This is a genomic window from Bacillus cereus group sp. BceL220, assembly GCF_051776965.1.
In the GTDB taxonomy this organism is placed as follows: Bacteria; Bacillota; Bacilli; order Bacillales; family Bacillaceae_G; genus Bacillus_A; species Bacillus_A cereus.
The window spans coordinates 1-57,295 of the sequence record NZ_JBPWBC010000017.1 but is presented as its reverse complement, the minus strand read 5'-3'; the positions used below and the strand labels follow the sequence as shown (position 1 = coordinate 57,295).

Below are 57,295 nucleotides of genomic sequence, written 5' to 3'. Positions count from 1 at the left end.
ATAACTGACACTTGTTTTAAAATGATAGGTTCTAATGAAGAGTTTTCTGGTTGTAGACGGAAATGGTCTTTTTCTTTATAGAAACGTTTAACAGTTGCTTCGTTATCTTCTGTTAAAGCGACTACAATTTCACCATTATATGCAGACTGTTGTTGGCGAACAACAACTAAATCTCCATCGAAAATACCAGCTTCAATCATACTATCTCCAGAAATACGTAACATGAACACTTGGTCTGCTCCAGCAACAATACTAGCTGGAAGTGGGAAATGTTCCTCTACGCTTTCAACCGCTGTAATTGGTAAACCGGCAGTAACTTTTCCGACAATTGGAACTTGAATAACAGATTGTGTTTCCGTATCCATTCGGTCTTCACCTAAAATTTCAATGGCACGTGGTTTTGTTGGATCGCGTCGAATGTATCCTTTTTCTTCTAATCGTGATAAATGTCCGTGCACTGTAGAACTAGAAGCGAGGCCGACTGCTTGCCCAATTTCACGTACGGAAGGTGGATATCCTTTTTCTTGTACTTTTAGCTTAATAAAGTCGAGAATGTCTTGCTGGCGTTTCGTTAACTTTTCCATGTTTTCTAACACCTCGTTTTCTTTCATTTTTCTTATTAATAAGTATAACATGTGAAAAAACATTCTACAAACATAAGTTCGAACAAATGGCGGATTTATGTTACACTATAGGGAAATAATAGGGAGAAAGAGGGGTTCAAAATGAATGCAATTATTTATGCACGTGTGAGTACAACGAAAGAAGCGCAAGAAACATCATTATTACGGCAAAAAGATGAATTATTGCATTTAGCTGAGCGCTATCAAATGAATGTTACTAAGGTGATTGAAGAGCAGGCTAGTGGATATACAATTGAACGTGACGGTATATTAGAGGTGTTGGATACAATTCGAGACGAACAAATTGATGTGTTACTTATACAAGATGAAACGCGCCTTGGTAGAGGAAATGCGAAGATCGCATTAATGCATTGTTTACATAAAGAAGGCATAAAAGTATATACGCATACACATAATGGTGAATTACAATTGTCGGATTCTGATTCGATGGTATTAGATATTATTGGTATTGTTGAAGAATATCAAAGAAAGATTCATAATTTGAAAATTAAACGAGGTATGCAACGTGCAGTAGAAAAAGGTTATCGTCCAGAAAATAATTTAAAAAATCGTCATTTAAGTGTAGGAAGAGAGAAAAAAGAAGTGCCAATTGAGGAAATTGTACGTTTGCGAAAAAGTGAACTCACGTTTGAAGAAATTGCAGCAACATTACGTGGATTTGGTCATAATGTTTCAAAGGCGACTGTACATCGTAGATATGTAGAGTATACAAAGCAATTGCTTGATAAAGAAGAGTAACTATTGTATGATAATAATCAGTTTTGATTAGAAGGGGGATTCGAGATGATTAATCACGAACTCGTTGAACGCATTAACTTCTTAGCGAAAAAAGCAAAAGCTGAAGGTTTAACTGAAGAAGAGCAACGTGAGCGTCAATCGCTACGTGAACAATATTTAAAAGGATTTCGTCAAAATATGTTAAACGAACTTAAAGGAATTAAAGTTGTTAACGAAGAAGGTACAGATGTTACACCGACGAAATTAAAAGCTTTAAAAAAGCAAGATAATGCAAAATTAAATTAAAAGATGGGCGAAGCCCATCTTTTTTTATTTGTAAAAATCGTTATTTAATAACTTTCCAGTTGTTATTAACTGTTGCTTCTATCGTTTTATGTTCCAATATATAATTAGCGATAAGTTCAGACATATCTGTGGGTATATCTTTTACTACCGGTTTGTTTTGAAACATAAAGAAATTTCCCCCGCCACTTGCACGATAATTATTCATTACAACTTCATATTCTTCATTCATATTAAGAGGAGCACTGTTATGCTGTAAAGATTCTACTCTTTCACCAATTGGTTTTGAAATGTTTAATACATATGAAATCCCTTCCCACATATCGTAATTATAATGTTGTGGTTTTGGTTCTATGTAGGTAGGACTTACGATGATGGATCCATCTGTTTTTAATGTGAAATAAGAAGCAGAGAGTTCAAGAGCGGCTTTTATATCAGCTCCAGTTATTCTAATTACTTTTAATGTGTTTGGATAAATATAATTAGAAACGATGTCACGCATTGTTACATGTTCCGGGAAACCTGGAGATGTATTATGGAACATACTTGTACAAGAAATTGATACCTTAGCTATATCCATCTGTATTTTATTTATGAATTCGATAAAAGGATGATCGTGCAAACGAGTTTGCATAGCATCTGAAATTTGCATGTCCCCCTGAATGATTCCAATAGGTTGATCAAGCCACTTTTGTGTTTTCTCTTCGTAATCGGCTACCAATGAAAGTACATCTTGGTCCGCTTCAATTCCTTGTACAGATAATAATTCAGAAGAGCTCTCTTTTTTCACCCATTTATGTTTCGTTTTTTCGAATGTTACTTTTACTTTTCCGACTGAGTGTCCATTGCATCCGGTCTGTAAAATTGTTACACCGTTAGCCATTGTGTGAGAAATTTCTCGGTGTTGATGACCTGTTAGTAAAAGATCTATGCCTTCAATTTCATGGCACATTGCATATCCTTGGTTTTCACCTGTTAACACTTCAGTAGGTTCCCCGGTTTGTAAATCTCTTTCAAATCCACCGTGATAGGCTACGACTAATAAATCGGGTTTCTCATGTTCGCGAATATAAGAAACCCATTTTTTTGTAGTCTTTAATGCATCTTCAAATAGTAAATCTTTAATGTGATGGGCCTGTTCCCAATTTGGGATGTAATGTGTTGTTACCCCTAAAATAGCGATTTTTATATTGGATTCAATCTGTTTGATTAAATAAGGTTTTCCGAAATAGGGTTTGTTTATGTTTTTATCTAATATGTTTGCTGATAGGTACGGGAAGTTCGCAGTAGTCACAGCATTATTTAATATATTCATCCCGTAATTAAATTCATGATTGCCGATAATTGCAGCGTCATACTGTAAGTAATTCGCTAATAAGGACATTGGATTTTTTTTGTTTTTTTCGTATGTAACGTAATGATAAGTAAATGGCGTTCCTTGAATAAAGTCGCCATTATCAATTAAAAGAACGTTTGTATTTTGGGAACGTTCTTTTTTTATAAGAGTAGAAACTTTAGCTAAACCAAGTTCTGCTGGGGAGTTATCTTGGTAGTGAATGGGATAAACAGTGCCATGTATATCGCTTGTTAATAAGATGTTTAAAGTTACAGTTTGATTTTGTTCCAATATGACTCACCTTTTCTATTGTTATCTTCCAATTAATCATATCAAATATGTGAAGTGAATTTTGATGTGAATGTATAGAATGTGTAAAGATTCTGTAAATAACCAATTGTGTATCAAAATATGTGATATATTTCTTCATGTTTACGGAAGGTTATTTTATAACAAGAAAAATGGAGGCATTAATATGTTGAAAAAAGTTTTTGCAATGAGTACAACAGTTGTACTAGCGGCCGGATTATTAAGTGGCTGCGGGACGAAAGAGTCCAGTGCAAGTAAAAATGAAGATACGAAAAAAGGTTATGTACCAAAGACCTTAAATGTTCAATTTGTTCCTTCTCAAAATGCGGATACGTTAGAGGCAAAGGCAAAACCATTGGAAAAGCTATTAAGCGATAAATTAAATATTCCGGTAAAAGTTAGTATTTCAACTAACTACAATACAATTGTAGAAGCGATGGCATCTAAACAAGTAGATGTAGGATTTTTACCGCCAACAGCGTACGTATTAGCACATGAAAAGAAGGCTGCAAATGTAATTTTGCAAGCACAACGTTTTGGAGTAGAGGATGAAACAGGAGCTCCTACAAAAGATTTAGTAGATTATTATAAATCTGAGTTTGTTGTTAAAAAAGACTCTAATATAAATAGTGTAAAAGATTTAAAAGGTAAAAAAATTGGTTATCAAGATGTAACATCATCAGCAGGATATGTATGGCCTGCAGCTGTTCTATTAAAAGAGGGAATTGATCCGCTAAAGGATGTGAAACCTGTTACATTAAAAGGGCATGATCAGTCACTTATTGCTCTTTTAAATGGTGATGTAGATGCAGCTGTTGTATTCCAAGATGCTCGTAATATTGTAAAAAAGGATTATCCGAATATATTTGATCAAACGAAAATAGTGAAATTTACTGAGAAAATTCCGAACGATACAATTTCTGTACGCTCGGATTTAGATGCAGAGTGGAGCAAGAAATTACAAGATGCTTTCATTGAAATTGGAAAAAATGAGGAAGGCCGTAAAATCATTAAAGAAGTATATTCTCATGAAGGATATATTAAATCTGATGATAGTAAATTTGATATTGTTCGTGAATATGGAAAGACAGTGAAGACGCAATAATACATAGTGAAATGGCGGCTAGCTGGAAGGTGTGAGATTTCAGTTAGTTTGCCGTTTTTTAGTTATTGATAATACATTGAAAGTAGGTAAGATGTGTGATAGAGTTTCGAAATGTTTCCAAAATGTATCCGAATGGCACAAAGGGATTGAATAATATAAATTTAAAGATTCAAAAAGGTGAGTTTATTGTAATGGTCGGATTATCCGGAGCTGGAAAATCTACACTTCTCAGATCCGTAAATCGTCTTCATGAGATTACCGAAGGAGAAATTATTATTGAAGGTGAGTCTATTACTTCTGCGAAAGGAAAAGGATTAAGGCGTATGCGCCGGGATATCGGTATGATCTTCCAAAGTTTTAACCTTGTAAAGCGATCAACAGTATTAAAAAATGTATTAGCTGGTCGTGTTGGATATCATTCCACATTACGTACAACGTTAGGTTTGTTTCCGAAAGAAGATGTGGAGCTCGCATTTCAAGCATTAAAAAGAGTGAATATTTTAGAAAAAGCATATGCGCGTGCTGATGAATTATCAGGAGGACAACAGCAACGTGTATCGATAGCTAGAGCATTGGCGCAAGAAGCAAAAATCATATTGGCAGATGAGCCTGTTGCATCGTTAGATCCACTTACGACAAAGCAAGTGCTAAATGATTTGAAAAAAATTAATGAAGATTTTGGAATCACGACAATTGTAAATTTACATTCTATTGATTTGGCTAGACAATATGCGACACGCATTATCGGATTACATGCAGGAGAAATTGTTTTTGACGGTTTAGTAGAAGAAGCAACGGATGAAAAATTTGCTGAAATTTATGGGGACGTTGCTCAGAAAAGCGAATTATTAGAGGTGGCAGTAAAATGAATGACGTGACGATATATTCAAATGAAATACCGAAGCCGCCGAGTAAATTGAAACATATGTTAACGTTTATTTTAGTTATTTTAATGCTGTGGAGTAGTAGTGTACAAGTAGATGCATCATTTTCAAAACTGGTGGACGGTTTTCCAAATATGGTAGATCTATTGAAAGAAATGGTGCCACCTGATTGGAGTTATTTTCAAGTAATTACAACAGCGATGTTAGATACAATACGTATGGCGATTATTGGGACGACCTTAGGAGCGATTTTAGCTATTCCACTTGCATTGTTTGCAGCAAGTAATGTGTTTACTAACACATTTTTATACAGTCTAGCTCGAATGATTTTAAATTTTATACGAACAATACCAGATTTATTATTGGCGGCTATTTTCGTAGCGATTTTTGGAATTGGGCCACTTCCAGGTATTTTGGCTCTTACTTTTTTTTCAATTGGACTTGTAGCGAAATTGTTGTATGAATCAATTGAATCAATTGACCCTGGCCCACTAGAAGCGATGACAGCTGTAGGGGCTACTAAGGTACAATGGATTGTTTATGGAGTCATTCCACAAGTAAAAGCACACTTTGTTTCCTATGTACTATATACATTTGAGGTGAATGTACGTGCAGCGGCTGTCCTAGGTTTAGTAGGAGCAGGTGGTATTGGACTATATTATGATCGTACACTTGGATTTTTACAATATCAACAAACTGCTTCTATAATTATCTATACCCTTATTGTTGTTTTGTTAATTGACTACATTAGTACATTGTTGCGGGAGAAACTATAATGAATAGAACGACGATGATTGTGCCAAAACCGAAGAAACCGAGTATATATCGCTGGATTATTTTAATAGCACTTACAGTTGTATATGTATGGGCCTTTTCAGGAGTACCATTAGAAGGGATAAAGGACACAGCAGGTGAAATCACGAAAGCAATTATGACAGGGATATTAAATCCAGACTGGTCGTATGTATCTTTGCCAGATGGTGAAGATTTATTACATGGATTAATTGATACGTTGGCAATTGCGATATTAGGTACATTTATTTCTGCATTTTTATCTGTTCCGTTTGCCTTTTGGGCGGCAACGAATATGAGTAGTGGAAAATTAACTTCAGGATCTGGGAAATTTGTACTTAGTTTTGTTCGTACGTTTCCTGAATTAGTTATGGCTCTTTTATTTATAAAAGCTGTTGGTCCAGGCTCTTTTGCAGGAGTATTAGCTTTAGGATTACATTCTATTGGAATGTTAGGGAAACTATATTCAGAAGGAATTGAAAACATAGATAAAGGACCGACGGAAGCGTTGCTAGCAACAGGAGCAAACCGTTTTCAAATACTTTGGTATGCAGTGTTACCACAAGTGTTACCAGATTTTCTATCGTATACGTTATACAGATTTGAAATTAATGTACGATCCGCTGCGATTTTAGGGGTTATTGGAGCGGGAGGGATTGGTACACCTTTAATTTTTGCGCTGAGTTCACGGAATTGGTCTCGTGTTGGGATTATTTTATTAGGTATTATTTTAATGGTAATTATAATTGATTTGATTTCAAGTTCGATTCGGAAACGGATTGTTTAACTTATTTGAAAAGCATCGAAGTTAGATGCTTTTTTATGTTTTTAAAAACGTATTTAAAAAAGTAAGAATAGAAGAAATTTGTATAAATATACAGATAATTCTCTTTCTTTTTAAAATAAAAATAATGAAAAAGTATGTCATATTGAATGCCCATACATTCCCGGAAACATTGATTTTTTTATAAAAAATCAAAAAAATATCAACATATTTGTCGATACATGTTGTATAATCTTGCGTGGGAAGCTATCATATAAATGTATAAAACGTTTACTAATATAAGCGAAGGGAAGAATAGCATGTCACATTCAATCGAACAACTTTCTATCAACACGATTCGCACATTATCCATCGATGCGATTGAAAAAGCAAACTCTGGTCACCCAGGAATGCCAATGGGTGCAGCACCAATGGCTTATACATTATGGACTCAATTTATGAAACACAATCCAAATAACCCAACGTGGTTTAACCGTGATCGTTTCGTATTATCTGCAGGTCATGGTTCAATGTTATTATACAGCCTACTTCACCTATCTGGTTATGATGTAACAATGGATGACTTAAAGAACTTCCGTCAATGGGGAAGCAAAACTCCAGGACATCCTGAGTACGGTCATACAGCTGGTGTAGATGCAACGACTGGTCCACTTGGACAAGGTATTGCAACTGCTGTAGGTATGGCAATGGCTGAAAGACATTTAGCTGCTAAATATAACCGTGATGCGTATAATGTAGTAGATCATTATACATACGCTATTTGTGGTGATGGAGATTTAATGGAAGGCGTTTCTGCTGAAGCATCTTCATTAGCTGCTCATTTACAATTAGGTCGCCTTGTTGTGCTTTATGATTCAAACGATATTTCATTAGATGGCGATTTAAATCGTTCATTCTCTGAAAGTGTAGAAGATCGTTACAAAGCATACGGATGGCAAGTAATCCGTGTTGAGGATGGAAACGATATTGAAGCAATCGCGAAAGCAATTGAAGAAGCGAAAGCTGACGAAAAACGCCCAACGCTAATTGAAGTAAGAACGACAATTGGTTTCGGTTCTCCAAACAAATCAGGAAAATCAGCTTCACATGGTTCTCCACTTGGTGTAGAAGAAACAAAATTAACGAAAGAAGCATATGCTTGGACTGCTGAGCAAGATTTCCACGTAGCAGAAGAGGTATACGACAACTTCCGTAAAACAGTACAAGATGTTGGTGAAACTACGCAAGCAGAGTGGAACACTATGTTAGGTGAATATGCACAAGCATACCCAGAATTAGCAAACGAATTCCAAGCAGCAATGAACGGTCAACTTCCAGAAGGTTGGGAGCAAAACTTACCAACTTATGAATTAGGATCAAAAGCAGCAACTCGTAATTCTTCTGGTGCTGTAATTAATGCAATTGCAGAGTCTGTACCATCATTCTTCGGTGGATCTGCTGACCTTGCTGGTTCTAACAAAACATACATGAATAACGAAAAAGACTTTACAAGAGATGATTACAGCGGTAAAAACATTTGGTACGGTGTACGTGAGTTCGCAATGGGTGCAGCAATGAACGGTATTGCATTACATGGCGGTTTAAAAACTTACGGTGGTACGTTCTTCGTATTCTCTGATTACTTACGTCCAGCAATTCGCCTTGCAGCATTAATGCAATTGCCAGTAACGTATGTATTCACACATGACAGTATCGCTGTTGGTGAAGATGGTCCAACACATGAACCAGTCGAGCAATTAGCAGCGCTTCGTGCAATGCCGAACGTTTCTGTTATCCGTCCAGCTGATGGTAACGAATCTGTTGCAGCTTGGAGACTGGCTTTAGAATCTACAAACAAACCAACTGCTTTAGTATTAACTCGTCAAGACCTTCCAACATTAGAAGGTGCAAAAGATGATACGTATGAAAAAGTAGCAAAAGGTGCATATGTAGTTTCTGCAAGCAAGAAAGAAACGGCTGATGTTATCTTACTTGCAACTGGATCTGAAGTAAGCCTAGCTGTTGAAGCTCAAAAAGCATTAGCAGCAGACGGTGTTGACGCAGCTGTTGTCAGCATGCCATCTATGGATCGTTTTGAAGCTCAAACTGCAGAGTACAAAGAATCTGTATTACCAAAAGCAGTAACAAAACGTTTCGCAATCGAAATGGGTGCTACATTCGGATGGCACCGTTACGTAGGTCTTGAAGGAGATGTGTTAGGTATCGATACATTCGGTGCTTCTGCTCCTGGTGAGAAGATTATGGAAGAGTATGGATTTACTGTAGAGAACGTTGTTCGTAAAGTAAAAGAAATGCTTTAATGATTTCAGAAAAATCTCTCCGGCATGGAGAGATTTTTCTATGTAAATGAGTTTTTTCGACAGAAAAAGTTTTTTATCTCTCCGCAGTCAGACAATCATTGCAAATTTTCTTATATATAATGAAGAGAAAAGGTTGTCCAGATTGGGAGGGGAAAAATGAAAACGTATGAATTGTATTTAATTCAAGAGGATATTGCGAAATCTTATTTTGGTCGTGAATATTTGTTTTTTGATTTATTTGCTCGATTTTCAGAATCTGGGTCCCTTTCGGAGAAAAAAGTGTTATATAAACAAATGATGTATATAACAAAACCATTGCAAGTAATGAAAATTCATCATAAATTAGAACAAGCTTTGCGCGTTCTTGGTAAATATGATAGAACACATCATACACATACACTTTATACGGGAGCGGAGTACGGTGAAATAATGGTGAAACCGCACTATATTCGTATGAATACCTCTGGAAATGTCTCTATGGAAACGACTTTCTTTGAGGTGTTAAGAAAGTGTGAATTAACATTTTTAGCTATGGATTATGAAAATACAAAGTACGGATGGCTGAATCCTCTAAAACAAGTACGAACATATGTGTAAAAAATGTCGAATTGTATCTTGTCTTATTGAAAAGGTTTTAGTACACTGTAAGGTAGACAACATGAAGGAGGAAAATATATGCCAATTTGGTTAGGTATTCTAGTGGGCGTAGTAGCACTAGTAGCAGGCGTGGCGTTAGGATTTTTCATTGCCCGCAAATACATGATGAATTACTTACAAAAAAATCCACCAATTAACGAACAAATGTTAAAAATGATGATGATGCAAATGGGACAAAAACCTTCCCAAAAGAAAATCAATCAAATGATGAGCGCAATGAACAAGCAACAAATGAAATAAGCGCTAAAAGACACTCGCTAAGAGTGTCTTTCTTTTTGTTAGTTACAGTTTTTAAAACTTTTAAAAATTCTGTATTTTTGATAAACTGAAAACATCGCTCATTTTAAGGGAGGAGGAAAAAAATGAAAGTGTTTATGAATTTAGCGTGGTTTTTTAAACAAGAAAAACGAGCATACATAACCGGAATTATTTTATTATTTGGCGTTGCACTTTTAGAACTTGTAGCACCAAAAGTAATTGGAATCGTTGTAGATGAAATTAATGATGGAACATTGACGACCAATAAGTTACTAAATTGGGTTGTACTATTAGTAATTGTAGGTATTACGATGTACATATTACGTTACATATGGCGTATTATGATTTTCGGGTCTTCGTTAAAATTAGCTCGCCAATTACGAAAAAATTTATATGAACATTTTACAAAGATGAGTCCATCTTTCTATCAGTCAAATCGAACAGGTGATTTAATGGCACATGCGACCAATGATATTCAAGCGATCCAGCAAACTGCTGGAGCGGGTGTTTTAACGCTTGTTGATTCATTAGCTGTTGGGGGATGTGTACTCGTAGCGATGGGTTTTACAATTAGTTGGAAGTTAACATTGTTAAGTTTAATTCCGATGCCGATTGTAGCCATTTCGACAAATTATTATGGAACGTTATTACATAAAAGGTTTCATAAAGCACAGCAATCGTTTTCGGAAATTAATGATAAAGTGCAAGAGAGTATGAGTGGAATGAAAGTGATTCGATCGCTTGGACAAGAGAAAGAAGATTTGCAGGCGTTTCGAAAAAAATCAGAAGATGTTGTGCATAAAAATGTGTTAGTTGCACGTATTGATTCGTTATTTGATCCGACAATCGCTCTTATCGTTGGATTTTCTTTTTTAATTGCAGTATGTTACGGATCGGTATTAGTTGTAAGAGGTGAATTAACAGTAGGTGATCTCGTTACATTTACGACATATTTAGGTACCCTCGTTTGGCCAATGTTAGCGTTTGGATGGTTGTTCAATATTATGGAGCGTGGGCGTGCTTCATATGACCGTGTAGAAAAAATTCTTTCACAAAAATCAGATGTAGTAAATAGAGAAAATGCTGTACATACGATAGCGAGCGGTAATGTTTCGTTTGCCGTTGATTCATTTTCGTATAAGAAAAATGAACTGTTACATTTAAACGATATTCACTTTGATTTGAAGAAGGGCGAAACGCTAGGAGTTGTAGGACGTACAGGTGCAGGGAAAACGACTTTATTAAAATGTTTAATCCGTGAGTATGATCATTTTAATGGTGAATTAAAAGTTGGGGAGCGAGATATTCGAGATTTAACACTTCATGGTGTCCGTTCTGCTATTTCATATGTGCCACAAGATCATTTTTTATTTTCAGCAAGTATTGGTGAGAATATCGCCTTTGGAAAGGCGGATGCTACATATAATGAAATTACCCAAGCTGCAGATATTGCTTGTATTCATAATGATATCCTCCAATTTTCAGAAGGATATGAAACAGTAGTAGGGGAAAGAGGCGTTTCGTTATCTGGTGGTCAAAAACAGCGAATCTCTATTGCTCGTGCTTTATTAACAAATGCTGAAATTTTAATTTTGGATGATTGTTTATCAGCGGTAGATGCAAAAACAGAAGAGACAATTTTAAGTGCCTTAAAGAGGGAAAGAGCAGGGAAAACGACGATTATTACTGCACACCGATTAAGTGCAATTCAGCATGCCAATCTTATTCTTGTTGTTGATGAAGGTAGAATTGTACAAAGAGGTACACATGAGGAATTAATGAAGGAAAACGGCTGGTATAAAGAAATGTATGAAAGTCAGCAATTAGAAGCTTTAGTTGAGAAAGGAGGCGTATGATGGTAGAGAAGAAGCGAAGTGATTTAAGTAGATTGCTTTCTTATATGAAGCCATATAAAGGGTTGCTATCTTTAGCATTTATCTTTTTAGTTGGTGCGACAGTAACGGAAATGATGGGGCCTTTTTTAATTAAACAATTCCTCGATGAACACCTAGTACCGCAGGATTTTGAACGATCAGCACTCGTTACTTTATTTGTAATTTACATAGTTGCTCATTTATTAAAAGTATTATTTACGTATTTAAATCTATTGTACTTTCAGAACATTGCTTTTAAGATTGTTCAAGATATGCGAGTTGAAGTATATGAACATGTTCAAAAGCTATCATTAAGTTTCTTTGATCGTACGCCAATTGGTACGCTCGTATCTCGTATAACGAATGATACGGAAGCGATTAAAGATTTTTATGTCAGTGTATTATCAACATTTGTGAAAAATGTAGTCTTTTTAGTAGGTATTTTAATAGCGATGTTTTTATTAGATGTAAAATTAGCGTTATTTTCTCTCGTATTAATTCCGATAATGTTCGCGATTATGGTATTATATCGCCGGAAAAGTGCAGCTTTTTATTTAGAAGTACGTAATCAACTAAGCGTGTTAAATGCAAAATTGAACGAGTCCATACAAGGAATGAATATTGTTCAAGTGTTCAGACAAGAAAAACGTATGAGAAAAGAGTTTGAAGAAGTGAATAATAAACATTATAGTGCAGGGCGACGTACATTGAAGTTAGACGCATTACTTTTACGACCAGCTACGGATTTAGTACATATTGTAGCTATTGCTTTAGTACTAGGTTTATTTGGGATTGATGCTTTAAAGAGCCCTGTTGAAGTAGGAGTTTTATATGCTTTTGTTAACTATATACATCGTTTCTTCCAACCTGTAAATGAGATGATGATGAAATTGTCCTTTTTCCAACAGGCACTTGTTTCGTCATCACGTGTATTTCATTTAATGGACGAGAAAGATTTAGCACCGGTTCAAAAAGGCAATGAGAATCCTCAAGTTGTGGATGGAGATATTGAATTTAAAAATGTTACTTTTTCGTATGATGGAAAGCGTGACGTTTTAAAAAATGTATCATTTCACGTGAAACAAGGGCAAACGGTTGCTTTTGTTGGGCATACTGGTAGCGGAAAAAGTACGATTATGAATTTGTTAATGCGATTTTATAATCTTAAGTCAGGAAATATTGTAATAGACGGTGAAGATTTAGAAAAATTTGAAGAACGAGAAATTAGAAAGAAAATAGGACTCGTATTGCAAGATGCATTTTTATTTGCTGGAAATGTAAAGCAAAATATTCGTATGTATAATGAAGAAATTACGGATGAAGAAGTAAAAGAAGCTGCTCGATTTGTGCAAGCGAATACGTTTATTGAAAAGTTACCAGAGCAGTATGAAACAGAAGTAGTAGAAAGAGGTGCAGCATTTTCAAGCGGTCAACGACAATTAATTGCTTTTGCTAGAACGATAGCAACGAATCCGAAAGTATTAGTATTAGATGAAGCAACAGCTAATATCGATACAGAAACAGAAGAGGCTATTCAAACAGCGTTGCAACAAATGCGAAAAGGTAGAACGACGATAGCCATTGCGCATAGGTTATCTACAATTCAAGATGCAGATCAAATTTTTGTGATGCATGATGGAGAGATAGTAGAAAGAGGAACACATCAAGAATTACTAAGTGAGCAAGGTTTGTATTATAATATGTACTTGTTACAAAATAAAGGGAGTTTGCAAAAGGCCTTGTAAATACAAGGTCTTTTTTATTTTGTATACAAAATATATTTACTCTTTGTTTCTATAGCATAAATGTCGTGTCCTCTTATGAAACTTGTACATATTGTATGTATACGAAGTAAAAAAATTGATAGGAGATTTTATATGCAAAACAGATCGAGTTCAAATGTTACGTTTATTGATGTGTCTCATTGGGAAGGGAATATTGATTGGAATGCAGTGAAGGCATCTGGAATTCCAGCAGCGTATGCAAAAGCGACAGAAGGTGTAAATTACATTGATCCTACTTTTACTAAAAATGTACAAGCAGCCCGAAGTGCGAATGTATTAATTGGTGCATACCATTTTGCACGTCCAGAACAAAATGATGCAATTTCAGAGGCGAAATATTTTGTGAGTATATTACAAAGTAACCAGACAGACTTAATGCCAGTTCTGGATTTAGAATCACCAAAAGATCCGAGTAATAGTAATTTAACTGGTAGCGCTATATCGAATTGGGCAAGAAGCTTCATAAATTATGTGAAACAGGCTACTGGAAAAGATGTAATGTTATATACAGGAGTTTGGTATATTAATGAGTTCGGAATTAGCGGATTAAGTGATATTCCACTTTGGATTGCTAAATACTCGAGTACACCGCCTGCTGATGCTGGTGGATGGACAGCGTGGACAGCATGGCAGTACACAGATTCTGGACAAATTTCAGGTGTAGGAAATTGTGATGTATCAGCTGCAGTTTCACTAGAAGCTTTACAAGGGAATGGAGCAAGTGGTGGAGGGAATGTTTCTCCGCCTAATAATGCAACTCCAGTGTACGGGGTTGCTATAATTAATGGAGATAATGTGAATTTGAGAAGTGGACCATCTTTGCAGTCTACTGTAATTCGCCAATTGAATCGTGGCGAAACATATGAAGTTTGGGGAGAACAAGATGGATGGCTTTGTTTAGGGACAAATCAGTGGGTATATAATGATCCGAGTTATATTCAGTATAAACATTATGTGGCGACTATTACTGGTGATAATGTAAATTTACGTGACGCTCCATCATTAAAAGGAAATGTTATAAGACAGTTACATCATGGTGAATCGTATCGAGTATGGAGTAAGCAAGATGGATGGCTTTGCTTAGGGACAAATCAATGGATATACTACGATCCAAGTTATATTCAGTATGGTGTACAATAGAGTGAAAATAAAAGGTGCCCCGTCAGAGGTGCCTTTTATCCCGCATTAACTGGCGGTAAGACCCCCCACCTCAAAATTCAGCGGAAGCAAAGAAGTTAGGGGGGATCAATTGCCAGTAAACGCCCGATTGGTTCAACTAATAATCAGTGGGGAAGGAACAAAACCCCCACTGATTAAAGTTTCACTTTATTAAAAATATACAACTTTTACAAAGTCTATATCGAAACCATAGTATACTATAGTAGATATATTTTAAAAAAATAATAGAAAATGAAATAAAGGGGTAAAAATATGAATTATGTGCTAATAGGTGCGGTTTTAATATTATTAGCTGTAGTATTTGTGCTGTTTTATAAAAATAAACAGTTAGAATCAGAGAGTCAGCAAGTAGAATTTGAAAAGAAACAAGCAATTGAAACGTATGAAAACGAAATTGCAGCTACGGTGATAGAGCATAAAGAACAACAAAATAATTTAAAAAATATGGAACAGAAAAAATACAATGATTTACAAGTAAGTGCAAATAGAGAAATTGAAAATATGCGTATGATGAAAAATCAATTAGCTATGCAACATAGTAAAGAACGTAGTGAAATACAAAATAAACATAATAACGAAATACATATGTTTCAAAAATTAATTGCAAATTTACGAGAATATACTAAAAACGGCGCTGAAATGAATACGTACGAAACATTACATTATATGAAGCGAGGATTCATAGAGCAAGGCATCATATTAGATGCTGAAATTGAAATCATGCCGAATGTTTTTATTAAAAATAATAGTGAAATAAACGATAATCGAATCCATCATCTCATCTTGTGCAAAACTGGTATTTATCTACTTGAGACGAAAGAATGGGAAGAGAAATTAATTCATGGTTTAACGAAAGAAAATGCTGGTATATATTCATTTATGATTGATGAAATGGGTAAGTATCAACAAGAAGTTGAAAAAGAAGAGACATTTGAATATATAGTAGGTAAAGATTCGTCAACTATGCAAGTGAAAAATGAAGGAAATCCAGTATATAAGGCGAAGAAACTATCTCAAATTTTATACAATTGTTTGAAAGAAATGCAGGCTAATAGTATAAAAGAAAAGGTAAAACCAGTTGTATATTTTTATAATGAAAATGGAAAAGAAATAATAGATCTTTCTAGTGAGGAAACACCTAGATTAAAAGATCGGGAGCAAATTGTAACGTTCTTCAGAAATGAAATCTTAGCAGGGAAAGTAGTATATACAGTGCAAGAATTAGAACAGATTCGAGAAATGATTAGCCGGATGAATTATATAGTGAGTTAAAAGGGGAGATCTTTCTGAACGCTATGCTACGTGGCATTTTGTATGTATATTTTTGTTTGTATATAGTAATGTACATTGTATTTATATTCGTCATTGATATGGTCCATATACCCTTAAGTGTAAGGAGCATTTTTGTAGTATTCATACCATTTGTTTTATTAGTCATGATTCAAAGGGCTATTTTATATGTTTCTAAAAATCGTAATGAAGAAAAGAAGCAAATGTTGGGGGTTTTAATAGTAGCACTCATACCATTAATAGTGTGCACTGTACAACTAAGTGTAAATGAATATACATCAGAGTTTAATCAAAATAGATGGTTAAATCATGCAGATAAGCGGGTACATATGGTAGATGATCTATTACAAAAATATAAATTAATAGGGAAATCAAATGAAGAAATTATCCAATTGTTAGGAGCTCCAACGGAAACGAGAAGTGGGGAAGAAGGAGTTACCACTTTGTATTATCTTGGGACTGAACGTGGCTTTATTCCAATAGATAGCGAACAGCTTGTTTTCCAATTTGATAGAGATGGAAAAGTCATGGAATATACGGTGCATAAAGATTAAAGAAACGTAGAGGGAAGCTATATGTTATAGCTTCTTTTTTATTTTTCAATATGTCACGGAAGGGGGAGAAGGTTTTTGAGTGGAATAAGGAATGAAAGCGGAGGTGATGCATATATATAGATGCATTGGGTGATTATTAGTCCGATTGGTGAGGGGTAATAATTAATAAGTACGGACAAAAACCCCACTCATTAAAGTTTCACTTTATCATATTGTATAAATGAAAAGGAGGTAAGACGGTGAAAGCAATCCCGACTGATGTCCTGAGTAAAGAATTGATGGAAAGAGAAGGAGTTATCTCTATTACAGTAAAGGAATTTGAAAAGATAGAAGTAGCTGGAGTGGTGGTCGCTGGTCCAGCAGTTATTTTGATTAATCAAGATTAAGTACATATCATTGAAATAAAAAGCATCCATCTAGGATGCTTTTTATTTGTATGTAAGCATAAATATGATGGATAATTGTGTTACTGGAGGGAAAGTCTGTGGCAATAATTATAACAATGTTAGTAATGGGTATTTTATTAGGATTTGTTGGAGCTGGAGGAGCTGGGTTTATTATCGCGATACTCACTTTAGTATTCCAAATTCCTATTCATGTTGCTCTTGCAACATCTTTAACTGCAATGGCATTTACGACATTATCAGGTGTTGTAAGTCATTACCGTGAAGGCAATGTTGCACTTATTATAGGCGGGATTGTTGGGGGATTTGGCGCAATTGGCTCTTATATTGGTTCTAAATTTGGTTCACTTATACCAGCACATCTTCTTCATTGGTTTACAGCTGGGATGTTATTTTTATCGGCAATTTTTATGTTTATTAAATTAATTATGTTCCAAAACAAAGAAAAGTCGTCTTTATATAAACATAAAGAGTTTTCCGTGAACTACTTGTTGAAATGTGTATGCCTTGGATTAGTTACTGGAATGATGGCTGGTTCATTTGGGATTGGTTCTGCACCGTTTATTCAACTTGGATTAATGGTTCTATTGGGACTTACGATTCAGCAATCTGTAGGGACAACAATGCTTGTTATATTACCGATTGCAATTGGAGGCGGGATAGGATATAGTTCGGAAGGATATTTAGATTATATATTGTTATTGCAAGTATTGATTGGGACCATGTTAGGGGCATACATTGGCGCGAAGTTTACAAATTATGCACCGCGAACGCTTTTGAGGTTTTCGATGATTATGACACCGGTTTTAGCTGGGTGTATGCTATTGATGGAATAAAGTGAAATTATAATCAGTAGGGGGTTACTGCTTACAAATAGCGGGATAAAATTAATATAGCAAACTATTAATATATTTTACGAATGAATTATATAGGTAATTCATATTTCCCATATAAAAGGATTTGTTTTAATATTATGAGTGTAAAGTTCGAGTATTCGAAGTACTACTTGAATTATATCCCTATCCCTTTTCTAAAAATGCGAACAAGTTTTGCCCTATTCTATTCAATAGTTAATTGCATAGAAATATATTGTTCGATGACCATTATGGAACGTACATAATGGGAAAATCCCGATCCTTAAAGAGGATGCCCCTAATCTTCATGTGAAAATATGATCGGATATGAAAGCTGCCCAATTTATGGTCAGCTTTCTTTTTGTTCGAAAATTATTTCTTCTTTAATTTCTGTTTGCAATAATACAGTTTTTCCGAAGCGACGTTTGCATTCCGCGCGCACTTTTTCAAGGGCTAGTAGCTGAGTAGTGGCGGGAACTGTGACAATAGCTTGGCGAGGTTTTCGATTTTCTTCACAAAAGACACATTCCACAACATAATTAGAAATCATATTTTCATCCTTCCATTTTTAATTTCTAAGAAGGGATTGTCTATGAAGTTGATGTAACTTTTCGTCATTGTTTTATTATTTTCCTCTTTTTTTCAAGGGGAAAATAATAAAGAAGGCGAATTTTAGTAGGGGAGGGATGTTTATGGAGAGATGGATAGGTAGTGCAGCGGTATGTGTAAATGAAAAAAATGAAGTTTTAATGGTACTGCAGGGAAAAGAGGGAGAAGAAAAAAGGTGGTCTGTCCCAAGTGGAGGACTTGAAAAGGGAGAGACACTAGAAGAATGTTGTATCAGGGAAGTTTGGGAAGAAACAGGTTACAATGTGGAAGTTGTAAATAAAATATATGAAAAAGAGGGTATTACATACGGTGTTCCAGTGTATGTCCATTATTATTTTGTTAAACAAATAGGCGGTAATATGAAAATCCAAGATCCTGATGAGTTAATACATGAAATTGCTTGGAAAGGGATACATGAAGTTGAACAATTGTGTTTAGCTTTTCCAGAGGATTATGAATTGCTGTACCAATATATAAATAAAGAAGCAAGTATGTAAATACTTGCTTCTTTAATGTATCCAAGACAAGAAAAGCGGAACGATAACTAAACTAGCGCCTGCTGTTAAAAGCATGGATAAACTTGCAATTGTTCCTTCCACAGGACCGATTTCGAATGCTTTTGATGTACCGGTTCCATTTGCGCTCGTTCCTAACATAATACCTTTTGCGATTGCTGTTTTAATACGGCAAATACGTATGAGAGAAGGACCGAGCAATGCTCCTGTTAAGGCAGTTAAAACGACAAATACAGCAGTTAATTGTGACATACCACCAATCATTTCTGAAATAGCCATTGCGATTGGTGTTGTTACGATATGTGGCGCTAAACTATGTTCTAGTGATGAATCAATTTGAAAATAATTTGCTAGTAGTGCTGAAGTAATGACTGATAAAAACGAACCGACAATGACATTAAGTAAGATAGCCATTCCATGTTTCTTTAATAAATCAAAGTATTTATAGATTGGCCATGCAAAAGCAACTGTTGCGGGTTTTAATAATTCAGTTAACCAGTGACCACCAGATTCATATGTTTCATAAGGTGTATCTAATCCGAGCAATAAAGCAATTAAAATAATGGGACAGACGAGAAGAGGAGAAAGTAGACTCCAATTCCATCGTTGATACATTTTTTTTGATAGCCAATATGTGAATAGTGTTAATAGTAAACAAAGAAATCCGATCATTGCGTTGATCCTTTCCGCTTTAGTAGCAATTCTGTTAAAAGTCCTGTAACTAAGGTAACGCAAAGAGTGCTAATCATAATAATTAAAATGAGATCGATTCCATATTGTGTTAGTGTATCTCTGTAACGTATGACAGCGACTGCAGAAGGGATGAAAAATAAAATAAGTTCTTTTAATAAAAAATCTGCTCCGTCCTGTATCCATTCTTTTTTAACTAGGTTAAATTTTAATGAAATTAATAATAAAAAAATACCGATTATACTTCCTGGAACTGGGAGGTGTGCCTGTTTTGCAATCCATTCACCTGTCCAAGCGAAACAAAATAGTAATAAAATTTGTCCGCTTAACTTCCACCATTTCATACAGTAACCACCTCTTTCTTTTTTTACATAAAAATTGTAAAAAAGAATTAACAATTTCTACTATACGTTCATTCAAAATATTTGTCTAATATATAAATTATATGTTATTAATATATTAGACATATTAATCGAAAGTGAAAAGGGTGTCCAAAAATGGAATTACGGCATTTGCAATATTTTGTTGTTGTGGCAGAAGAGTTACACTTTGGACGGGCGGCTGCTCGTTTACAAATGACACAACCACCACTTAGTCAACAAATACAGCAATTAGAAAAAGAAATGGGAGTTACATTATTTTCAAGAACGAAAAGAAAGGTTGAACTAACAGAAGCAGGAGAAATGTTTTTAAAAGAAGTAAAAAAGGCGTTTGAACAAATTGAAAAAGCAGTAGAAGTTGCACAAAGTGCGCAAAGGGGAGAAGTAGGATCACTTTCAATTGGTTTTGTAGGTGCGGCGATATATGATATTTTACCATCAATTGTTAGGGAATATAGAAAAAAATTTCCGAGAGTGTCTGTTGCATTACATGAATTGTCAACACCAGATCAAGTTCATGCACTTCATGATAACCGTATCGATATTGGCTTTTTACGTCCACCAATTCCAACACAATTATTAGAATTAGAGCCAATTCAAAGGTTATCTTGCACCTTATGTTTACCAAAGGCACATCCACTTGCAGAGAAAGATGAAATACATATAGAAGATTTACGAGATGAGCCGTTTGTATTTATTACGAGACCAGTATGGCCAGCTTTGTATGATACAATTTTATCTCTTTGCAGAGAAGTTGGATTTAGTCCGCGTATTGTACAAGAAGCAACAGAGTATCAAACAGTTATGGGGCTTGTAGCAGCAGGGATTGGAATTACAGTAATACCCGTGTCGGCAAATAAGTTATATAAAACAGAAGTTGTATATAAAGAGTTATATGATTCTAATTTTGTTGCAGAAATGTCAGTGGCTTACAAAAAAATGAATAGTAATCCAGAGCTGCTAGAGTTTTTAAAAATTGCAAGAGAGAAGAAAAGAATAGAAGTAGAAGATGAGCAATAGTAGTAACAGAATATGGATTTAATTCAAATCCATAAAAGTACACCTTATTAAACAATAAAGCGGAAATGCAACTTAAGTTGCATTTCCGCTTTATTGTTCTTTTTTTAGCTCGATACTAAATAGATAAACGTGTTCATTTTCTTTTAAGAGTAGATCAATACCTGTTTCTTCATCAATGGTAGGAACGCTTACAGTTTTTTTACTGCTTTGGATTACAGCAGCTAAAGTTGTTTTTTGATTGTATTTTAAATTTTTTATAGATTGGATTGTAGTAGTTGCAGAGCTATTTACGCTTGGTGGCGCTTCTTCAGGAACAAGTGTTGAACCACCTTCAATATTCAGATACCACTGCCTTTTTTCTTGTATATCTTTATCGAATTGGAAATGTGGCGGTAAAAAAGAAAGCTTTACTTTCTTTTTTGAAAAATGTGAGGTAGCTATATTAGCAATTTCTTTTGTTTTTTTACCATTGTTATAATAATCAATTGTAGCATTTATTTCATCTTTATCATTTTTAAGAGTAACGTTATAAAATATGCTATTTCCTTCTTGAAAAGGAGTCATTTGTAAAATAGAAGCTTGCTCTTTTGTTAATTTGTATGGCTCAACAATGGCAACTTCATTGTTTTTTATTTGGCTACAACTTGTGAGTAATAATAAACACAAGATTGATAGTAATTTTATACGCATGCAATCTCCTCCTTTTTACAATTATATTCTAAATGTGATTTTTTATCATTTCGTTTTATAGGACTAAAGACTTAGAAGAAATTCCGATTGTAGTGCGATGTTTAAAATGTCATATTTTTATACACTAGTAGTATAGAATGCGTATGTAATAAGGTAGGGGAAGAATTTTATGTCTTTATGTCGGTTAGCGAGAAAAAATATTAGAACATTTGCTACCAAAAGGATGAAGCAATTTATGTGGATTGCTATGAGTACTATGATTTTGTTTTTTATGATATCGTTACAATTTAATGAAGGAGCTATTTTGAAAGTAGGGGATGCATTTGTATTTCAAATGTATTTTTACACACTGTTTATTGTACTAATTTTCATATGTATTTTTACTACATATAAAATGATGTACTCCCTTTTGCTAGTGAGGAGAGAGGAGTTTACATCTTATGTAGCAGAAAATATAAAAAGAAAAGAAGTACTATGTTTATTATGTCAGGAGCAATTATTCATTTATGGAGCAGCATTTGTTTTCGGATTAATTAATGGGATGCTATTTTTGAAATTATTCACGGTTATCTTTATGAAAATCGCAGGGATACAAGGAGTAAATAGTGCGCCAATTACAATATATGCAGTTGTAATTATTAGTATAATTATGATGACTGTCGTTTTAATAACGATGATGCAATGTTATCGATTTGTTCGAAGTTTAAAAGATGAAAATTCGTTGCGATTAAAAGAAAGGGCATGAGAAATCATGCTTTTTTCTATTTTACACATAAAAATAATCATGTTACAGTGAAAAGACCTGACAAAGAATGGGAAGGAAAGGTTGTATAGAATGACAAATGAACAATCAATTGTAAAAGTCGATCGGTTAACGAAGCGAATCGGCTCAAAGACACTTGTACAAAATATTAGTTTTGAAGTGAAAAAAGGCGAGGTTGTCGGTTTACTCGGACCAAACGGTGCTGGAAAAACGACTTTAATGAGAATGATGGTTGGTATGATCCGTATGACAGAAGGTGAAGTATGGATTGATGGTCAATCTGTGAAACAGCAATTTGAAAAAACCGCTGCGAAAATTGGGGCGGTAATTGAGACACCCGAATTTTATCCTTTTTTGAGCGGGTATGAAAATTTAACATATTTCGGACGAATGAATGGTAATGTGACCGAAGAACGTATCGATGAAGTAGTGAAATTGTTAGGAATGGGACAAGTAATTAATCGTAAAGTAAAAGCATATTCACTCGGCATGAGACAACGTTTAGGAATCGCTCAGGCGCTTATTCACGATCCGGATGTGTTGGTACTAGATGAACCGACGAATGGATTAGACCCTAGTGGAATACATGAAATGAGAATGTACATAAAAAAAATTGCACACGAACAAGGAAAAGCTGTACTTGTATCGAGTCACTTACTTTCAGAAGTTGAATTAATGTGTGACAGAGTTATCATTATTCAGCACGGGGAATATGTGGCTACGCAAAATATTCAGCATAGTCAAAGTGAAGAGATGGAGACGATCCGTATACGTGTAGATGATGCGAATAAAGCAGCGGAAATGTTAGGGCATGATGTTTTATTAAAGGATAATGAATTAATTATTAACGTAAAAGATGAAGAAATCCCAAATGTTATTCGTACATTGCTTGAGAAAAATATTCAAGTGTATCGTGTATATGAAGAAAGAAAAACGTTAGAAGAGCAATTTTTAGAATTAACAGGGGGAAAAGATATTGTTTAATTTAGTATATAACGAACTGTATAAAATATTTAAGCGGAAGCGAACGATTATTCCATTTGCGGTTATTGCAGTATTAATAATCGGATTAGGGTGGGTTACGGTAAAGTATTTTGAACCGGAAACAAAAGGATGGAAAGTAGATTATACAGAACGTACTGTAGAAATTGAGAAAAAGCTTGGCATGAAAAAAGAAGCTATTTTAGCAGAAAAATCAGGGGATGAGCTTGTAAAAGAATACCAGCTTAAGATGAAGCATTTAGATACGGATACAGCACCGGCAAGCAGTTCTCCACTTTCTTTCATGAGAGATACAGGTTTTATCGTATTTCCAATTTTGCTCCCATTTATCCTCGTGTATGCAAGTACAATTTTTGCGAATGAATATAGCTGGGGAACATATAAATTTTTAACAATCCGTCCGGCGAGTCGATTTAAAATTTTAACAGCAAAGTTTTTAGCAATCGTTATATTTGCAGCTTTATTGTTTATATTTAATATGATTTTCTCCGCTTTATGTGGACTTGTTATTTATAAATTCCAACAGCCTGCATGGAGTGAGTTTATTTTCCAAGATGGAAATATAATAAAACAAAATATTTTTGTGGAAGCAAGTAAATATTATGTTTTATCGTGGTTACCAACGGTTGTGTATGCATCGTTTGCATTTATGATTTCTGTGTTAACGAGATCTAGTGGAGGTGCAATTGGTATTTCACTATTCCTTGCTTTATCAGGCAATATTGCGTTATTAGCAGCCACTAGATATAACTGGGCGAAATATTTATTGCCAGCAAACACAGATTTATATAGTATTTCAAAGAATGGAAGTTTTATTGATGGAGTAACATTCCCGTTTGCATCATGTATGTTACTGCTTTATTTGTTCGTATTTTTATGTATTTCATATACTGTGTTTTTAAAACGTGATTTAACTTAATAAGAAAAGCCGTTCAGGGTGCTGAGATGCACTTTGAACGGCTTTTTTTATGAGAATTGTTTAAGTGCTCTTTCGGCTAGTAAAGCAAAGTATTCTGCACTTATAGGCAGTGCCTCTTCATTAATTGTAAAAGCAGGATGATGCCATTCATGTGTACCGCTCGTTCCCATAAAGACGAATGAACCTGGTATTTCCTGTTGGTAAAATGAGAAATCTTCTCCAGCCATTGACGGACTAGGCGAGATGATATTAAGATTCATCTTTGTGGCAACTTGAGTAGATAAGTCTGTAAGAGCTTTATCGTTGTGAACAGCAGGAGGACCTGAATAAAAACGGAATTTCGTTTTTACACCTAATGCATCAGATACACCTTTAATAATACGCTCCATGAGTGCTGGAATCTTTTCACGTGTTTCAGCTTGGAACGTGCGAATCGTTCCTTCTAACGTAGCTTTTTCAGGAATCACGTTCCACGTATTTCCTGCATGAATATTTGTAACACTAACAACCGCATTATGAGATGAACTTATATTTCGGCTTACAATTGTTTGCAGTGCCATCACAATTTGAGAGGATGCGACAATAGGATCTACGCCAGCATCTGGTACAGCCGCGTGTGTACCAACTCCGTGAATTTCAATTTCAAATCGATCAACTCCAGCCATCAGTGGACCATCTTTAATGCCAATTGTACCTACTGGTAAATCAGGTTTATTATGCATGCCGAAAATCGCTTGCACATTACGTAAATGTCCAGCATCAATAACTTTGCAAGCGCCATTACTACTTTCTTCAGCTGGTTGGAATATGAAGCGAACCGTTCCATTTAGGGAAGATTCTCTTTCTTTTAATAAGAAAGCAGTACCTAAAATAGCAGCTGTATGAAAATCGTGTCCACAAGCATGCATTTTCCCTCGTACTTTAGATGCATAGGACAAATGTGTTTCTTCTTGAATAGGAAGGGCATCAATATCAGCACGAACTGCTACAATTGGTCCGTTTTTATTACCAGACACTTCAGCGATAATTCCTGTTTCTAAATTGGAATCAATGATAGTAATATTTTTTTCTTCTAACCAATTTTTTATTGCTTTTGTTGTTTCGAACTCTTCATATGATAGTTCTGGATACTCATGTAAATGTCGACGGATGGAAATAAGTTTTTCTTTTAGTTGATTTGAAATAGATACCATGTAGTATGCCTTCTTTCTTCAGCAAAATAGTTATCATAAGTATACAACAATAAAAGAGAGGATTCTCAAATGAAAATCCTCTCTCGTTTATCCCATAAAAGCCCGATTGGTTCAACTAATTAAAGTTTCACTTTATGCTGCGACTTTTTTATGCGTAGGATGTTTACGATAACGTCCACGCATTGCGTATGCAATTTGCGGGATTGCAATCCCAATTAATATAAGTGATACACCGAACCATTGTGAAGATAGTACAGCCTCTTTTAAAACGAATACGGACATAATTGTTGTAACTGGTAGTTCCGCTGCACCAAGAATAGTCGCTAAGCCAGAACCGATTTTTGGAATCCCGATTGTAAAGGCAATAGATGGAATGACGATACTAAATGTTCCTAATCCTAAACCGTATTTCCAAAGACCTTGAGAAATGGCACCATTAAAAATAAATGTTGGTGGGAATACAATCATGACTAAAGTTAAAGCACCAGTCATTAAGAGAACACCGCGCGGTAATGAAGGTACTTCAACAGCAACTTTTCCGCTCACGAAAATGTATGTTGCGAATGTAACAGCAGATAATAAACCTAAAATGATTCCAGTCGTATCGAAAGCACCTGCTGATTGTTCTAGTAAACCACTTGATAAAAATGTCCCTACAAGTAAGAAAATAACAGAAATAACTTTTTCTCTTGAAGGTAATGTTTTTGTTGCGACTGCTTCAATGATAATTCCGACCCAAACGAATTGGAATAAAAGAATAATTGCAATAGAAGCTGGTACAGTTTTTAATGAGGCATAATAAAAAATTCCGGTAAAACTTGCAGATGTTCCTGCAACGAATAAAAGTAATGCTTGCTTTAAAGGAACGCGATGTCTAGAAAATAGAAGTGTAATAGCAAGCAAAATAATCCAACCGAACAAATATTGGCTGCCAATTACCTCTCCAAGTGAAAATCCTTCTGCATATGCAAGCTTAACAAAAATAGCTAAAATTCCATAACTACACGCTCCTAATAAAACTAAAAGAGAATAACGAAGCATGAAAAATTCCTCCCATCTATATGAAGTTGTTCCGTATCGAAAATATATAACTAGAGGGAAGTATACAAAATTAGAAATAAAGGGTCAAATGAAAGAAAAGTATGACATTTTATAGAATAATAATAAAAGTATGATATTTATGCATAATCTTGAAATTATTAATAGTAGAAGTATTATAAAATCAACTTTGCATTGTATAGAGACAGCATTTGAAAAAAATATTTTTTAAACAAATATGTAAATAGACGTACTAGTAGCGTGCTAATTATTTGAGAAACTATGTTACCTTTGTTATGTTAATAACAATTAAAGGAGTTTCATAATGCATTTGAGTTTTTTCTATATAATAGAAGGAAATGAAAACGTTTTATTAGAAACTGTGAGGAAATATGTTTTTTCTTATTGCCACGTTGTAAAAGTGATTTCACGAATTGTTCATAGTATTTTTATGTGTTTTTGTTACAATATTTAGGGAGAGGAGTGGAATGATGCAAGATATTAGTATTTTTTTAGCGTTTGGCGCCGGGTTCTTATCATTTATTTCCCCATGTTGCTTACCGCTTTATCCGGCATTTTTATCGTACATAACAGGTATGTCGGTTTCTGAATTGAAAGAAGAAAATGCAATGCTTCGCAAAAGAAGTATGATACATACAGCGTTTTTCTTACTTGGATTTTCAATTATATTTATTGCAATTGGATTTGGTACAAGTTTTATTGGAGGAATCTTTACTGACTATAAAGATTTAATCAGACAGTTAGGTGGTATCTTTATCATCGTGTTCGGTTTAATTATTGTCGGGGTGTTTAAGCCGAAATTTTTAATGCAAGACCGTAAATTTACATTTAAAAATCGTCCAAGTGGCTATTTTGGATCAGTACTAATTGGATTAGCCTTTGCAGCAGGGTGGACGCCATGTACCGGACCAATTCTAGTGTCCGTAATTGGATTAGCAGCAACAAACCCAGAATCAGCAATGATTTACATGATTGCTTACATACTTGGATTTGCTATCCCGTTTTTCGTACTGTCATTTTTTATTACGAAAATGTCTTGGATTAAAAGAAATAGTATGGCCTTCATGAAAGTCGGAGGATACATTATGATTGTTATGGGTGTCTTCCTATACTTTAACTGGATGACGAAAATTATCGTATATTTCTCAAGTTTATTTGGTGGTTTTACCGGTTTTTAGTATTATTCTGCGAAAATGTTGGAAATACTAACGGAAAAGCATATAATGAAAGTATATTTTGCATATAGCCACAAAAAAGGATGAGAAAATATGAACATAGTTGTTTTATCCAGTATCGTTGCTGTTTGTATGGCTGTCGGTGCGATGTTTATTCGTTTAAAAGCAGCTAAGAAACCTGCAACATTGAAAAAAATTATACTTCCGCCATTTTTTATGAGTACGGGCGCATTGATGTATGTTTTTCCTGAATTTCGATTAACTCCAGCAGAAATGTTAGAAGCAATTGGTGTCGGTTTGATTTTCTCTATTTTTCTTATTAAAACATCTAAGTTTGAAATTAGAGGACAAGAGATTTATTTGAAGCGTTCAAAAGCCTTTGTTTTTATATTAATTGGATTACTTGTCGTGCGGATTGTATTTAAAACATACTTAAGCCAATCTCTTGATTTAGGACAACTTAGTGGCATGTTCTTCTTACTTGCGTTTGCGATGATTGTGTCATGGAGAATTGCAATGTATCGTTCCTTTACGAAATTACAGAAGGAAATGGAAAAAGAAGATGGTTTTTATAATGAAAAAGATATGAAGCTAACTTAAAAACTGTATATGTACTAAATAAAAAGACAGCGTTAAAGGCGCTGTCTTTTTTATCGAAAATAATATGGAGTTACTTTGCGAGTAAAGATTTATAGTTAGAATAATCAATCTTTTTTTCTTGTAGTTTTTTAATTAAAAATTTATGATCACGCTTTGGTGTGGCAATGATATATCCTTTAATAATTAAGTCTTGTGTAATTCGAGAGGCATTTTCTTGTAATGCAAGTTCCCCGATTTTTCCAGCGATCTTTGATTTTGCAACATCGCGAAATAGTTCTGGAACAGGGCTTACAAGCTCTTCTAACAATTGTTTTTGTTCGTCAGCCCATAAATGTCTCGTTTTATTTATGTAGTGTTCTTCCCAATCCAAAATGGACATGCCGTCTTCTTTTGGTAATCGTTTTAAAAATTTTCTGAACATAAAGTATCCACCGATAGACATAAGCCCTAATAAAATAACCGTCCATAATACAATGAACCAACTGAACCATCCTTCGAGCAAGCATATCCCCCCTTAATGATAGCGGTTTTCTTTTATTCATATTATATACAGTGAGATTCATAGAAAGCAAGAACGCTTGGTCATTTTGACCAAGCGTTATAGTTTAAACGAAGTATAGTTGTTCAACACATAAATTATTATTATCGTCTTCAACATACTCAATAATAAGTGTGCCAACTTTACGATCTTTATCTTCAGTTGTGAAAATAGAGTAAGAAGTAAAACGTGTTTTTGATAGGCCGCTTATATGTGTAGGTAAAGAAATGTAGTCGTTATCGCGGAAGAATTCCATCAGTTCAATATCCTCAAATTCTTTTCGGTCAACTTGTTTGTTTGTATAGCGGCGTTGAAGTTGTTTTAAAGACTCATTCCAAGAAATTGCTTTTGTGTCGTATACCATTGTTCTATCTCCTTACTGTATGTAATCATTAAGAACATACGTTCTAATCTAGTATACTCTTTTTATTCGAAAAGGGAAAGCAAAAAATAATGTAAGCTTGGATTTCCAAGCTTACATTATTGATGCGTCCGTCATAATCTCTATTTTTTATTATAAGTTAGATAGGAATAAGAAACAAGATGATATATATAATGTTGAGAGTTTTAAAAATTCTGTATATTATAGGTGTACTAAAGTGTAAGGGAATGAGAGGTATGGTATACGTAATTTCACTGCAAGGGCCGATGGCTAGCGGAAAAACAACATTGGCTAAAAGGTTAGAGAGATGTGGGCTTTCGGTTATATATGAAAATCCTTATCCAATTGTAGAAAAGCGAAAGCGATTAAATTTGGATATGAATTCAAAAGAAGGGTTTATCATAAATCAAAAAATGTTTATTGAAGCAAAAATTAAGGAGTTTCAAAATGTGAAAGGTTCAGTCGTAATTTTTGATCGCGGACCAGAAGACATTGAGTTTTTTACACTCTTTTATCCAACGATTATAGGGGAAGAGTGGGATATAGAAGCTGAATTGAAAGGTGAATTATATAAATTAAGAGAATGTCGTTCAGATGCCATTTTTTATTTAGATGTGACGAAAAAGAATGTATATGATAGAAAAAATAACGATAGGACAAGAAAACGAAGTACATTTGAGGAGCAATTTAAATTAGTAGAAACGGAAAAAGATTGGTATAAACAATTTCCTGTAACTTATTTGGATACGAATAGATTAACAGTGGACGATCTAGAGGTATATTTTATGTACTGGTTAAAGGAGAGAGGGCTATGAAAAAAATACTTTTATTTGTATACCCAACATTTGCAGAGTTTGAAATAACAGTAGCAACGGCATTGCTGAAAACGAAGTATGAAATCATAACAGCGGGCTTAACAAAAGAATTGATTATAAGTGAAACTGGGTTGCAAGTGCAGCCGCATATAGAAGTAAGTGAAGTATGTGTAGATGAGTATGAGGGGATACTTATTCCAGGTGGAGAAGAAGTACAGTTGGAAGATGCAAAATCTCTTTTTTCAATCATTCGTCAATTTCATGAACAAGAAAAATTAGTGGCGGCAATTTGCGCTGGACCGTATGCGCTAGCAAAAGCGGGCTTATTTAAGGGGATTTCTTATACTGCGACTATAGATTATCAAAAGTTCGATTGTTTTCCAATAGAAAATTTCGTGTATAAAGAAGTTGTGCAACACTCAAATATCATTACAGCACAAGGGCATGCATTTGTACCATTCGGAATAGCAATTGCCTCTTATTTTGGAGTGGCAGACGAACATAATACAGATTTTTATGGTGGTAAAGGCAATGTAGTAATGGAGAAACTTTTACGAGAAAACGTGTAAAAGCTAGCAAATGCTAGCTGTTTTCTTTTTGACATTGATAAATGGCTAACGTTTTTGGATCACGCCATATACCGTTATGAAGTGACAATTCATTTTCTACTTCTTCTTTTAGCCATACCTTCATTTCCGTGTGAAGGTATGTATTATCAGGTATATTTAGCGACGGAAACATGCTAGAAATATAGTTTACAATCGGAGTAGCATGATGAAAAACGAGAGCATTATGAATAACTGCTTCTTCAACAGTTGGAAAAACAGACTGTAATATCTCTTTACCATTTTCCAAACAAAATGGCGTGACTGAAGATGTTGTTTTCGGTAAATCAAATGCGTCTAACATGCGGTTACACATTTCAACTATACGAGGTAATGTAACGTCAGAATTTGTTGTAGCTAAAAGTGAGCCACCAGGACGTATTACTTTATGGAATCCTTGGATTGTTTTTTCGACGTCTTTCATGTGGTATAACATATGTCTTGCGACGATCCAGTCGTAGCAATTAGCTTCGAAAGGAAGTTTACCAGCGTCACCTAGTCTCCACTCGATTATGCTATTTTTTATTGTAGCTTCAGAAAGCATCGTTTTCGATTGATCCAAACCTGTTAAATGTCCTGTATGACCGTTAGTTTGTAATAGGGAAAGGAAACTCCCGTTAGCGCACCCAACCTCTAATATTTTTTCATCTCCTTGAAGTTGTAAATGATCCATGACGACTTCATCTAAATTCACATGTTTTTCTTCATAATGTTTATGCGTATTAATACGTGTTTGTAAATGGTTACTTACGTTGTATTGGCGTTTTACATCATTCATCTTTTCGCATTCCACTTTCGTGCAAAATTGCTGAATTGCGTGCGTTAATACATCTGTTTTCTTTAAACCTTCGTAATGGAGTGCTAATTCAAACCTTTCAAGTAATTTCTCTTCAATTCGAAAATGAATATCTTTTCGTTTTGTCACTGAAATTTCGCCCCTTTGCATCTGTTAGTGAGACTATAGCACGTCTGGAAATTTTGTGTAAATCATTTGTGTACACAAAATTATGGGGATGAAAAAAATATTTGAATATGATTTTAAACTATTGACGATTTAAATGTTTTCATATATTCTTAAATTGAGTAATATTCAAATAATTCAAAAGAAATGAGAGAGTCACATGCTTCTTCAAGGAACACATCGAATTGGTCGTATGGCCATGCTGTTGGCACTTGCGGATGAGAATGAAAGTCCTGTATTATCCATTCCAAAAGGTTGGAAGTATTGTACGGGGAAAGTGGGTTCAATGAATTCGCAAAAGGTTGTCGCAGCAATGGAAACAGCGGCTAAAAGCAACCAAGTTATTGAAACAGACGTTTACAGAGAAACACATGCACTTTATCATGCAATTATGGAAGCTTTGTACGGAGTGACGAGAGGTCAAATTCAGTTAGCAGACGTTCTTCGTACAGTAGGACTTCGTTTTGCGATTGTGCGCGGTACACCATACGACGGAAAAAAAGAAGGCGAATGGGTTGCTGTTGCATTATATGGAACGATTGGTGCACCTGTAAAAGGATCTGAGCATGAGGCGATTGGTTTAGGAATTAATCACATATGATTTGCCCATAGTCTATTAGTTAGAAGGGGGCCTTACTTTTTTAGGACAGAAGTCTGTCTTAAAAAGATAAGGTCCCCTTTTGCCTTTTTAAGGAGGAAAAATGATGATTACGTTAACAGGACATACATTGACAGTTGAAGAAATGAAGAGGTTATTACTGGAAGGAGAAGGTGTAACAGCTTGTCCAACTAGTATGCAAAAGGTAGCGGAGTGCCGCGAAGTAGTTGAGAAAATTGTAGAGGACGGAAGAGTCGTTTACGGAATTACAACTGGATTTGGAAAGTTTAGTGATGTGCTTATCCAAAAAGATGATGTAAAGGCACTTCAGCATAATTTAATTCAGTCACATGCATGCGGGATTGGTGATCCATTCCCTGAAGAAGTATCGCGCGGAATGTTAATTTTACGAGCAAACACGATGCTTAAAGGAGTATCAGGCGTAAGGCCGCTTGTTGTAAATATGCTTCTTGAGTTTGTAAATCGTAAAATTCATCCAGTCGTTCCGCAACAAGGTTCACTTGGTGCAAGTGGAGATTTAGCGCCTTTATCTCATCTCGCGCTCGTATTATTAGGCGAAGGTGAAGTGTTCTATAAAGGGAAACGCGTTCATGCAATGGTTGCTCTTACAGAAGAAGGGCTTGAGCCAATTGAACTTGAAGCGAAAGAAGGTCTTGCGTTAATTAATGGTACGCAGGCGATGACGGCACAAGGAGTTCTTTCTTATATAGAAGCAGAAGCAACGGCGTATCAAGCTGAACTAATTGCTTCGATGACAATTGAAGGGTTACAAGGCATTATTGATGCATTTGATGAAAATGTTCATAAAGCACGTGGTTATAAAGAGCAAGTGGAAGTAGCAAGCAGAATTCGTGACATTCTTCATGATAGTAAATTAACAACAAAACAAGGAGAACTACGTGTACAGGATGCCTATTCACTTCGCTGTATCCCGCAAGTACACGGTGCTTCTTGGCAAGTTTTAAATTATGTGAAAGAAAAATTAGAAATTGAAATGAATGCAGCAACAGATAATCCGCTTATCTTTGATGGTGGGGAAAAAGTAATTTCGGGCGGGAATTTCCATGGTCAACCGATTGCGTTTGCGATGGACTTCTTAAAAGTAGGAATGGCAGAACTTGCAAATATTTCAGAACGTCGTATTGAGCGTTTAGTAAATCCGCAATTAAATGATTTACCACCATTTTTAAGTCCAGAACCAGGACTACAGTCAGGTGCAATGATTATGCAATATGCTGCAGCGTCACTAGTTTCTGAAAATAAAACGTTAGCACATCCGGCGAGTGTAGATTCAATTCCGTCTTCTGCTAACCAAGAAGATCATGTAAGTATGGGAACAATTGCTTCACGCCATGCACATCAGATCATTCAAAATGCAAGACGTGTTCTTTCAATTGAGATGATTTGTGCAATGCAAGCAGCAGAATATCGCGGTATTGAAAACATGAGTGCAGTGACGAAGAGCTTCTACCATCAAGGCCGTCAACAAGTACCTTCTATTACAAATGACCGCATATTCTCAACTGATATTGAAAATATTGCGCATTGGTTAAAAACGAATTATTCGATAAAAGAAAGATTAGATGTAAACGCAGCACTATAAAATGAGAAAAGGGAGAGATTGAAATGGAAAAAGTACAACAAACAATTCGCGCGCCAAGAGGTACAGAGTTACAAACGAAAGGTTGGGTGCAAGAAGCAGCACTTCGAATGTTAATGAACAATTTAGATCCTGAGGTAGCTGAAAAACCAGAAGAATTAGTTGTATATGGTGGAATTGGCCGTGCAGCTCGTAACTGGGAAAGCTACAATGCAATCGTAGATTCATTAAAAACGTTAGAAAGCGATGAAACGTTACTTGTTCAATCAGGAAAACCAGTTGCCATTTTTAAATCACATGAAGACGCGCCGCGTGTTCTGTTAGCGAATTCAAACTTAGTACCAAAATGGGCGAATTGGGATCACTTCCGAGAACTAGAGAAAAAAGGTCTTATGATGTACGGACAAATGACAGCTGGTAGCTGGATTTACATTGGAACACAAGGGATTCTACAAGGAACATATGAAACATTTGGTGAAGCAGCTCGTCAACATTTTGAAGGTTCATTAAAAGGTACATTAACACTTACTGCTGGTTTAGGTGGTATGGGTGGTGCACAACCTCTTGCTGTAACGATGAATGGCGGTGTTGTCATTGCTATTGATGTAGATAAGCGTAGTATCGATCGTCGTATTGAAAAGAGATATTGTGATAAGTATACAGAATCATTAGAAGAAGCATTGGCTATTGCAAACGAGTATAAAGAGAAGAAAGAGCCTATTTCAATTGGATTATTAGGCAATGCAGCAGAAATTTTACCTGAGTTAGTAAATCGTAATATTATCCCTGACTTAGTTACGGATCAAACATCTGCTCATGACCCATTAAACGGTTATATTCCAGTAGGTTATACGTTAGAAGAGGCAGCGAAACTTCGTGAAGAAGATCCAGAACGTTACGTACAATTATCAAAAGAAAGTATGACAAAACATGTAGAAGCAATGCTTGTAATGCAAGAAAAAGGCGCAATTACATTTGATTATGGAAATAACATTCGCCAAGTTGCTTTCGATGAAGGCTTGAAAAATGCATTCGATTTCCCAGGATTCGTTCCAGCATTTATCCGTCCATTATTCTGTGAAGGAAAAGGACCGTTCCGCTGGGTAGCACTTTCTGGTGATCCAGAAGATATTTATAAAACAGACGAAGTAATTTTACGCGAGTTCGCTGATAATGAACATTTATGTAACTGGATTCGTATGGCTCGTCAGCAAGTTGAATTCCAAGGTCTTCCATCACGTATTTGTTGGTTAGGTTACGGTGAGCGTGCGAAATTTGGTCGCATCATTAATGAAATGGTGGCAAATGGTGAATTATCAGCACCAATCGTAATCGGTCGTGACCATTTAGATTGCGGATCAGTAGCATCTCCAAACCGTGAAACAGAAGCGATGAAAGACGGTAGTGATGCAGTAGCAGACTGGCCAATTTTAAATGCATTAATTAACAGTGTAAACGGTGCAAGCTGGGTGTCTGTTCACCACGGTGGCGGCGTTGGTATGGGGTATTCACTTCACGCTGGAATGGTTATCGTTGCAGATGGAACAGAAGCAGCAGCAAAACGTATTGAACGCGTATTAACTTCTGACCCTGGTATGGGTGTTGTTCGTCACGTAGATGCTGGGTATGACTTAGCTGTTGAAACTGCGAAAGAAAAAGGCGTTAACATTCCAATGATGAAATAAGGAGGAGAAAACATGCTGGACACTTTACTAATAAATATCGGTCAATTACTAACAATGGATCAAGAAGATGGCTTGTTAAGACGGGAAGCAATGAACACGCTTCCTGTTATCGAAAACGGTGTAGTCGGAATTGAAAATGGCGTAATCACTTTCGTTGGAACAGCGGAAGAAGTAAAAGGATTACAAGCGAAAGAAGTTATTGATTGCGGAGGGAAAATGGTTTCTCCTGGCCTAGTTGATCCGCATACTCATCTTGTATTTGGTGGATCTCGTGAAAATGAAATCGCGCTGAAATTACAAGGAGTTCCGTACTTAGAAATTTTAGAACAAGGCGGCGGTATTCTTTCGACTGTAAATGCAACGAAACAAGCATCGAAAGAAGAACTTGTTCAAAAAGCGAAATTCCATTTAGACCGCATGCTATCTTTCGGTGTGACAACTGTAGAAGCGAAGAGTGGTTACGGATTAGATGATGAGACGGAATGGAAACAATTAGAGGCAACTGCACAATTACAAAAAGAGCATCCAGTCGATTTAGTTTCAACATTTTTAGGTGCTCATGCAGTTCCAAAAGAGTATAAAGGAAGATCAAAAGAGTTTTTACAATGGATGTTAGATTTATTGCCAGAAATGAAAGAGAAGCAATTGGCTGAGTTCGTCGATATTTTCTGTGAAACAGGTGTGTTCTCTGTCGAAGAGTCAAAAGAGTTTTTACTAAAAGCGAAAGAGCTTGGCTTTGATGTGAAAATTCATGCAGATGAAATCGACCCTCTTGGTGGTGCGGAAGCTGCTGCTGAAATCGGTGCAGCATCAGCAGATCATTTAGTTGGCGCTTCTGATAAAGGAATTGAAATGCTTGCAAACTCGAATACAGTAGCAACTCTATTACCAGGAACAACTTTCTATTTAAATAAAGAAAGCTTCGCTCGCGGTCGTAAAATGATTGATGAAGGTGTTGCAGTTGCATTAGCTACAGACTTTAACCCAGGTAGCTGTCCAACTGAAAACATTCAGCTTATTATGAGCATTGCAATGCTAAAACTGAAAATGACACCAGAAGAAGTTTGGAATGCCGTAACAGTTAACTCATCTTATGCCATTAACCGTGGTGATGTAGCTGGGAAAATTAGAGTTGGTCGTAAGGCAGATTTAGTGTTATGGGATGCTTACAATTATGCTTACGTACCGTACCATTATGGTGTAAGTCATGTAAATACAGTATGGAAGAATGGGAATATTGCATATACAAGAGGTGAACAATCGTGGAGCACGGCCACTATTTAAAGAAAAATGCAAAGTTTATTGATCGTGAAGTGACGAAATGGAGTGAAATGATTAAAGATTGGGAGGAAGGTGTAGAAATATTCGGTGCTGCCTTAATTGGAGCACCCCTTTCTAAACCATCTATTAGTCATTCAGGTGCATGTTTTGCGCCAAAAACAATTCGTGCGATGTTAGATGCATATAGTACATACGCAATTACAGAAGAACACGATATGAAAGAAAGTGTTCTGTATGATTGCGGTGATATTACGATGCATGTGACGGATATAAAAGAAAGTCATAACCGAATTGCGAAAACAGTTGGTCATGTAACGAAAGTAAATCCGAACATGATACCAATCGTACTTGGTGGTGACCACTCAATTAGTTTTCCAAGTATAACAGGATTTGCAAATAGTAAAGGGAAAATCGGTATTATTCAATTTGATGCTCATCATGATTTACGTAATTTAGATGATGGTGGTCCATCAAATGGTACACCGTTCCGTAGTTTGCTAGAAAATGATGTCATAACAGGAAAACAACTCGTTCAAATCGGCATTCGTAATTTTTCAAATGCACGTGCGTACCATGAATATGCAAAAGAACATGGTGTGACAGTGTACACAATGAAAGACGTACGAAAACGAGAAATAAAAGATATTATCACGGAAAGTATTGAAGTATTAAGAAATCAGGGTGTGACTTCTATTTACATTTCTCTTGATATGGACGTACTAGACCAAGCATTTGCGCCAGGTTGTCCAGCAATTGGCCCTGGTGGGATGGATAGTACTACTTTACTTGATGCAATTGAATTTCTTGGTAAAGAGCCACTCGTTCAAGGGATGGATATAGTAGAAATTGATCCAACTCTTGATTTTAGGGATATGACGAGTAGAGTAGCTGCGCAAGTGATTATGAGTTTTCTTTTAGCGCGGGAGACGATTCGTAAGCAGGTTAGTATATAGACAGAAAAGTAGATCTTTATTTATGCCTTATCAAAAACACATCACTACTTAAATGTAGTGATGTGTTTTTGTGTTAAAAGAGAATGAATGTGTGTGGAACCGTTAATGGAATTGCGGTTTTTATAGTGTATTGTGTAAATTTAATTTCTTGCTTCTGAAGTGTTGACGTGTAAAATAATTTTGTGATAAAATAAAAATTTTGCTAAAAAAATGAATGTGTGTTAAGCTTAAGAAGGTTACCATATATGGAGGTGGATTATTTGTTTCAAATTGGCGATAACATTGTTTATCCAATGCAAGGAGCAGGTATAATTAAAGCCATAGAAGAGAAAGAAATCGCAGGAAAAAAACAACAATATTATGTTATAAAAATGTCGGCTAACAATATGGAAATAATGATTCCTGAAGGCAAAATATTGAACTCAAATATACGACCAGTTACAGATATCAAGGCATTACTACACATAATAGATATTTTTTTGCATGGGGAATCAGATAGATTACTTACGTGGAAACAAAGGTATAAAGTGAACACTGATAAAATAAAAACGGGTAAAATGCAAGAAGGTGCTGAAGTTGTGCGTGATTTAATGCGTATACAGAAAGAAAAAGCACTTAATGCAAGCGAAAAGAAAATGTTAGATAACGCACATGAATTTTTGATTAGTGAACTTGGATTAATTGAAGGTATCACAGAAAATCAAATAAAAAGCTTTTGTTAAGGTTCATTACAAATAATGTATTGCATCCCAAAAAAGATCTTGAATTTTTTGGGAACATAATTATAGGCAATCAATCATTTCAAAGACATTCAACTCTTTCAAACCACTTTTAAAGCATTAACCTCTTTTGTTATTACTACAATCAAATCCATTTTTATTTTAAATTTCTTTTACGAATGTTCGAAGTTTAATTCAATACTTCGATAAAATAGTTACTTGATTTTTGCAATCCTGATTCACACTGGCACGGACGAGGAGCCGTAAGGATGAAAGAGAGGTAGGGCTTTCATTGTTTTAGGTATATAAGTTAGTATTTTTAGAAGAATACTGAACCATATTCACTTCTATTGATAAGGTATTTTTTATATTAAAGAGATAAACGAATTGACAGCCATATATGGTCAACAAAAAAGGTTTCCTTCTAAGGAAACCTTTTTAATATTATTTATAGTATTTTATTTTTTTGATATTCGAATTTTTTATTGTAAAGTCGTAAAAATTGACGTTACTATCTAAAAGTAAGTATGATGCGATTATAGTAAGATTTTTTAGGGGGAAGAAAAATGACAAGTTCAAGTAATAAAGCAGCGAGTATTTATGAAGGAACAAATGTAAACGCTGGTGGATCTTTTGAAAACGTTGAAGAAACAAAGTTGTTTGATCCAATTCAAATTGGAGCTTTGTCTCTTCGTAATCGTATAGCAATGGCACCGATGACAAGATGCTTTGCAGATAATGAGACTGGAGTAGTTGGCGCTGATGTAGTGGAATACTACAGAAAACGTGCTGCGGATGGAATTGGACTAATTATTACAGAAGGAATTGTCATTAGTCCGAGAGCAAAAGGGAACCCAGGAGTACCAGGTATTTATACGCAAGAACAAATCGATTCTTGGAAACCTGTTACAGAGGCAGTACATAAAGAAGGCGGGACGATTATTGCTCAAATATGGCATGTTGGGCGTATGAGTCATCATGAAATAATTGGTGGTCAATTGCCACAAGCACCGTCTGCTATTGCTGCAGAAGGGAATGTTCCGCGTTTTCGTAAACCGTTTGATACACCAGAAGCATTGACGTTAGAAGAAATAGAAGAAGTTATTGGTCAATACGCACAAGCTGCGAAAAATGCAATCGAAGCTGGGTTTGATGGAGTAGAAATTCACGGTGCACACGGATATTTAATTGATCAATTTACTTATGAGTTTGCGAATAAGCGAACAGATAAATACGGTGGTGATTTAAAACAAAGGTTAACATTTATGAAAGAAGTAACGGAGGCTGTAATAGAAGCAGTTGGAGCCGATAAAACACTTCTTCGTTTCTCTGCTTTTAAAGGTGATAACCCTACTTATATGTGGGAAAATCCAGAGCTTGCAATTGAAACGTTCGTAAATATGTTCAAAGAAGTTGGATTAACGATGATCCATCCTTCAACGATGAATTATACGCAAGAGATTGCTGACGGAAAGAATTTTCATCAACTAGTAAGAAAATATTGGGATGGTACGATTGTTGGGGTTGGTAATTTAAATCCGAAAGAGGCCGAAGAAGCGTTGCAAGAAGGAACAATTGATGTAGTGGCATTCGGCAGACCGTTAATTGCTAATCCAGACTTTGTTCATCGAATTAAACATGCTGAAAGTTTAGTTGAATATGACGCGAAAGAGCATCTTGCTACGTTAGTATGAATAAAGATAAAAGGAGAGCACACCGAGTGTTCTCCTTTTATTATGGGATTTCATAGGGGGAAGCGGGATGAGTGAAACGCTACTCGTTATTATTAGTATATTACTATTTTTAATGTTGCTTTTAATCATCTTTTTTATCATTACATTTTTTATAAAAAAACGAACACATCATTCTATTTTAAAGTTACATCCGTACTTAGGAAGAATGCGCTACTTACTGGAAAAGATAGGGCCTGAATTTCGACAATATTGGTTTGATCATGATACGGATGGAAAGCCTTTCTCACGTTATGATTTTCAAAGTGTTATGTTTTTAGCGAAATATCGCTCTGAAATACTTGGTTTTGGATCAAAACGAGATTTTGAAGCTTCTGGCTATTATATTGCTAATACATTATTTCCGATATTAACTGAGGAATTAAGTGTGAATCTTTCGCAAGAGCGGGAAGGTAAAAAGTACATGATTCATAAAGAAGGATTATTTTCAAGAAGAGAAAAATTGACAGCGGATACAACGAATCTTTGGCTGTACGAAGAAGATGATGCAATTATAGTCGGTGAAAACCGTAAATATCCGTGGAAACTACATGGCATGTTTGGAGCATCTGCGACTTCTTACGGCGCGATTGGAGAAAATTATATTTTAGCGAGTGGTTTTGGAGCGAAAATGGCAGGCGGATCGTGGATTAATACTGGTGAAGGTGGCGTTATTCCAGAACATTTACATACAGGAGCGAATATCGTTGCGCAAATTGGTCCAGGGTTATTTGGGTACCGTGATGAGGACGGTAATTTTTCAATGGGAAAATTCATGGAGAAAGCGAAAGAAAGTAATATTAGAGCATTCGAATTGAAATTTGGGCAAGGTGCTAAAATACGTGGTGGTCATCTAGAGGGACAAAAAGTAAATGAGAAAATTGCTTTTGTTCGCAACGTCCGAAAGGGAGAGACGATTAATTCACCGAATCGATTTTCATTTTTAAAGAATGCAGTGGATACACTTTGTTTTATTCAACAGTTGCAAGAAAGCGGCGGTAAACCAGTTGGAATGAAAATTGTAATTGGTCAGCAGGAGCCTTTGGAAGATTTAATAAAAACAATGAAAGAACTAAATATTTACCCAGATTTTATTACAATAGACGGTTCAGAAGGTGGATCAGGGGCAACGTATAAATCGATGGCAGATTGTATGGGACTGCCGCTTATTCCAGCATTACTTACATTTATCGATACAGCAAATTATTATGGTGTCCGTAACAAGTTTAAAGTATTTGCATCGGGTAAATTAATCACACCAGATAAAGTGGCGATTGCTTTAGCGATTGGAGCGGATGCTGTAAGTTCAGCCCGCGGATTTATGATGGCAAGCGGCTGTATTATGGCCCTTCAATGTAATTCTGGCCAATGTCCATCTGGTGTAGCCACGACGAATCCGCATTATCAAAAAGCGTTAGATCCGTATGAGAAGAAGTGGCGAGTCATGAATTATATAATAAGTATGAGATATAGTGTGTTCTCACTCGCAGCAGCAGCGGGAGTAAAGAGTCCGCGCCATTTAATGAGAGAGCATATTGTGTTTAAAGATGAGGTGGGGCGGGTAGTTTCTCTTTCAGAATTGTTTCCTACTAGTAAATAGAAGATGAGCTATGCTTAAATAGAGTTAAAAGTCATACATTTGTATGGCTTTTTTATTTTCTGAATATTATTACTTTAATTTCTTGAAAAATCATTGTAATCCACTGGGATAAAGGCGTTTATAAAGGTTTTCACATGTAATGAAAAGTGCTCGTTCACTTGAAAGAACAAAAAATGTTTGTTAAGGTAGGGAACCATAAGCGAAAACAAGAAAATAGAAAAAGTCATTTTTCGAAATTTTGAATGGCTTATGGAATAAGGGAGAGATTTGGTGAAGATTGAAATTATGGTTTCGCTTGCTATTTATATGGCAGGTATGTTGTATATCGGATATTGGTCTTATAAGAAGACATCCGATTTATCAGATTATATGTTAGGTGGAAGGGGACTCGGTCCAGCAGTTACAGCTTTATCAGCTGTTGCTTCTGACATGAGTGGTTGGATGCTAATGGGATTACCTGGTGCGATGTATGCAACAGGATTATCAAGTGTATGGATTGCGATAGGTTTATTAATAGGTGCTTATGCAAACTATTTAATCATTGCCCCACGTTTACGAACGTATACAGAAGTGGCAAATGATTCAATTACGATTCCAGACTTTTTAGAGAATCGGTTTAAAGATCGTACGAAAATACTTCGTTTTGTCTCCGCTATCGTCATTTTAGTATTTTTCACATTCTATGCGTCGGCTGGTTTAGTTTCAGGTGGACGTTTGTTTGAAAATTCTTTCAACCTAGATTATAAAATTGGTTTATTTGTAACAGTGGGTGTCGTTGTTGCGTATACACTATTCGGTGGCTTTCTAGCCGTAAGCTGGACGGACTTTGTACAAGGTTGTATTATGTTTATTGCGCTTGTACTAGTGCCAATTGTTGCTTTTACGGATGTCGGTGGTGTAACAGAAACATTTAATACGATTAAACAAGTCGATGCATCGCATTTAGATATGTTTAAAGGGACCACAATACTTGGCATTATTTCATTTTTAGCATGGGGACTTGGGTATTTTGGTCAACCGCATATTATTGTCCGTTTTATGGCAATCACCTCTATTAAAGATTTAAAGACTTCTCGTAGAATCGGTATCGGTTGGATGACGATTTCAATTATAGGTGCAATGCTTACTGGTCTAATTGGTATCGCTTATTATGCTAAAAATAATGCGACATTACAAGACCCAGAAATGGTCTTTGTAACATTCTCCAATATTTTATTCCATCCGTACATTACAGGATTTTTATTATCAGCTATTTTGGCTTCGATTATGAGTAGTATTTCCTCACAATTACTTGTTATTTCAAGTGCAGTAACGGAAGACTTCTATAAAACATTTTTCCGTCGTAATGCAAGTGACAAAGAACTTGTATTTATCGGTAGATTGTCAGTATTAGTAGTAGCTATGATCGCAGTTGTTTTAGCGTATCATCCAAGTGATACAATTTTAACACTGGTAGGTTATGCTTGGGCTGGATTTGGTTCAGCGTTCGGACCAGCCATTTTATTAAGTTTATATTGGAAAAGGACGAATAAATGGGGCGTTCTTGCAGGTATGATTGTTGGTGCAGTAGTTGTTATAGCATGGGTACAAATTCCAAGTTTAAAAGCAATTATGTATGAAATGGTACCTGGATTTTTCTGTAGTTTATTAACTGTTATCGTTGTAAGTTTATTAACGAAAGAACCCGTTAAAGCAGTTCATCGTGAATTTAATGAGATGGAAGCAATATTGGAAGAAGAAACGAAATGATTAGCGAAGAGAGTAAACGAAACTGGCGTTTACTCTCTTTTTATTTAAAATGAAAATAAGGAACTTATTGACAACTAAAAGTAAGTAACTTATAATAAATTTGAGTTCAAGTTAATTTGTACTTTGAATAAAGATTTTAAATGGAGTAAATATTTTTTAAAAACTATCTCGAATTTGAGATGAATTGACAAGCTGGAAGTTAATGTGTATTTTTATAATCGATATCTCGAATTCGAGATAAAATTATAATGACGGATTTTACTTTGTAGCATGGACAAAATGAATAATGAATTTAAATGTAAAAGAATTTTTATAATGAAATAAAAAAGGAGTGGAAGAAATGGAAAAGAAAACAATGGGAATCCATCACATTACAGCGATTGTAGGGCATCCACAAGAAAATGTAGACTTTTATGCTGGTGTATTAGGGTTACGTTTAGTGAAACAAACAGTGAATTTTGATGATCCAGGTACGTACCATCTTTATTTTGGAAATGAAGGAGGAAAACCTGGAACAATTATTACGTTTTTCCCATGGGCAGGTGCTCGTCAAGGTATTATTGGGGATGGTCAAGTAGGAATTACGTCTTACGTTGTACCAAAAGGTGCAATGGAGTTTTGGGAAAATAGATTAGAAAAATTCGATGTTTCGTATACGAAAATGACTCGTTTTGGAGAGGAGTATTTAGAATTTGATGATCCGCATGGTTTGCATATAGAATTAGTTGAAAGAGAAGCAGGCGAATTAAATAATTGGAGTTTTGGAGAAGTTACACCAGAAGTAGCAATTAAAGGGTTTGGAGGTGCTGTTCTTTTATCTGCACAGCCTCAAAAAACAGCTGAATTGTTAGAACATATTATGGGTCTTGAGAAAATTGGAGAAGAGGGTGAATTTGTTCGATTCCGTTCTTCTGCTGATATTGGAAATATTATTGATTTGAAATTATCAACAATCGGTCGTGGCCAAATGGGCGTTGGTACAGTTCATCATATAGCTTGGAGAGCGATTGACGATGCTGATCAGCTAGACTGGAAAGAGCATGTGTCGCGTTTTGGATATCACGTAACTCCTGTACAAGATCGAAATTATTTTAACGCGATTTATTTTAGAGAACATGGTGAAATCTTATTTGAAATTGCAACAGATCCTCCTGGTTTCGCTCATGATGAATCGTTAGAGACGATGGGTGAGGAATTAAAGTTACCGGAACAATATGAACAACATAGAAAACAGATTGAACAAACGCTTTTACCATTTGAAGTGAGAAATTTAGATTAAAGTGATTGAAGGGGGAATAGGATTATGATGAAACATGTTTTTCAAAAAGGAAAAGATACGTCAAAACCAGTGTTGTTATTACTTCATGGCACAGGTGGTAATGAATTAGATTTACTACCACTTGCAGAAATAATTGATCCGGAAGCGTCGGTATTAAGCGTTAGGGGAAATGTGTTAGAGAATGGGATGCCGCGTTTCTTCCGCCGATTAGCAGAGGGCATTTTTGATGAAGAGGATTTAATTTTCCGTACGAAGGAATTAAATGAATTTTTAGATGAAGCGGCTAAAGAATATAAATTCGATAGAAATAACATTGTAGCTATCGGTTATTCGAATGGGGCAAATATCGCAGCAAGCTTATTATTCCATTACGAAAATGCATTAAAAGGTGCTGTGCTTCATCACCCAATGGTACCAAGAAGAGGAATGCAATTAGCAAATTTAGCAGGGAAATCTGTGTTTATTGCTGCTGGGACAAATGACCCAATTTGTTCATCAGCAGAGTCAGAGGAATTGAAGGTACTATTAGAAAATGCAAATGCGAATGTAACAATGCATTGGGAAAATCGAGGGCATCAATTAACGATGGGTGAAGTAGAAAAAGCAAAAGAGTGGTATGACAAAGCATTTTAAAAAAAGAAGCATCTGCTAATCGTTAGCAGATGCTTCTTTTTTATTTAAGACTGGATTGCAAGATGAGATGAAGAAAGTGGTAGCTCAATATCAACAATCGTACCTTTATTTAATTCGCTTGAAATGTGTAATCTACCATGATGTTCTTCAATTATTTTGTAACACATCATTAATCCTAGTCCTGTGCCTTTTTCTTTTAAACTATAAAAAGGTTCGCCTAGACGGGAGATACGATCTTCAGGAATGCCGCAACCTTCATCGATAATTCGTATTAAGATGAAATTATCCTCTAATGGTTTTGTTTGGATGAAAATATTTCCGCCATTTGGCATTGCTTCTATCGCATTTTTTAATATGTTTATAAACACTTGTTTTAATTGATTACCGTCACATTGAATATCATATACGTAATCAAAATGATCCATGATGATATGAACGCTATGCATAATTGCAGTCGGTAAAATAAATGTAACTACCTCTTCAATTAAAGTTTGTATGTTACAAGTTTGGATAGATAATACTTGTGGCTTAGACATCGCCATAAATTGACTCGTGATGGATTCCATTTGTGAAATCTCACTTAACATAACATCGATATACCATTTCTGCTCCTCACTTATTTCAGGGAGGAGCAACGTTAGAAAACCTTTTAGAGAAGTGAGTGGATTTCGAATTTCATGGGCAATTCCAGCTGTCAGTTGTCCGACTACTGCGAGCTTCTCTGATTTTCGTAGTAACTTTTCAGTTTCTTTTAGCTCAGTAACATCTCTCCCCATCACGATAAGACCTTTGCGAGAACCATCAGGATGATAAAGCGGAACTTTTGATATACTTAAGATTAGATCGAAATCATCTCTATGTATAATAAATTCCTCGCCATGAAGAATTTGTCTTTGTTGCCATGCTAGTTCATCGATTTCTTCACAATGTAAAAAAGCTTCTCGGTATGCTTCATTATATTGAATGAGTTCGCTATCTTTTTTCCCGTGGTAAGGTACATGATGGAAATTGAAGCAAGAAAGTGCGTAATCATTTGCCTCAAGCCAGCGCCCTTCATGATCTTTAAAAATAACAAACGCAGGCATGGAGTTTACTAATGTACGTAATCTCTTCTCACTTTCTTTTAGCATATTCTCAATTCTTTCTGATTTTTCAAGCGGCTTCATAATAGCATATACGCCAGTAAGACGATTTTGAACAAAAATAGGAACTAGTTTTGTCACAACATCTAATAAGAATCCATTTTTATGATAAATAGATAAGATATACTCTTGTTGATTATCCGCTTCAGTATTCTTTATATTTTGTAATACTTGCTCAGAAATATGGGCTTCTAAAATAGAGGTAATATTTTTCTGTTCTAATTCTAAAGAAGTGTAACCTAATATTCTTTCGGCAGAAGGATTTATATGTAGAATAACTCCTTCTAAATTTAATGAAATAATACTATCAGGATTGTGTTCGAACAGAGATGCGTACATTTCTGTTAATGAACGATCTTGTATATGGTTTCGCAAACGTCTAGAAATGTTCGGATGACGTTTTTTTTGAGTTGGTGAATATTTTTTACGACTCATAATAGTTCCTCCGTACAAATAGCATCTAAAAAGATTTGTCTATTTATAACTATAATATAGATGTAATGTGTATTTCTATAAAAAATGGAAGTTATAGAATAAATTTTGTTTTTTTTTATTTTTTGCAAGGTGAATGCAGGATGGTAATAAGGGGAGCTTATATTGTTTTATAAACCTTTTGTAAGTTACAGACGGCCGTTTTCCGTATAACATTAGGGTAGAGGAGGGGGAGAGAAAATGAAAAATTATATTCAAGGGATTGATCACGTGCAAGTAGCTGCACCTGTAGGGTGTGAAGAAGAGGCGCGTGATTTTTATGGGAATACGATTGGTATGGAAGAAATTCCAAAGCCAGAAGAGTTGAAAAAACGAGGTGGATGTTGGTTTAAATGTGGAAATCAAGAAATCCATATTGGTGTCGAGCGGAACTTTACACCAGCTAAAAAGGCTCATCCAGCTTTTTATGTGAATGAAATTAATGAATTTAAGCAAACACTTATAGAGCAAGGTGTTAAAGTGATTGATGATTATGCACGACCAGATGTAATTCGATTTTACGTGTCAGATCCATTTGGAAACCGAATTGAATTTATGCAAAATAAAGACTAGGTGGATTCCCACCTAGTCTTTAACTTCTTCTGAAAAGTCCTAACACTTCTACAGTTTCTGTAATATTAACGAATGCATTCGGATCGATTTCAGAAATTGTTAGTTTCATACTTGCTAATTCTTCACGAGAAACGACCGTCATAAGTACACGCTTTTTCTCGCTTGAATAAGCACCTTCGCCATCAAGTAACGTTATTCCACGTACAACAGTTGAAAGAAGTTGTTTTTTCATTTTTTCTGCTTCATTTGTTACAATCATAAGTGTAACTTTACGATGTTTTGTATGAACAGCATCAATTACTTTACCAGTTACATAAATTGAAAGTAAGCTTGTAAGTGCAACATCCCAGGTGAAGAAAAATCCTGCGATTATTACAACGACTGCATTTAAAATAATAAGGAATCCGCCAAGTTTAATGTCTCGCTTGCGGGATAAAAGCATACCGATAATATCAAATCCACCAGTGGATCCATTACAGTTAAAAACAAGACCAATACCAGCTCCGGCGATGACACCTCCGAAGATAGAAGATAACAATGGATCTGTTGCTACGACTTTTACTGGAACGTAGTATAATGCAACAGATAATACAACTACAGAGACAACTGTGTTAAAAATTACTTTTTTTCCAAGACCTATGTACCCTAAAATAAGGATAGGTAAGTTTAATACAAAGTTAATAATGCCTGTGTTTACAGGGGTTACAATCCCTAAAATAATAGCAATTCCGCCAATTCCACTACTTAAAATTTTGTGGGGGATAAGGAAAAGATTAAAGGCAACCGCAATAATAATAGAACCGATAATAACACCAAGGAATCTGACCATTTCTTTCCCGTCCTTCACTGAAAAATTCATATTATTTCAAGATTATATATGATATTGAAAGTTTTGGGTAAAAACAGTTTATTTAGGTAAATTAGATTAATCAAAAGAATTTGAGTATTTTATCATTTGAAAGGGGATACAGTTGTGAAGATAAAAACATATCAACAGAAAAGCCCGTTGAAGCAAGAATGTGAGGATTCTTATTTTTGTAATAAAGAAAAAAAGATTTATGGTGTATGTGACGGTGCAACACCACTTGTCCCGTTTCGTGATGAAAAGGGACATAATGGAGCATACATCGCTTCGCATTTATTTGCAAGTTATTTTACTGCATTACGAGAGAATCATAGTTTACAATTTGCAGTTGCCAAAGCAAATGAAGCATTGCAAAGCAAAATGTTAGAATATGAAGTAGACACGAGAAAAAAAGAGCATTTGTGGTGCACATGTATCGCGGCAGTCCAAATAGTTGGTGAGAAAATTGAATATGCGCAGCTTGGGGACTGTATGATTGTCGCAACTTTTCAAAATGGAACGATGCAAGTATTAACGAAAGACACAGTTGAAGGAATTAGTAAAAGAGCAAAAAAGAAGAGGGAAGAAGATCGTAAAAAAGGGTTATCTGTACCAGAAGAATATGTTTTTCAAGATGTTCGAGAACAGTTAAAATACAATCGTTATCTTGCAAATATGCCAGATGGTTATTCAGTTGCAAATGGAATGAAAGAAGCGATACATTATTTACAACATGGTGAATTACATACAGATGAAGTGAGTGGGATTTTTATTTGTTCAGACGGGTTATTTCACCCAGATTGGTCATTAGAACAAACTGTTGCATATATAAGAAAGAATAGTATAAACGAATATATAGCAATTATTGAAGAGCTAGAAGCGGAAAAGAGAATAAGGCCAGATGATAAAACGATTATTATGATTGATTTTTAAGAGGAGGCAGTTCAAATGGAAATTAAACGTGTCAATCTAACATTTCAAGATGAATTAGTTCCTTTAGAAAAAGTAAACAAACTGATTATTCACCATACAGCTGAAGATGGATGGGACGTGTATAAAACGCATGAATTTCATCAAACTGTAAGGGGGTGGAGCGGAATTGGTTACAACTATTTTATCGAAAAGGATGGAACTGTAGTGGAAGGACGAGGTTTACATATTGGAGCGCACGCGAAAGACCATAACCGCCATACAATTGGAATATGTATGACGGGAAATTTCGATAAATACGATCCAACTCCTGCACAAGTGAATGCATTATATTCTTTATGCAAACTGTTTATGAAGCAATTTGCTATAAAGAAAGAAAATATACTCGGTCATAGAGAGTTAGAAGGAGTTACAAAAAGCTGTCCTGGTAATCGTTTTTCTATGGTAGAGTTAAGGAAGATACTATCTTAAATATAGAGGAGTAACAACGATGATGAATATAAAAATACCAAATGATAAAAAAGAAGAACTTGTAGCACAAATTCAGCAATTTTTTATGGAAGAAGATTTAGATGAAATTGGACGTTTCCAAGCAGAGCGTTTAATAGAAGAAATGATTAAATTAGTTGGACCGTTTGCATATAATCAAGCAATTGGAGATGCAAGAAAGCTTGTAAGTGAGAAATTAACGAATATCGAAGAAGATTTATACGTGCTAGAGAAGAATGAAGGAAAATAAAAAAAGAGCCGATGGGCTCTTTTTTTATTTTTCTTTCTTATGTTCTTTATATTCATGTACTTTTTCTTTTACATTACCAACTGTATCTTTAGCAGTGCCTTTCACCTTATCCCATTTTCCTTCAGCTTGTAATTTCTTATTGTCAGTTACTTTCCCAACAACTTCTTTTACTTCACCTTTTACCTTATCAATGGCACCTTCTACTTTTTCTTTTAAACCATGATCATGTTTAGTCATACATTTCTCCTCCTTGTAGTTTGATTAGAATTCTCTTTTCATATTGCAAGTTGAATGATGTATCTAGTAATATCGTAACAAATCTAGTTTGAATATTCAAATGATTAATAGGATAGAAAAGGATTTGTCATAAAATGTTTAAAAATGTAACGGAAGGAGAAATAAAGTAAATTATATGTCTTTTGCGGTCCATATTGATTTTGTATAAGCAATTTTCATGTGGGCACGCTCCATGTTATTTTGACTGCCGCTACCGAACCTTGCTTGTCCAACTATTAAAGTACAATTGGATTCAATAGCTGTCTTAATTCGCTTTTGAATTAATGCAGTATGACAGCCTTTACGCTGAAATTCTGGCAAAGTAGCAGAAGCAGCTAATGATGCGACACCTTTATTTATATACAGGACACCAATACCAGCAGGGCTATTTTGAATTTCTGCTATGAAAAAATGCCATCCTGGTTCATTGTAAAGAATTTCGTTATTTTGGTGAACACCATCTTTTGTAAAGGATGGCATATTAAATCCACGTACATATATGTCTGCAAAAATATCAAATTCATTTTCTTTCAGTTTTCGTAATGTAATATTAGAAGGAAGAAGTGATGAACCCTTTCTCGGTATACTATACAAAGCAGTATGGAAGCTAGATTGGTAAAAACCTTTTTGAGATAAGTATTGAAATAGTTCAGTTGTGCCTTGCGCTGGTGTAATTTCAAAACGGCAAGGAATTTGTAGTGATTTATAATAAGAAATGATTGCATCAATCGCATCTGCATTTGTAATACCTTTTACCGTATTAAAAGCAGGACCGGCAATTATTTTTGATGAAAAGGCAGTGGCACTACCGAAATTTTTCATTTGCACTTGCATTGGATTTCCACTCATTGCTTGTAGTCCCTCTAATCTAGAAGAGAGCATATCAATTTCTGCATTTTCAATTTCTGTTGCTATATCGAGTGTCATAACAGTAGTCATAAAATTCCTCCGTTAATAAATATATTTCATAGTATATATACGATTTTTGTTTTGAGATTCCTGTTGTAATGTAGGAGAATAAGAAGTTTTTTGGAAGGGAAATGGAATTGAACTGTCGAAGGGAGTGGAAACAGATTAAAGGTGGTGCTCTCATGAAACAAAAAGTCGTGCAGACATGCTCTAATTGTGGTTCTCATAACATAGGAGAAGGTGAGTTTGTCGGATATGCACAAATACGGAAAAAGGAGACGATGTTCACATCTTCACCAGTAGATGCTTATATTTGTACAGATTGTGGCAGTATACTTCTGTTAAAGGTACGGAACTATCAAAAGTTTAAGCAGAAACCGTTATGATGATTAAAAGATGATTATACCCCAACTTGTTTACGAATCGTCTTATATTAAGGAAATTGATATAAGTGATATTTTACATATATGTGAATATGATATAGGGAAATAATTGGTAATTTATATCGCATAAGGGTACATAAATCGCTGAGTGATACGAAAAATAAAGAAGATTTATAAAAATGTTACGCTATTTTTCCCTTAGATAATTTTTGTCTAAGGGTCTCTCTCTTCTAACGAAAGTACAGTTTAGTAAAGCTATTATTAAGAGGAACTGTTATCGGCATTGTTATACTCTAGTATTAGGAAAAAATGTACGCTATGAAGTCAAAATATAAGGTGGACAGGTGAATAATATAAAACCTCCTAAATAACATCAGTGTAATCATAACTTGATAAAGTATATAGAAATAGGAACGGTGTTTACATACAGTTTAGTTATCAAAACAAAGGAGGCATATTTATATGGAGGTTGTGAGAAGCTTTTAAGTTTCCGATGTATGCGTAACAGTTAATGTAAGAAAGGATTTTATTTTTGGGGTTTTAAAAAATATCAATAAATGATTAGGATAACAGTTGTTTAAAATGAAGAAATAGGCCTTCATCACTGGGACCTATTTCTTCATTTTATGGCTCTGGTAGTAATGAGCTATACTTCCGCATTACCTTATCTTTCAAGAGACTTTGTAATGGAACTGTTTTGCAATGTCCTTTTGTAATTAAAAACCCTCAATTAATCCTTTTTTAATCCCTTTTACGACTGCTCCAACTCTTGAATCTACACCCAATTTTCTAATAATTGAAGAAATGTGATATTCTACAGTTCTTTTGCTGATGGAAAGGTCCATACTAATCTCATAATTTGTTTTATCTTTTGAGATTAAGTGAAGTATTCTTTGTTCAGCAGAAGTTAGTGCTTCAATATTATTTCCCATAATTTGATTTTTAGAAAATAGTATATATCCCATGTGACTTTGACGAATGGCGTTAGCTAGGTCAAATGCTGATCTTTCTTTCGTGATGTATGCACTTGCTCCAGCTTCAAAGGCCGCATTATAATATTCTTCATGATCATATCCTGATAGAATTACAACCTTTACATCCGGAAATTTTGCCAATAAATCTTTTGTAAGTTCAATGCCGTTATATTGCTTCATCCTGATGTCCGTAACAATTACATCAGGACGGGTTTCTGCCACGGTTTTAATTAATATGGAAGGATCATTGACGGTATTAATTACCTTAATATCTTCCTCAGATTCTAGTAGTCTTTGGATGCCTAGCATAACTAGCAAATGGTCATCCACTAGTAGTGTATGTATACTCATTTTTTTCCTCCCAATTTACTGGAATGGTAAATGTGACTAATGTCCCATGTTCTTTTTCAGAAGATATTCTCAAATTTCCGTTTAACTCGGAAACTTGACGCTGGATAGTCATTAGGCCAAGGTGGTTGCTTGTACTAAATTCAGAAAAACTGTTTGGAACACAAAAGCCTATGCCATCATCTTCTACAGTACAAACATAGCAGCCTTTTTCTTCTATGATATGTATTTGAACATTATTCCCCTTGGAATGCTTAATAGCATTATTCAGTAGCTCTTTTATTATGCGATAGATCTGTATTTCGAGATTCTTCGAGAGAATTTTTAATTTGCAATTAAATTGTATATGAATGAGAATGCGATAATTTAATTCGAACTCGCGTTTTAGTGTGTGTAAACTCGCTTCTAAGCCTAAATCTTCTACGATAATAGGGTGAAGATTATGACACATTTTTCTAATACTATAGATAATATCTTCAAGTTGCTCATCCATTGAATTTAATATATCTATAGAAAAGTTTCTCTTAGTCTGAAGCATTCTTATTTCGTTTAATTGCAAAATAAGAATTTGAAGAATTTCATCATGTAAGAAAATCGAAAGCCTTTTCCTTTCGTCCTCTAGAGACTGTATAATTTGGTAGTTAAATTGTTTCCAGTTTTGAGCCTTTACCTTTGCTTTTCGAATTTCTTTTTTATTACTATTGAGGGTATTAACACTTAATAGTAAATTTGCCGAGTTTATTACAACCTCTTCAAGTTCATTAATTTCTTTAGGTTTAAATAATGTATAATCATTTTTTTCACCAATAATAATAGCTCCCTGCATGCCTTGGTAAATAAGTATTGGAAAACAAATTAAGTGGTATTTTTCAAACTGAATATGAATAGGAGTAGTACCTTCCTTTAGTAACAGATTCTGTTCAAGTTGATTCAATTGGTTAAATAGCTCAAATTTATCCATATCCTGAAAAATACCTGTCTCATATAATGAATGATAAATACTATTTGAGTTCCATATTATAGACACACCATTAATGTTAAACATCTGGTTAATAAGCTGTCCTATTAATTTTGCAAGCTCTTTAGCATGTTTCTCCTTAGAGAGTGTTTGAAAAAGTTCAATCTTATGTAAACCTGATTGCGCATCATTTTTTATGTTGAAATACCTAAATAATGAGAGAATAAGTTTATATATATATACAGAGAGTACAACAGATAATACACTTAAGCTGCATAGTATGAATATTTCTTTTTGTGACAAATCTATGAATTGTTCAACCGATAAATTTAAAAGGAATAAATTGAGCAAGTAAAAGAGTGAGTTTGTTAGCCATTTAGAAATTCTAATCTCAAATTCAATAACTTCTTGCTTTATTAATAAATAAGAAATAGTTAAAGGAAATATAATAATACTAGGTAAACAATATGTAAATGGAATTTTAGATTCCCCAAAAAGTAGACCAGGAATCAGATTAAGTAGAACAATTGGTAAAAAACTAAGGATAATACCAAAAATTAGAATATATAATTGACTTTTCACCTTAAGATTATTTTCTCGTAAATGTAATGAAATAAGAAAAACACAGATGCTAATACTGAGAAATAGGTTAGTGATTAGTAAAACTTTAAATAAAAAGCTAAAATTATTGTTAGACATATATCCAAAACAACAAAAAAATATATAAATAATAGTCAATCCTGTTGAAATTAAAAATGATACAAGGTTGAATATTTTCACATATTTTGGTTTGGTAGATACAGGGAAATTAGAGAAAAAACTTATTAATAGATAAGAAAGCATAAAAATGCTACTCACCTCTATAGCTTTAAAAATATTTATATCATAGCTAGATAATAAAGATGTTAGAATGGCTATCCCAAAGACAGATGTTAGAGAAAAGAATTTTTTTGCTACAATAGATTGTCTTTTTTTTAAAAAGCTAATTAACCCTATAGTGAAAAAAATAAGACTAATAACGCTGATCATATAAAAATGACTAATTAATAAAGAGTTAACACTTTCTTTAAAATTACTAGAGTGAAAATAGTAGTTATTCGTTAAAAGTATTAGTAAATATAAAATGCTTAAAGGAATACAGAACCCAATATTACGCATAGAAGTGATCCCTGCCTATAACCATCATTTGAAAATAAGTCATTTCGTCTGTAGAAAGAATAAAATTCTTTTCTAAGAGTGCAAATGCTTTTCTATAATATAGCCGAGATAGGATACGACAATAGTGAAGTGCTCCAGATTGTTCTATGTAATCCCGAACCAATGCCCGTACTTCAGGTGAAGAAGAAATTTGTTTGTCTGTTAAATTTTTAAAAAAATCATCTTGTGTTATGTAACTATATTCATAAGCTTTTAAAAAAGGAAGATAAGCCTTTAATTCCTGAAGGTCATTTTTATTATCTGTCATGGCATCATTAGCATCATTTCTTAGCTGGCCAGCTATCCCTATATATGATGTGATTTCTTTTAAAATTCTATTTTCAGGATTAATAGTTCGAAAGATAGTTTCTGTTAGTAGACCCGATTTCTTTTCAATAAGCTTCATATATTCTTCTTCACTTAAAATTATTTTTTTATCTATTGAAAAACAAAATTGGATATCTTTCCATTCCCCACAACACGAATGTATTAGTTGTTGGAGAAGATCTCCTGTTGCAGTATCTTTTGTCTTATAAGTTAAGTATATCAGTCCTTGCATAAGTAAATATTGAGAAACTAACAAAAAACGGGGATATTCATTTTTAAAATATAATGGATTTAATATGTCTCCATCACACAAATCATCTATTATATCCGCTGATAAAAAAATAAATTCAATCCCCATTGCCTTATCCAATTCTCTCTTTGTTATTGGTTGTCGTTTGGTCAAAAAAGAAAGAGCTAGATATAGCTCTCCCCAAGAGAAACCGGAAGATTCTGGATTTAAAACCTTTCCTTTTTGGGAAAGACATTTCTGAATAAATAGTAGTATTTCAGATTCATCACTTTGATTACGGTAGGAGATATGGTAAGCAATGTGATTGATTAAACAATCTCTAAACCCACTGATTTCCACCATCATTTTTCACCCGGAAATCCTTTGCATACTCATCTAATACAATTCGCTCTTCAACTGATAGAGTTTCCAATGAAGGACATAATTCATAATTTTCAAAGGTAAGTTTGTTTTTTTTCATCTCCATTAGAAATTCCCATAGTGCTTTATTCATAAAAACAACCCTCTTTCTAAATATTCTGTATTTTGGTTCTATATAAAAAAATACAATAAAAACGGTATGTTTTCAATATAGTCCTTAAATTTTCAATACTTAATTTACATATTTTTTATTTTATAATGCGTGAATTTACAATATAAGCTTGCGGAATATACGGATTCTACTAGGATATTTATCTGATAAATTAGACACATAAGACATAACGTCTTAAAAAATTTTTAGGGGGAAAAGAAAATGATTAATGAAAAAAACCTTTTTGATTTAGATGTACAAGTAACAACAGCTACAGGTGATGTAGATCCACAAATTACAAGTATCTCAGCTTGTACGCCTGGTTGTGGAAACACAGGTTCATTCAATAGCTTCTGTTGCTAATTGCTACATAAGACATATTGTCTTAAAAAAACTTTAGGGGGAAAAGAAAATGATTAATGAAAAAAACCTTTTTGATTTAGATGTACAAGTAACAACAGCTACAGGCGATGTAGATCCACAAATTACAAGTATCTCAGCTTGTACGCCTGGTTGTGGAAACACAGGTTCATTCAATAGCTTCTGTTGCTAATTGCTAAATAAGACATATTGTCTTAAAAAAACTTTAGGGGGAAAAGAAAATGATTAATGAAAAAAACCTTTTTGATTTAGATGTACAAGTAACAACAGCTACAGGCGATGTAGATCCA

General features: G+C 34.8%; 64 protein-coding genes (1 of these 64 cut by a window edge). 45 read left to right on the top strand and 19 right to left on the bottom strand.

Features of this window, described 5'->3' with window-relative positions; translation table 11 throughout:
- Positions 1-584, bottom strand: partial view of a transcriptional repressor LexA gene (lexA, locus tag ACS2FK_RS26765; RefSeq protein ID WP_000413738.1) — the 5' portion only. Its footprint begins 37 nt before the window's first position; the window shows 584 of its 621 coding nt (coding positions 1-584); it begins with the start codon at positions 582-584; the stop codon falls past the left edge of the window.
- Between the two features lie 141 nt (positions 585-725).
- Between lexA and ACS2FK_RS26760 the strand changes: the two genes are divergently transcribed.
- Both ACS2FK_RS26760 and ACS2FK_RS26755 read left to right on the top strand, forming a co-directional pair.
- On the top strand, positions 726-1,382 hold the full coding sequence (locus ACS2FK_RS26760; protein ID WP_000991471.1) for a YneB family resolvase-like protein: 657 nt from the start codon (positions 726-728) through the stop codon (positions 1,380-1,382).
- A 45-nt stretch (positions 1,383-1,427) separates the two neighbouring features.
- On the top strand, positions 1,428-1,667 hold the full coding sequence (locus ACS2FK_RS26755) for a DUF896 domain-containing protein (protein ID WP_000607015.1): 240 nt from the start codon (positions 1,428-1,430) through the stop codon (positions 1,665-1,667).
- Between the two features lie 40 nt (positions 1,668-1,707).
- Here the strand turns inward: ACS2FK_RS26755 and ACS2FK_RS26750 are convergent, their stop codons facing one another.
- The gene (locus ACS2FK_RS26750) at positions 1,708-3,291 is read right to left on the bottom strand and encodes a bifunctional metallophosphatase/5'-nucleotidase (RefSeq protein WP_063548389.1); all 1,584 of its coding nucleotides are present in this window, start codon (positions 3,289-3,291) and stop codon (positions 1,708-1,710) included.
- A 184-nt stretch (positions 3,292-3,475) separates the two neighbouring features.
- On the opposite strand from ACS2FK_RS26750, the gene ACS2FK_RS26745 reads away from it, so the two are divergent.
- From ACS2FK_RS26745 to ACS2FK_RS26680, 14 genes are all read left to right on the top strand, one after another.
- Positions 3,476-4,414 (top strand): phosphate/phosphite/phosphonate ABC transporter substrate-binding protein, encoded by a 939-nt coding sequence (locus tag ACS2FK_RS26745; protein WP_000915063.1) that lies wholly within the window; start codon positions 3,476-3,478, stop codon positions 4,412-4,414.
- 95 nt (positions 4,415-4,509) lie between these two features.
- Positions 4,510-5,283: a phosphonate ABC transporter ATP-binding protein gene (gene phnC, locus ACS2FK_RS26740; protein ID WP_023522788.1), complete on the top strand. Its 774-nt coding sequence runs from the start codon at positions 4,510-4,512 to the stop codon at positions 5,281-5,283.
- The gene (phnE, locus tag ACS2FK_RS26735; protein WP_001000774.1) at positions 5,280-6,074 is read left to right on the top strand and encodes a phosphonate ABC transporter, permease protein PhnE; all 795 of its coding nucleotides are present in this window, start codon (positions 5,280-5,282) and stop codon (positions 6,072-6,074) included. Before phnC ends, phnE (ACS2FK_RS26735) begins: the two co-directional genes overlap by 4 nt.
- Positions 6,074-6,877 (top strand): phosphonate ABC transporter, permease protein PhnE, encoded by an 804-nt coding sequence (phnE, locus tag ACS2FK_RS26730; protein ID WP_001082388.1) that lies wholly within the window; start codon positions 6,074-6,076, stop codon positions 6,875-6,877. Before phnE (ACS2FK_RS26735) ends, phnE (ACS2FK_RS26730) begins: the two co-directional genes overlap by 1 nt.
- Positions 6,878-7,173: 296 nt before the next feature.
- Positions 7,174-9,174 carry a transketolase gene (gene tkt / locus ACS2FK_RS26725; protein WP_016512442.1) on the top strand — a complete coding sequence of 667 codons (2,001 nt, stop codon included), beginning with the start codon at positions 7,174-7,176 and terminating at the stop codon, positions 9,172-9,174.
- Between the two features lie 156 nt (positions 9,175-9,330).
- A complete protein-coding gene (sirA, locus tag ACS2FK_RS26720) occupies positions 9,331-9,771 on the top strand; it encodes a sporulation inhibitor of replication protein SirA (RefSeq protein ID WP_000860652.1) in 441 nt (146 codons plus the stop codon).
- Positions 9,772-9,849: 78 nt separating this feature from the next.
- Positions 9,850-10,071, top strand: a complete 222-nt coding sequence (locus tag ACS2FK_RS26715) for a YneF family protein (RefSeq protein WP_001123317.1) — start codon at positions 9,850-9,852, stop codon at positions 10,069-10,071.
- Between the two features lie 122 nt (positions 10,072-10,193).
- Positions 10,194-11,945 carry an ABC transporter ATP-binding protein gene (locus ACS2FK_RS26710; RefSeq protein WP_023522787.1) on the top strand — a complete coding sequence of 584 codons (1,752 nt, stop codon included), beginning with the start codon at positions 10,194-10,196 and terminating at the stop codon, positions 11,943-11,945.
- Entirely contained in the window at positions 11,945-13,708 is a 1,764-nt protein-coding gene (locus ACS2FK_RS26705; RefSeq protein ID WP_063548387.1) for an ABC transporter ATP-binding protein, read from the top strand. Before ACS2FK_RS26710 ends, ACS2FK_RS26705 begins: the two co-directional genes overlap by 1 nt.
- A gap of 132 nt (positions 13,709-13,840) precedes the next feature.
- Positions 13,841-14,887 (top strand): GH25 family lysozyme, encoded by a 1,047-nt coding sequence (locus ACS2FK_RS26700; protein ID WP_063553417.1) that lies wholly within the window; start codon positions 13,841-13,843, stop codon positions 14,885-14,887.
- Positions 14,888-15,178: 291 nt separating this feature from the next.
- Entirely contained in the window at positions 15,179-16,198 is a 1,020-nt protein-coding gene (locus ACS2FK_RS26695; RefSeq protein ID WP_063548385.1) for an NERD domain-containing protein, read from the top strand.
- Positions 16,199-16,221: 23 nt separating this feature from the next.
- The gene (locus ACS2FK_RS26690) at positions 16,222-16,770 is read left to right on the top strand and encodes a hypothetical protein (RefSeq protein WP_063548383.1); all 549 of its coding nucleotides are present in this window, start codon (positions 16,222-16,224) and stop codon (positions 16,768-16,770) included.
- 239 nt (positions 16,771-17,009) lie between these two features.
- Positions 17,010-17,156: a BC1881 family protein gene (locus ACS2FK_RS26685; protein WP_000644411.1), complete on the top strand. Its 147-nt coding sequence runs from the start codon at positions 17,010-17,012 to the stop codon at positions 17,154-17,156.
- A 98-nt stretch (positions 17,157-17,254) separates the two neighbouring features.
- The gene (locus ACS2FK_RS26680) at positions 17,255-18,010 is read left to right on the top strand and encodes a sulfite exporter TauE/SafE family protein (protein WP_000974667.1); all 756 of its coding nucleotides are present in this window, start codon (positions 17,255-17,257) and stop codon (positions 18,008-18,010) included.
- Between the two features lie 367 nt (positions 18,011-18,377).
- Here ACS2FK_RS26680 and ACS2FK_RS26675 read toward each other — a convergent pair whose 3' ends face one another.
- Positions 18,378-18,578: a DUF3903 domain-containing protein gene (locus tag ACS2FK_RS26675; protein WP_000625226.1), complete on the bottom strand. Its 201-nt coding sequence runs from the start codon at positions 18,576-18,578 to the stop codon at positions 18,378-18,380.
- 142 nt (positions 18,579-18,720) lie between these two features.
- On the opposite strand from ACS2FK_RS26675, the gene ACS2FK_RS26670 reads away from it, so the two are divergent.
- The gene (locus ACS2FK_RS26670) at positions 18,721-19,134 is read left to right on the top strand and encodes an NUDIX hydrolase (RefSeq protein ID WP_053563807.1); all 414 of its coding nucleotides are present in this window, start codon (positions 18,721-18,723) and stop codon (positions 19,132-19,134) included.
- Between the two features lie 12 nt (positions 19,135-19,146).
- Here ACS2FK_RS26670 and ACS2FK_RS26665 read toward each other — a convergent pair whose 3' ends face one another.
- Together ACS2FK_RS26665 and ACS2FK_RS26660 are read right to left on the bottom strand one after the other, a co-directional pair.
- Positions 19,147-19,824, bottom strand: a complete 678-nt coding sequence (locus ACS2FK_RS26665; protein ID WP_000578965.1) for an LrgB family protein — start codon at positions 19,822-19,824, stop codon at positions 19,147-19,149.
- The gene (locus ACS2FK_RS26660; protein ID WP_000872365.1) at positions 19,821-20,186 is read right to left on the bottom strand and encodes a CidA/LrgA family holin-like protein; all 366 of its coding nucleotides are present in this window, start codon (positions 20,184-20,186) and stop codon (positions 19,821-19,823) included. Before ACS2FK_RS26660 ends, ACS2FK_RS26665 begins: the two co-directional genes overlap by 4 nt.
- A 153-nt stretch (positions 20,187-20,339) precedes the next feature.
- Between ACS2FK_RS26660 and alsR the strand changes: the two genes are divergently transcribed.
- Positions 20,340-21,242, top strand: coding sequence for an acetoin biosynthesis transcriptional regulator AlsR (alsR, locus tag ACS2FK_RS26655; RefSeq protein WP_000423235.1), 903 nt, complete (start codon positions 20,340-20,342; stop codon positions 21,240-21,242).
- Between the two features lie 90 nt (positions 21,243-21,332).
- Here the strand turns inward: alsR and ACS2FK_RS26650 are convergent, their stop codons facing one another.
- Complete coding sequence (locus ACS2FK_RS26650; protein WP_063548381.1) at positions 21,333-21,932, bottom strand: hypothetical protein; 600 nt, start codon at positions 21,930-21,932, stop codon at positions 21,333-21,335.
- Between the two features lie 169 nt (positions 21,933-22,101).
- Here ACS2FK_RS26650 and ACS2FK_RS26645 point away from each other — a divergent pair, with 169 nt between their 5' ends.
- From ACS2FK_RS26645 to ACS2FK_RS26635, 3 genes are all read left to right on the top strand, one after another.
- A complete protein-coding gene (locus tag ACS2FK_RS26645) occupies positions 22,102-22,677 on the top strand; it encodes a hypothetical protein (RefSeq protein ID WP_000050626.1) in 576 nt (191 codons plus the stop codon).
- Between the two features lie 90 nt (positions 22,678-22,767).
- Positions 22,768-23,679 (top strand): ABC transporter ATP-binding protein, encoded by a 912-nt coding sequence (locus ACS2FK_RS26640; protein ID WP_063548379.1) that lies wholly within the window; start codon positions 22,768-22,770, stop codon positions 23,677-23,679.
- A complete protein-coding gene (locus tag ACS2FK_RS26635) occupies positions 23,672-24,616 on the top strand; it encodes an ABC transporter permease (RefSeq protein ID WP_000482759.1) in 945 nt (314 codons plus the stop codon). Before ACS2FK_RS26640 ends, ACS2FK_RS26635 begins: the two co-directional genes overlap by 8 nt.
- Positions 24,617-24,663: 47 nt before the next feature.
- Here ACS2FK_RS26635 and ACS2FK_RS26630 read toward each other — a convergent pair whose 3' ends face one another.
- Positions 24,664-25,809, bottom strand: coding sequence for a M20 peptidase aminoacylase family protein (locus ACS2FK_RS26630; protein ID WP_000253676.1), 1,146 nt, complete (start codon positions 25,807-25,809; stop codon positions 24,664-24,666).
- A 132-nt stretch (positions 25,810-25,941) separates the two neighbouring features.
- Positions 25,942-26,850, bottom strand: coding sequence for an EamA family transporter (locus tag ACS2FK_RS26625; RefSeq protein WP_000947044.1), 909 nt, complete (start codon positions 26,848-26,850; stop codon positions 25,942-25,944).
- Between the two features lie 322 nt (positions 26,851-27,172).
- Here ACS2FK_RS26625 and ACS2FK_RS26620 point away from each other — a divergent pair, with 322 nt between their 5' ends.
- The 3 genes from ACS2FK_RS26620 (at position 27,173) to ACS2FK_RS26610 (ending at position 28,643) form a co-directional block, all read left to right on the top strand.
- The gene (locus ACS2FK_RS26620; protein WP_002152557.1) at positions 27,173-27,322 is read left to right on the top strand and encodes a hypothetical protein; all 150 of its coding nucleotides are present in this window, start codon (positions 27,173-27,175) and stop codon (positions 27,320-27,322) included.
- A 16-nt stretch (positions 27,323-27,338) separates the two neighbouring features.
- Positions 27,339-28,046 (top strand): cytochrome c-type biogenesis protein CcdA, encoded by a 708-nt coding sequence (gene ccdA / locus ACS2FK_RS26615; RefSeq protein ID WP_001152676.1) that lies wholly within the window; start codon positions 27,339-27,341, stop codon positions 28,044-28,046.
- Positions 28,047-28,136: 90 nt separating this feature from the next.
- Positions 28,137-28,643, top strand: coding sequence for a CcdC family protein (locus ACS2FK_RS26610; protein ID WP_001028640.1), 507 nt, complete (start codon positions 28,137-28,139; stop codon positions 28,641-28,643).
- 70 nt (positions 28,644-28,713) lie between these two features.
- Here ACS2FK_RS26610 and ACS2FK_RS26605 read toward each other — a convergent pair whose 3' ends face one another.
- Both ACS2FK_RS26605 and ACS2FK_RS26600 read right to left on the bottom strand, forming a co-directional pair.
- Positions 28,714-29,145, bottom strand: a complete 432-nt coding sequence (locus ACS2FK_RS26605; protein WP_063548377.1) for a DUF2621 domain-containing protein — start codon at positions 29,143-29,145, stop codon at positions 28,714-28,716.
- 103 nt (positions 29,146-29,248) lie between these two features.
- On the bottom strand, positions 29,249-29,545 hold the full coding sequence (locus tag ACS2FK_RS26600) for a hypothetical protein (RefSeq protein WP_000262400.1): 297 nt from the start codon (positions 29,543-29,545) through the stop codon (positions 29,249-29,251).
- Positions 29,546-29,790: 245 nt separating this feature from the next.
- Between ACS2FK_RS26600 and ACS2FK_RS26595 the strand changes: the two genes are divergently transcribed.
- Positions 29,791-30,378 (top strand): AAA family ATPase, encoded by a 588-nt coding sequence (locus tag ACS2FK_RS26595; protein WP_140157222.1) that lies wholly within the window; start codon positions 29,791-29,793, stop codon positions 30,376-30,378.
- Positions 30,375-30,947 (top strand): DJ-1/PfpI family protein, encoded by a 573-nt coding sequence (locus ACS2FK_RS26590; protein WP_016512444.1) that lies wholly within the window; start codon positions 30,375-30,377, stop codon positions 30,945-30,947. The genes ACS2FK_RS26595 and ACS2FK_RS26590 overlap by 4 nt, the downstream gene beginning before the upstream one ends.
- Positions 30,948-30,960: 13 nt before the next feature.
- Here ACS2FK_RS26590 and ACS2FK_RS26585 read toward each other — a convergent pair whose 3' ends face one another.
- A complete protein-coding gene (locus ACS2FK_RS26585; protein ID WP_063548373.1) occupies positions 30,961-31,908 on the bottom strand; it encodes a class I SAM-dependent methyltransferase in 948 nt (315 codons plus the stop codon).
- A gap of 196 nt (positions 31,909-32,104) precedes the next feature.
- On the opposite strand from ACS2FK_RS26585, the gene hutP reads away from it, so the two are divergent.
- From hutP to ACS2FK_RS26530, 11 genes are all read left to right on the top strand, one after another.
- Entirely contained in the window at positions 32,105-32,545 is a 441-nt protein-coding gene (gene hutP, locus ACS2FK_RS26580) for a hut operon transcriptional regulator HutP (protein WP_000926516.1), read from the top strand.
- Positions 32,546-32,648: 103 nt separating this feature from the next.
- Positions 32,649-34,166: a histidine ammonia-lyase gene (gene hutH, locus ACS2FK_RS26575; RefSeq protein ID WP_063548371.1), complete on the top strand. Its 1,518-nt coding sequence runs from the start codon at positions 32,649-32,651 to the stop codon at positions 34,164-34,166.
- Positions 34,167-34,189: 23 nt separating this feature from the next.
- Positions 34,190-35,848 (top strand): urocanate hydratase, encoded by a 1,659-nt coding sequence (gene hutU, locus ACS2FK_RS26570; protein WP_023522768.1) that lies wholly within the window; start codon positions 34,190-34,192, stop codon positions 35,846-35,848.
- A gap of 12 nt (positions 35,849-35,860) precedes the next feature.
- On the top strand, positions 35,861-37,132 hold the full coding sequence (gene hutI, locus ACS2FK_RS26565; protein WP_063548369.1) for an imidazolonepropionase: 1,272 nt from the start codon (positions 35,861-35,863) through the stop codon (positions 37,130-37,132).
- Complete coding sequence (gene hutG, locus ACS2FK_RS26560) at positions 37,111-38,082, top strand: formimidoylglutamase (protein ID WP_023522766.1); 972 nt, start codon at positions 37,111-37,113, stop codon at positions 38,080-38,082. Before hutI ends, hutG begins: the two co-directional genes overlap by 22 nt.
- A gap of 260 nt (positions 38,083-38,342) precedes the next feature.
- Positions 38,343-38,804: a CarD family transcriptional regulator gene (locus ACS2FK_RS26555; protein WP_175056340.1), complete on the top strand. Its 462-nt coding sequence runs from the start codon at positions 38,343-38,345 to the stop codon at positions 38,802-38,804.
- Positions 38,805-39,367: 563 nt separating this feature from the next.
- On the top strand, positions 39,368-40,495 hold the full coding sequence (locus tag ACS2FK_RS26550) for an alkene reductase (RefSeq protein WP_023522763.1): 1,128 nt from the start codon (positions 39,368-39,370) through the stop codon (positions 40,493-40,495).
- Positions 40,496-40,562: 67 nt separating this feature from the next.
- Positions 40,563-42,131 (top strand): FMN-binding glutamate synthase family protein, encoded by a 1,569-nt coding sequence (locus ACS2FK_RS26545; protein WP_063548367.1) that lies wholly within the window; start codon positions 40,563-40,565, stop codon positions 42,129-42,131.
- A 270-nt stretch (positions 42,132-42,401) separates the two neighbouring features.
- Positions 42,402-43,880, top strand: coding sequence for a sodium/proline symporter PutP (putP, locus tag ACS2FK_RS26540; protein ID WP_063548365.1), 1,479 nt, complete (start codon positions 42,402-42,404; stop codon positions 43,878-43,880).
- 340 nt (positions 43,881-44,220) lie between these two features.
- Positions 44,221-45,159 (top strand): ring-cleaving dioxygenase, encoded by a 939-nt coding sequence (locus ACS2FK_RS26535; RefSeq protein ID WP_000412726.1) that lies wholly within the window; start codon positions 44,221-44,223, stop codon positions 45,157-45,159.
- Positions 45,160-45,183: 24 nt separating this feature from the next.
- Complete coding sequence (locus tag ACS2FK_RS26530) at positions 45,184-45,792, top strand: alpha/beta hydrolase (RefSeq protein ID WP_000975455.1); 609 nt, start codon at positions 45,184-45,186, stop codon at positions 45,790-45,792.
- Between the two features lie 44 nt (positions 45,793-45,836).
- On the opposite strand, the gene ACS2FK_RS26525 is transcribed toward ACS2FK_RS26530, so the two are convergent.
- A complete protein-coding gene (locus tag ACS2FK_RS26525; protein ID WP_000087652.1) occupies positions 45,837-47,369 on the bottom strand; it encodes a BA3702 family sensor histidine kinase in 1,533 nt (510 codons plus the stop codon).
- A 237-nt stretch (positions 47,370-47,606) separates the two neighbouring features.
- Between ACS2FK_RS26525 and ACS2FK_RS26520 the strand changes: the two genes are divergently transcribed.
- Positions 47,607-47,978: a VOC family protein gene (locus ACS2FK_RS26520; RefSeq protein WP_000800772.1), complete on the top strand. Its 372-nt coding sequence runs from the start codon at positions 47,607-47,609 to the stop codon at positions 47,976-47,978.
- Between the two features lie 19 nt (positions 47,979-47,997).
- On the opposite strand, the gene ACS2FK_RS26515 is transcribed toward ACS2FK_RS26520, so the two are convergent.
- Positions 47,998-48,807, bottom strand: a complete 810-nt coding sequence (locus ACS2FK_RS26515; RefSeq protein ID WP_000251344.1) for a YitT family protein — start codon at positions 48,805-48,807, stop codon at positions 47,998-48,000.
- Positions 48,808-48,933: 126 nt separating this feature from the next.
- Here ACS2FK_RS26515 and ACS2FK_RS26510 point away from each other — a divergent pair, with 126 nt between their 5' ends.
- From ACS2FK_RS26510 to ACS2FK_RS26500, 3 genes are read left to right on the top strand one after another with little or no spacing between them, the layout of a single operon-like run.
- Positions 48,934-49,755 (top strand): protein phosphatase 2C domain-containing protein, encoded by an 822-nt coding sequence (locus tag ACS2FK_RS26510; RefSeq protein ID WP_140157221.1) that lies wholly within the window; start codon positions 48,934-48,936, stop codon positions 49,753-49,755.
- 15 nt (positions 49,756-49,770) lie between these two features.
- Entirely contained in the window at positions 49,771-50,223 is a 453-nt protein-coding gene (locus ACS2FK_RS26505) for a peptidoglycan recognition protein family protein (RefSeq protein WP_000403999.1), read from the top strand.
- 19 nt (positions 50,224-50,242) lie between these two features.
- Positions 50,243-50,491 carry a DUF2164 domain-containing protein gene (locus ACS2FK_RS26500; protein WP_000981064.1) on the top strand — a complete coding sequence of 83 codons (249 nt, stop codon included), beginning with the start codon at positions 50,243-50,245 and terminating at the stop codon, positions 50,489-50,491.
- 24 nt (positions 50,492-50,515) lie between these two features.
- On the opposite strand, the gene ACS2FK_RS26495 is transcribed toward ACS2FK_RS26500, so the two are convergent.
- A complete protein-coding gene (locus ACS2FK_RS26495) occupies positions 50,516-50,728 on the bottom strand; it encodes a CsbD family protein (protein WP_000160410.1) in 213 nt (70 codons plus the stop codon).
- Positions 50,729-50,899: 171 nt separating this feature from the next.
- Complete coding sequence (locus tag ACS2FK_RS26490; RefSeq protein ID WP_063548361.1) at positions 50,900-51,706, bottom strand: GNAT family N-acetyltransferase; 807 nt, start codon at positions 51,704-51,706, stop codon at positions 50,900-50,902.
- A gap of 152 nt (positions 51,707-51,858) precedes the next feature.
- On the opposite strand from ACS2FK_RS26490, the gene ACS2FK_RS26485 reads away from it, so the two are divergent.
- The gene (locus ACS2FK_RS26485) at positions 51,859-52,062 is read left to right on the top strand and encodes a hypothetical protein (RefSeq protein WP_063549354.1); all 204 of its coding nucleotides are present in this window, start codon (positions 51,859-51,861) and stop codon (positions 52,060-52,062) included.
- 713 nt (positions 52,063-52,775) lie between these two features.
- On the opposite strand, the gene ACS2FK_RS26480 is transcribed toward ACS2FK_RS26485, so the two are convergent.
- From ACS2FK_RS26480 to ACS2FK_RS26465, 4 genes are read right to left on the bottom strand one after another with little or no spacing between them, the layout of a single operon-like run.
- On the bottom strand, positions 52,776-53,384 hold the full coding sequence (locus ACS2FK_RS26480) for a response regulator transcription factor (RefSeq protein ID WP_023522756.1): 609 nt from the start codon (positions 53,382-53,384) through the stop codon (positions 52,776-52,778).
- On the bottom strand, positions 53,356-55,497 hold the full coding sequence (locus ACS2FK_RS26475) for a sensor histidine kinase (protein ID WP_063548359.1): 2,142 nt from the start codon (positions 55,495-55,497) through the stop codon (positions 53,356-53,358). Before ACS2FK_RS26475 ends, ACS2FK_RS26480 begins: the two co-directional genes overlap by 29 nt.
- On the bottom strand, positions 55,490-56,458 hold the full coding sequence (locus ACS2FK_RS26470) for a polyprenyl synthetase family protein (protein WP_063548357.1): 969 nt from the start codon (positions 56,456-56,458) through the stop codon (positions 55,490-55,492). Before ACS2FK_RS26470 ends, ACS2FK_RS26475 begins: the two co-directional genes overlap by 8 nt.
- Positions 56,433-56,606: a hypothetical protein gene (locus tag ACS2FK_RS26465; RefSeq protein ID WP_023522753.1), complete on the bottom strand. Its 174-nt coding sequence runs from the start codon at positions 56,604-56,606 to the stop codon at positions 56,433-56,435. Before ACS2FK_RS26465 ends, ACS2FK_RS26470 begins: the two co-directional genes overlap by 26 nt.
- A 240-nt stretch (positions 56,607-56,846) precedes the next feature.
- Between ACS2FK_RS26465 and ACS2FK_RS26460 the strand changes: the two genes are divergently transcribed.
- From ACS2FK_RS26460 to ACS2FK_RS26450, 3 genes are all read left to right on the top strand, one after another.
- Positions 56,847-56,987, top strand: coding sequence for a gallidermin/nisin family lantibiotic (locus ACS2FK_RS26460; protein ID WP_023522751.1), 141 nt, complete (start codon positions 56,847-56,849; stop codon positions 56,985-56,987).
- A gap of 49 nt (positions 56,988-57,036) precedes the next feature.
- Entirely contained in the window at positions 57,037-57,177 is a 141-nt protein-coding gene (locus ACS2FK_RS26455) for a gallidermin/nisin family lantibiotic (protein ID WP_023522751.1), read from the top strand.
- 49 nt (positions 57,178-57,226) lie between these two features.
- On the top strand, positions 57,227-57,295 hold a 69-nt coding region (locus ACS2FK_RS26450; protein WP_438899895.1), incomplete at its 3' end, for an FDLD family class I lanthipeptide.

Coding starts and splice junctions, on each gene's coding strand:
- ACS2FK_RS26470 (WP_063548357.1), bottom strand. CDS start 56,458: ATGATGGTGGAAATCAGTGGGTTTAGAGATTGTTTAATCAATCACATT.
- ACS2FK_RS26630 (WP_000253676.1), bottom strand. CDS start 25,809: ATGGTATCTATTTCAAATCAACTAAAAGAAAAACTTATTTCCATCCGT.
- ACS2FK_RS26530 (WP_000975455.1), top strand. CDS start 45,184: ATGATGAAACATGTTTTTCAAAAAGGAAAAGATACGTCAAAACCAGTG.
- hutP (WP_000926516.1), top strand. CDS start 32,105: ATGCTTCTTCAAGGAACACATCGAATTGGTCGTATGGCCATGCTGTTG.
- ccdA (WP_001152676.1), top strand. CDS start 27,339: ATGCAAGATATTAGTATTTTTTTAGCGTTTGGCGCCGGGTTCTTATCA.
- ACS2FK_RS26475 (WP_063548359.1), bottom strand. CDS start 55,497: ATGCGTAATATTGGGTTCTGTATTCCTTTAAGCATTTTATATTTACTA.
- ACS2FK_RS26500 (WP_000981064.1), top strand. CDS start 50,243: ATGATGAATATAAAAATACCAAATGATAAAAAAGAAGAACTTGTAGCA.
- ACS2FK_RS26715 (WP_001123317.1), top strand. CDS start 9,850: ATGCCAATTTGGTTAGGTATTCTAGTGGGCGTAGTAGCACTAGTAGCA.
- tkt (WP_016512442.1), top strand. CDS start 7,174: ATGTCACATTCAATCGAACAACTTTCTATCAACACGATTCGCACATTA.
- ACS2FK_RS26620 (WP_002152557.1), top strand. CDS start 27,173: ATGCATTTGAGTTTTTTCTATATAATAGAAGGAAATGAAAACGTTTTA.
- hutI (WP_063548369.1), top strand. CDS start 35,861: ATGCTGGACACTTTACTAATAAATATCGGTCAATTACTAACAATGGAT.
- alsR (WP_000423235.1), top strand. CDS start 20,340: ATGGAATTACGGCATTTGCAATATTTTGTTGTTGTGGCAGAAGAGTTA.
- ACS2FK_RS26485 (WP_063549354.1), top strand. CDS start 51,859: ATGAAACAAAAAGTCGTGCAGACATGCTCTAATTGTGGTTCTCATAAC.
- ACS2FK_RS26695 (WP_063548385.1), top strand. CDS start 15,179: ATGAATTATGTGCTAATAGGTGCGGTTTTAATATTATTAGCTGTAGTA.
- ACS2FK_RS26520 (WP_000800772.1), top strand. CDS start 47,607: ATGAAAAATTATATTCAAGGGATTGATCACGTGCAAGTAGCTGCACCT.
- ACS2FK_RS26690 (WP_063548383.1), top strand. CDS start 16,222: ATGCTACGTGGCATTTTGTATGTATATTTTTGTTTGTATATAGTAATG.
- ACS2FK_RS26665 (WP_000578965.1), bottom strand. CDS start 19,824: ATGATCGGATTTCTTTGTTTACTATTAACACTATTCACATATTGGCTA.
- ACS2FK_RS26640 (WP_063548379.1), top strand. CDS start 22,768: ATGACAAATGAACAATCAATTGTAAAAGTCGATCGGTTAACGAAGCGA.
- phnE (WP_001000774.1), top strand. CDS start 5,280: ATGAATGACGTGACGATATATTCAAATGAAATACCGAAGCCGCCGAGT.
- ACS2FK_RS26495 (WP_000160410.1), bottom strand. CDS start 50,728: ATGACTAAACATGATCATGGTTTAAAAGAAAAAGTAGAAGGTGCCATT.
- ACS2FK_RS26595 (WP_140157222.1), top strand. CDS start 29,791: ATGAGAGGTATGGTATACGTAATTTCACTGCAAGGGCCGATGGCTAGC.
- hutU (WP_023522768.1), top strand. CDS start 34,190: ATGGAAAAAGTACAACAAACAATTCGCGCGCCAAGAGGTACAGAGTTA.
- ACS2FK_RS26535 (WP_000412726.1), top strand. CDS start 44,221: ATGGAAAAGAAAACAATGGGAATCCATCACATTACAGCGATTGTAGGG.
- ACS2FK_RS26460 (WP_023522751.1), top strand. CDS start 56,847: ATGATTAATGAAAAAAACCTTTTTGATTTAGATGTACAAGTAACAACA.
- sirA (WP_000860652.1), top strand. CDS start 9,331: ATGAAAACGTATGAATTGTATTTAATTCAAGAGGATATTGCGAAATCT.
- ACS2FK_RS26480 (WP_023522756.1), bottom strand. CDS start 53,384: ATGAGTATACATACACTACTAGTGGATGACCATTTGCTAGTTATGCTA.
- hutH (WP_063548371.1), top strand. CDS start 32,649: ATGATTACGTTAACAGGACATACATTGACAGTTGAAGAAATGAAGAGG.
- ACS2FK_RS26465 (WP_023522753.1), bottom strand. CDS start 56,606: ATGAATAAAGCACTATGGGAATTTCTAATGGAGATGAAAAAAAACAAA.
- ACS2FK_RS26645 (WP_000050626.1), top strand. CDS start 22,102: ATGTCTTTATGTCGGTTAGCGAGAAAAAATATTAGAACATTTGCTACC.
- phnE (WP_001082388.1), top strand. CDS start 6,074: ATGAATAGAACGACGATGATTGTGCCAAAACCGAAGAAACCGAGTATA.
- ACS2FK_RS26550 (WP_023522763.1), top strand. CDS start 39,368: ATGACAAGTTCAAGTAATAAAGCAGCGAGTATTTATGAAGGAACAAAT.
- ACS2FK_RS26675 (WP_000625226.1), bottom strand. CDS start 18,578: ATGATTTCTAATTATGTTGTGGAATGTGTCTTTTGTGAAGAAAATCGA.
- ACS2FK_RS26760 (WP_000991471.1), top strand. CDS start 726: ATGAATGCAATTATTTATGCACGTGTGAGTACAACGAAAGAAGCGCAA.
- ACS2FK_RS26505 (WP_000403999.1), top strand. CDS start 49,771: ATGGAAATTAAACGTGTCAATCTAACATTTCAAGATGAATTAGTTCCT.
- ACS2FK_RS26670 (WP_053563807.1), top strand. CDS start 18,721: ATGGAGAGATGGATAGGTAGTGCAGCGGTATGTGTAAATGAAAAAAAT.
- ACS2FK_RS26610 (WP_001028640.1), top strand. CDS start 28,137: ATGAACATAGTTGTTTTATCCAGTATCGTTGCTGTTTGTATGGCTGTC.
- ACS2FK_RS26755 (WP_000607015.1), top strand. CDS start 1,428: ATGATTAATCACGAACTCGTTGAACGCATTAACTTCTTAGCGAAAAAA.
- ACS2FK_RS26710 (WP_023522787.1), top strand. CDS start 10,194: ATGAAAGTGTTTATGAATTTAGCGTGGTTTTTTAAACAAGAAAAACGA.
- ACS2FK_RS26705 (WP_063548387.1), top strand. CDS start 11,945: ATGGTAGAGAAGAAGCGAAGTGATTTAAGTAGATTGCTTTCTTATATG.
- ACS2FK_RS26525 (WP_000087652.1), bottom strand. CDS start 47,369: ATGAGTCGTAAAAAATATTCACCAACTCAAAAAAAACGTCATCCGAAC.
- ACS2FK_RS26745 (WP_000915063.1), top strand. CDS start 3,476: ATGTTGAAAAAAGTTTTTGCAATGAGTACAACAGTTGTACTAGCGGCC.
- ACS2FK_RS26515 (WP_000251344.1), bottom strand. CDS start 48,807: ATGGTCAGATTCCTTGGTGTTATTATCGGTTCTATTATTATTGCGGTT.
- ACS2FK_RS26625 (WP_000947044.1), bottom strand. CDS start 26,850: ATGCTTCGTTATTCTCTTTTAGTTTTATTAGGAGCGTGTAGTTATGGA.
- ACS2FK_RS26700 (WP_063553417.1), top strand. CDS start 13,841: ATGCAAAACAGATCGAGTTCAAATGTTACGTTTATTGATGTGTCTCAT.
- ACS2FK_RS26490 (WP_063548361.1), bottom strand. CDS start 51,706: ATGACTACTGTTATGACACTCGATATAGCAACAGAAATTGAAAATGCA.
- ACS2FK_RS26660 (WP_000872365.1), bottom strand. CDS start 20,186: ATGAAATGGTGGAAGTTAAGCGGACAAATTTTATTACTATTTTGTTTC.
- ACS2FK_RS26455 (WP_023522751.1), top strand. CDS start 57,037: ATGATTAATGAAAAAAACCTTTTTGATTTAGATGTACAAGTAACAACA.
- ACS2FK_RS26545 (WP_063548367.1), top strand. CDS start 40,563: ATGAGTGAAACGCTACTCGTTATTATTAGTATATTACTATTTTTAATG.
- ACS2FK_RS26650 (WP_063548381.1), bottom strand. CDS start 21,932: ATGCGTATAAAATTACTATCAATCTTGTGTTTATTATTACTCACAAGT.
- ACS2FK_RS26590 (WP_016512444.1), top strand. CDS start 30,375: ATGAAAAAAATACTTTTATTTGTATACCCAACATTTGCAGAGTTTGAA.
- ACS2FK_RS26600 (WP_000262400.1), bottom strand. CDS start 29,545: ATGGTATACGACACAAAAGCAATTTCTTGGAATGAGTCTTTAAAACAA.